Here is a 55,874-nt window from a genome sequence, read left to right as displayed (position 1 = left end):
TGCATTGCAACGGCAACGGCGCCTGCTACAACTTCGATCCCGATGACGCGATGTGCCCTTCGTGGAAAGCCACCCGCGAGCGTTCGCAGTCGCCCAAGGGCCGCGCTTCACTGGTGCGTGAGTGGCTGCGTTTGCAGGGCGAGGCCGGTGTCGATGTGCTCTCTGACGCGATTCGCAAACCGGCATTTTTCAGCACGCTGTGGCAGCGCTGGCGCAACACCCGTGCGCAATCCGAGGATTTCTCCCACGAGGTCTACGACGCCATGGCCGGTTGTCTGGCGTGCAAATCCTGCGCGGGACAGTGCCCGGTGAAGGTCAATGTGCCGGAGTTTCGCTCGCGGTTTCTCGAGCTGTATCACAGCCGTTATCTGCGCCCGGCGCGGGATTATCTGATTGCTTCGCTGGAGTACAGCATTCCGTACATGGCGCGGATTCCGGCGCTGTACAACGGTTTGATGGGCGCCGCGTGGGTGCGCGGCTTGCTGGAGCGTGTCGGTGGCATGGTTGATGTGCCGTTGCTCAGCCGTTTTGATTTCCATGCGGCGATGCGCCGTTGGCAGGTGTTGCCAGCGACGGTCGACAACCTGTCAGCGCTGACTCAGGCACAACGTGAACGCAGTGTGGTGTTGGTGCAAGACGCGTTTACGCGCTACTTCGAGGCGCCGTTGTTGGCGGATCTGGTCGAGTTGATCTCGCGTCTCGGTTATCAGGTTTATCTGGCGCCGTTCAGTGCCAATGGCAAGCCGCTGCACGTGCAGGGTTTCTTGTCGGCGTTTAATCGCGCGGCATTGCGCAATGCCCGCCAGCTCGGTGAGTTGGCGCAAATCGGCGTGCCGCTGGTGGGACTTGATCCGGCGATGACTCTGGTCTATCGCCAGGAATACCTAAAAGTGCCGGGCATGCAGAACTGCCCGGAAGTGGCACTGATGCAGGAGTGGTTGCTCAAGGTCATGCCCGAGCAAAAGAAACGTGGCGAAGCGTTCCGCTTACTGGCGCATTGCACCGAGAAAACCAACGCCCCGGCCGCCACCCGTCAGTGGGAGCAAGTGTTCGAACGAGCGGGTTTGCAACTGGCGACGCAGGCTACTGGCTGCTGCGGGATGTCCGGCACTTACGGTCACGAAGCGCGCAACCGCGAAACGTCGGCGGTGATTTACGAGCAATCATGGGCGCGTCAGGTCGAGGCGCCGGTGGAGCAGGGCGAGGCGCTGGCCACCGGTTATTCGTGCCGCAGCCAGGTCAAGCGCCAGTCGGATCGGGCACTGCGCCATCCGTTGCAGGTGTTGTTGCAGGTTCTGCGCGGTTGAGGTCTGCGTCGTCCGGGGCGTTACGCCAGATCATGCGCGGGTCGAAACTCATCGCCGCGAGCATGGTGAAGACCACGACCAGGCCGAAAAACAGAATGCCCGGTCGTGGTTCGATGTCACCGAGCGCCTGAAACTTCACCAGCGCGGCGACCAGCGCGACGACCAAAACGTCGAGCATCGACCAATAGCCGATCAGCTCGACGAAACGGTACAGCTTCGAACGTTCCTTGCGCGCCCAGTCGCTGTCACGTTGCACGGTGACCAGCAGCAAAGTCAGGGCGACGAATTTGATCCCCGGCACGGCAATACTGGCGATGAAAATGATCAGCGCGATGTCCCAGGCACCGGCCTCCCAGAACTCCAGCACGCCGCTCATGATCGTGCTGTCGGCGCCGTTGCCGAGCATGGTGGTGTTCATCACCGGCAGCAAATTGGCCGGGACATAGAACGCCAATGCGGCGAGCATGTACGCCCAGGTGCGCGCCATCGAATTGGTTTTGCGCCGATGCAACGGGGCGTCGCAACGCGGGCACTCGTGCGGCTCGTCGGTCATGTCACAGGCCAGCCCGCAACTGTGGCACAGGCACAGATTGAGTTCGGTGGCGGTCGGTGGTCGCTTCATAGAATGTCCCAGAGATCGCGAATGTCGCGGCCGGCAATACGGATCATCATCAGGCTCAGCGCGGCCAGTGCGAACAGGCCGATGCCGGGCAACACGTCAAGCAATCCGGCGAGTTTGAACACCGCGACCATTGCGCCCAGCAGGCAGACTTCGAGCATGCTCCACGGACGCAGCGTTTCCAGCCAGCGCATGCAAACCTTGAAGCCCGGCGCACGTTGCGAGCGCATCGCGTAACTGAGCACCCAGACCAGCAGCACCAGTTGAAACGCCGGGGCGATGATGATCGCGATCGCCGCGACCATCGCAATAAACGTGATGGGGCCTTGGCTCAGCGCGAGCACCGAATCCCACAGCGTCGCGCTGTTTTTCAGGCCTTGCAGGCTGATGCTCATAACCGGATAGAAATTGGCGAACAGCCACAGCATTGCGGCGGTGAAGGTCAGCGCCAGACGCTGCTCAACGCTCAGACCATTGAAGCGCTGCAGCACACCGCCGCAACGCACGCAGAGGGTTTTCTGGTGTTTGGCGAGCGCGACTTTTTCATACACACAGTCGCAATGCTCGCAGATGATCAGGGTTTCGGAGTTGACCATGGACAACGCTCGACAGCAGGCCGCAGGGGCAGGAAGACTCGGGCATTATAGACGCATGTGTAGGAGCTGCCGAAGGCTGCGATCTTTTGATCTGGCTTTTTTAGAGCAAGGTCAAAAGATCGCAGCCTTCGGCAGCTCCTACAGGGGGAGGTGGCGGGGCTTGGGGATTATTTACGATCCAGCCACACGGTTTGCGCGTTGCAGAATTCGCGGACGCCGAAGTGCGACAGCTCGCGGCCGAAACCGCTTTTCTTCACGCCGCCGAAGGTCACGCGCGGGTCGCTGGCGGAGTAGCCGTTGATGAACACGCCGCCGGTTTCCAGTTCGCTGGTCAGTTGCTGGGCCAGTTGCACGTTGGCGGTGTAGATCGTCGCGGTCAGGCCGAATTCGCTGTCGTTGGCCAATGCCACGGCATGCGCGCAATCGCGGGCGGTGATGATCGAGGCGACCGGGCCGAACAGTTCCTGTTTGAACGAGGTCATGCGGTCGGTGACATCAGCCAGCACGGTAGGCTCGTAGTAGTTGCCGGCACCTTCAGATTTGCCGCCCCCGAGCAACAGCGTCGCGCCTTCTTCAAGGGTGTCGCGCACTTGCTGGTCGAGTTCATCACGCAGGTCGAAGCGCGCCATCGGGCCGATGTAAGTGTCGGCAGCTAATGGATCGCCCACTTTCAGCTTGCGGGTGGCTTCGACGAATTTGCGGGTGAATTCTTCCACCACGCCTTCTTCGATGATCAGACGTTTGGCGGCGGCGCAGACCTGGCCGGAATTCTGGTAGCGGCCAATGACGGCCGCTTGCACGGCTTCATCGATATCAGCATCGTTAAGCACGATAAACGGATCGGAACCACCCAATTCCAGCACGCACTTCTTCAGCGCAGCACCGGCCTGAGCGCCGATGGCCATGCCGGCACGCACGCTACCGGTCAGGGTCACCGCAGCAATGCGCGGGTCGGCAATCGCAGTGGAAACGCCTTCTTGAGTGACGTTGATCACTTCAAACACGCCGTCAGCGAAACCAGCACGGGTGAAGGCGTCACGCAGCAGATAAGCGCTGCCCATTACGTTCGGCGCATGCTTGAGCACATAAGTGTTGCCGGCAATCAACGCTGGTACAGCGCCGCGCAGCACTTGCCAGATCGGGAAGTTCCACGGCATCACCGCGAGAATCGGGCCGAGCGGACGGTATTCGATGCGCGCCTTGCCACCTTCAACCTGGGTCGGTTCCGCGTCGAGCATGGCCGGGCCGTTTTCGGCGTACCACTCGCAGAGCTTGGCGCATTTCTCGATTTCGCCACGGGCCTGAGCGATCGGTTTGCCCATTTCCTGAGTGATCATGGTCGCCATGGCTTCAGCGGTGTCACGCAGCGCGCCGGCGAGGGCGGTCAGCAAACGCGAGCGATCCTGCAGCGGCTTGCGCTTCCACTTGCCGAAGCCATAAGCGGCGCGGGTCAGTGCGGCATCGAGGGCGGCGGCGGACTCAAAGGCGTATTGGCCGATCTGCTCGCCGTTGGCTGGATTGATCGAAATGGCGTGGGTCTGGCTGGAAATTTGGCTCATGGTCTCGTCCTGCATGTTCGTCGGATGAGCCTAGAGTAGGGTGGTGTTTGTTTTCTGGAAACTGAATAATAAAGATCGTTTCTTTCACGATTGGAGAATGACTGTGGATCTGGTGCAGCTGGAAATCTTCAAAGCGGTTGCCGAGCACGGCAGCATCAGCGCCGCCGCCACGCAGATCCATCGCGTGCCGTCGAACCTGACCACGCGCATCAAGCAGCTTGAGCAGGATCTGGGTGTCGATCTGTTTATTCGCGAGAAAAGCCGTTTGCGCCTGTCGCCGGCCGGATGGAGTTTTCTCGAATACGCGCGACGGATTCTCGATCTGGTGCAAGAGGCGCGCGCGACCGTGGCGGGCGAGGAGCCGCAAGGCGCATTTCCACTGGGATCGCTGGAAAGCACCGCGGCAGTGCGCATTCCCGAGCTGCTCGCGGCGTATAACCAATTACACCCGAAAGTCGATCTCGACCTGTCCACCGGGCCCTCGGGAACAATGATCGACGGCGTGCTTTCCGGGCGCCTCGCCGCGGCGTTTGTCGACGGCCCGGTGCTGCATCCGACGCTGGAAGGCGTGCCGGCCTTCGAGGAAGAAATGGTCATCATCGCGCCGCTCAATCACGCGCCCGTCCAGCGGGCGGCGGATGTGAATGGCGAGAATATTTACGCCTTCCGCTCCAACTGCTCATATCGTCATCACTTTGAAAAGTGGTTCAGCACCGACGCCGCTGTGCCCGGAAAAATCTTCGAAATGGAGTCCTATCACGGCATGCTCGCCTGCGTCAGCGCCGGTGCCGGTCTGGCGCTGATGCCACGCAAGATGTTGCAGAGCATGCCTGGCAGCGCGACCGTCAGCGTCTGGCCGCTGGCAAAGGATTTTCGCTATCTGACTACGTGGCTGGTGTGGCGCCGGGGCACGGTGTCGCGCAGCTTGAGCATGTTTGTGCGGCTGCTTGAAGAACGCGGGGTGGTGCGCGCAGAAGAGTAATTGACACCTTGTGTCATGGCTGTATCTTTATCGGTGTTTCGCAATATAAAAAACTATACAGCGCGGCCATGAGGACAAGGAAATGACCACAGCATTAAGCGGTAAAGAAGCGGTCGGCGAACGTTTTGTGCTGGAAACGATGCGCCACGCCCAGCAATTGACCTGGAAAGCCGTCGATGCAATTGCCGAGGTGATCAAACCCGGCATGCTTGAATCCGAAGCGCAGGCGCTGGGCAAGCAAATCCTCGTTGAGCTGGACATGGATCGGATCTGGCATCCGCTGCTGATTCGCTTCGGCGCCAATACACTCAAGACCTTCAAACAACGCTCTGAAGGCGATCCGGTGTTGGGTAAGGACGATATTTTCTTCATCGACATGGGCGTGGTCTGGCAGGGGCACGAAGGCGATGCGGGCGCGACTTACACCACCGGCTCCGACCCGGAAATGATCGCCTGTGCGGCGGCGGCCAAAGAATTGTTCGATCGGGTCGAGGGGTTCTGGCGTCAGGGCGTTTCCGGCGTTGAGCTGTACCGCTTTGCCAGCGATCAGGCCGAGGCGATGGGCTGGGTGCTGAACCTCAATATCAAAGGCCATCGGGTCAGCGATTTCCCTCATGCGATTCACCGTGGCGGCGACCTTGGCGACTTCGATCAAGCGCCGAATGCCGGTGTATGGATTCTGGAAATCCAGATCGCTCATCCGACACGGCCGTTCGGCGCGTTTTACGAAGATCTGCTGATCTGATCCGTGCCGGTTTCTCATGGCGTGCTTGTATGTAGGGGGGCGTGACAACAGAGCGCAGCGCTGTAGTTGTTTTTATATAGCGCCAGCTTCGATGATGCACGCCGTTTCCTAACTCAAAAGTCATAAAACAGGACGTCCATCATGAAAGTCAGCGCACGCAACGTATTCAAAGGCAAAGTCAGCAATGTTCAGGCCGGCGCCGTCAACGCCGAAGTGGTTCTGACCCTGGCGGGCGGTGAGCAATTGGTGGCCGTCGTGACCATGGAAAGCATCAAGAACCTCGGCATCGCTGTCGGCAAAGAAGCCGTTGCGCTGATCAAGGCACCGTGGGTGATGCTGATGACTGAATCCAGCGACATTCGTCTGTCGGCGCGCAACTGCCTGGAAGGCAAAGTGCTGAGCGTGACGGACGGTGCGGTCAACGCTGAAGTGGTGATCGAGCTCGCCGGCGGCTCGAAGGTTTACTCGATCGTGACCCGCGATGCCGTTGCCGAACTGGGCCTGGCCAAAGGCGTCAGCGCGACGGCAGTGATCAAGGCTTCGCACATTATTCTGGGTGTTCCGGCCTGATAGTTTCGCAGGCAAATAAAAAACCGCTGATTCCGGGATCAGCGGTTTTTTGCGTTATGGCGTACCGTTGCGACCATACAGACGATAGCCTTCGCGTTGATTAAGGCGATCGTAGTAGGCGCTGACGGCGGGAAAATGCGGATGCTTGAGCGGTGTTTCGAACCAGCGGTTTATCGAGAGACAAATCGGGATGTCTGCGAGTGAAAACTCATTGCCACTGACGTAAGCGCCCGTTGATCGAAGAGGCATTACCGAGGATTCGCAGCATTGGATGTCCTTTTCCTCGAAGTGGTCGGAGGTAGAGAAATACCACACCGAAAAGAAGAAGGCCCGCATTCTGGCGGGCCTTCCTGTTTCACCGGATCAGTTTTTCACAGACTGCTCGCCAGTTTCCCGCCCATCATCCGTCGACGATAGGACGTATCCCGATTCGCCAGCCAGAAGTACAGCGGCGACGTCACCAGCAAGCCCACCAGCCACGACAGATCCGCGCCGTTGATGTGTGCCGACACCGGGCCGACGTACAGCGGCGTGTTCATGAACGGGATCTGCACGGCGATGCCGATCGCGTAGGCCAGCAAGGCCTGCGGGTTGTAGCGACCGTAGATGCCGCCATCGACCTGGAAGATCGACTGGATGTCGTACTGGCCTTTGTGGATCGCGTAGAAGTCGATCAGATTGATCGCCGTCCACGGCACCAGCACCACCAGCAATACCAGCACCATATCGACGAAATGGCCGATGAAGTCCTTGGAGGCGCCGACGGCGGCGAAGCAGCAGGCCAGCAACACGATGATCGAGATCACCGCGCGGCTCTTGGCGGTCGGGATCCAGCGGTAGGCGAAGGTCTGCACCAGAGTGATCAGCGACAGCACGGCGCCGTAGAGGTTGAGGGCGTTGTGGCTGATCACGCTGAGCAGGAACAGCACCAACATCAGCGGGCCGATGGAGCCGGTGGCCATTTTCACTGCGTCCATGGTGTCCATGCCAACCGGTGTGGCGAGCACGGCAACGGCGCCGAAAATGAACGCCAGACTCGAACCGAGCGCCGAACCCAGATACGTCGTCCAGAACGTCGAAGAGACTTTGACGTCGGCCGGCAAGTAGCGCGAATAGTCGGACACGTACGGCGCGAACGCGATCTGCCACAACGCGGCCAGTGACACGGTGGCCAGCCAGCCGGAGAGGTTGAAGCTGCCACGGGTGAGGAAGTCATCGGTTTGAATGTGGGTGAAGATGTAGCCAAAACCGACGACGATGCCGATCCCCAACACCCAGGTGCCGATGCGGTTGAGCACATGGATAAAGCGGTAGCCGATGATGCCGATGATCCCCGAACCCACGGCGCCGATGACAATGCCGACGGGAACTGGAACGCTATCAACCACGCCGTGCAACGACTTGCCGGCAAGGACGATGTTGGAGGCGAAAAAGCCGATGTACATGACGCCGGCAATCAACACCACCAGCAGCGCACCGAGGGAGCCGAACTGCGCGCGGCTCTGGATCATTTGCGGAATGCCCATCTGCGGGCCTTGCGCCGAGTGCAACGCCATCAGCACGCCGCCGACCAGATGGCCGACGAGAATCGCGACGATGCCCCAGACCAGATTCAAGTGAAACAACTGCACGCCCAGCGCACCGGTGACGATGGGCAACGGCGCGATGTTGCCGCCGAACCAGAGCGTGAACAGATCCCTGACCTTTCCGTGGCGATCTTCGGGGGGCACGTATCCTATCGTGTGTTTTTCAATCAGCGGAGCGGAAGATGCAGCAGGGGTAGCCATGACGAACTCCAAGGCAAGGATGAGTACGTGGACGTACTTCGGCAAGCGCCGGCACGGGCGGCGCAATTCTTGTTGAAGCGATCATGGGTAAAGCGTCGGGATAGATAAATTAGTAAGTTTGTTGCTACAGACCTTAAAAAAAATATGCTCTGGGGGAGGCGGTGCTCCGGTATGTTCACCTCCAGTAGTCAGTGACCCTTTGTGATGATGGGATTTACCTGCAAGCAGAGATTTATCTGCAATGAGGTTCCTGTGGTGAGGGGATTTATCCCCGATGGGCTGTGCAGCGGCCCCTCTTTTGACTTTAAAAACAGGGGCCGCTTCGCGCCCCATCGGGGATAAATCCCCTCGCCACAGCGATCCTTTGATTTTCTGGAGATTCCCATGGCCGCCTACAACCTGCGCCAGCTCAAATACTTCGTCACCACCGCCGATTGCGGCAGCGTCGCCGAAGCCTCGCGCAAGCTCTATATCGCGCAGCCATCGGTCTCCACCGCGATCAAACATCTGGAAGAAAGCTTCGGTGTGCAATTGTTCATCCGCCACCACGCCCAAGGCGTTTCGCTGACGCCCAGCGGCTCACGCTTCTACCGCAAGGCGCTGGAGTTGTTGCGCGTTGCCCACGAGTTCGAACAGAACGCCCTGGCCGACAACGACGTGGTGTCCGGGCAGATCGATATCGGCTGTTTCGAAACCGTCGCGCCGCTGTATCTGCCGCGCCTGATCGCCGGTTTCAAGGAGCGCTGGCCCGGCGTGGAAATCCGCATTCGCGACGGCGAACAACAGGAGCTGGTGCAAGCCCTCACCGCCGGCAGCATCGACGTGGCGATGATGTTCGAGCACGACCTCGACAGCACCATAGAAACCACGCCACTGATGCCACCGCAACAGCCGTACGCCTTGCTCCCGGCCAACCATCGCTTCGCGCAACAGGCCAAGGTGTCTCTGCATGATTTGGTGCTGGAACCGATGATCCTGCTCGACGTAGTGCCGAGCCGCACCTACTTCGTGAGCATTTTCGAGGAGCGCGGGCTGACGCCGAACATCGTCTTCAGCTCACCGTCGATCGAGATGGTGCGCGGCATGGTCGGCAATGGTTTTGGTTTTTCGATTCTGGTGACCAAACCGTTCAGCGACTACACCTACGACGGCCAGCAAGTCGTGTGTGTGCCGTTGGCGGAAACGGTGACCGGTTCGGGATTGTCGGCAGCGTGGTTGCGGCGCGTGCAACTGACCAAACCGGTGCAGTTGTTCGTCGACCATTGCCGTGAGGAATTGGCCCGACTGTACGCGTGAGTGCAGTCGAGCCGGGTTTCAATCGCGGATAAACGTCAGCACGCGCTGGAGCATGTCATCGCAGGCCTGCAACTGATCGAGGCTGACAAACTCATCGGGTTTGTGGCCCTGATCCATGCTGCCGGGGCCGCAGACCACGGTCGGAATGCCCACCGCATCAAACAAACCACCTTCAGTGCCAAACGCGACCGTGCCAAATTCCGTTGAGCCGCAGAACGCCGCAATCAATTCGGCAGCCTGGCTCTGCGCATCGGTGACCAGCCCCGGATAGGCCGATAACTCGCTGAAACGAATTTCACTTTGCGCACTGACCGCACGCATGCGCGGCAGCACTTCGCGCTCGGCATAGCTCTTCAGCGCCTCGGCGACCAAGGCCGGATCCTGCGAGGGCAGGGCACGGATCTCGAAATCGAAACGGCAATCGGCAGGCACGATGTTTAGCGCTTTACCACCGCTGATGACGCCGGTTTGCACGGTGCTGTAAGGCGGATCAAAACGCGTGTCGTGATGCTCCGGTGCTTTCAATTGCTGACCGAGGCGCCCCAGTTCACCGATCAGTTCGGCGGCGTATTCGATGGCGTTGACGCCGAGTGGCGCGTAGGCCGAATGGCACGGATGGCCGTGCACATCGCAGCGCATCGCCAGTTTGCCTTTGTGGCCGAGCACCGGTTTCAGTTCAGTCGGTTCGCCGATGATGCACAGCAGTGGCTTGACTGGGCGCTGCTGCAGAACCTTGAGCAAAGAACGCACGCCGAGGCAGCCGACTTCTTCGTCATACGACAACGCGATGTGCACCGGGATGCGCAACGAAGCCTGCACCAGCGCCGGCACCAAAGCGAGCACGCAGGCGATGTAGCCCTTCATGTCCGCCGTGCCACGGCCGAACAGTTTGCCGTCGCGCTCCGTCAGTTCGAATGGAGGAAGCGTCCACGGCTGGCCGTCGACCGGCACCACATCGGTGTGTCCGGACAACACGATGCCCGGTTGATCCACCGGGCCGATCGTGGCGAACAGGTTGGCTTTGCTGCGCTCGTCGTTGTAGATCAGCGCGCAGGGCACGTCGAAGCCTTCGAGGTAATCACGAACGAATTCGATCAGTTGCAAGTTGGATTCACGGCTGGTGGTGTCGAAACCCACCAGCGCTCTGAGCAACTCGACGCTGTTCATCGATCATCACCGGCGACGCCGTAACCCGGGGCCTTAGCCGGGTCGAGGGCACGGTCGATGTAGTCCTGCAACTGTGGTTGGTAGGCATCCCAAAGTTTTTGCAACTGACCGATCGGGTTTTCATCGGCCCAGTCGACGCGCAGATTGACGATCGGCCAGGTCTGTTCACCGACCACTACAACCGCAGCCGAATGCACCGGGCCGGCTTCGCCACCGAGGGCTTGCGCGGCGTGCAGGGCTTTGAGCAGGCGGTCGGCGAGTTGGCCTTCGCCGTCTTCGAAAGCGCTGACCGTCGCTTCGATGACTGAGCGCCCGGCGAGCATGTTGCCGGCAGCGACGCACTGTTCGCCGGAGACCGCATTGTGCACGCCGAGGGTCTGTGAACCGCTGAAGTGTGCGGTCTGGCCGAGGTGGTTGATCGCGGTGATCTGGCGGTACTGGCTGTAGCCGTTGCGCGTGAGGACTTTGTCCAGTGCTTCGTCTGGCGACAGGCCTTGCTCCATCAGCGCGAGCACTTCCGGGCCGAGCGAGGGCAAGGTGATGTTCTGGCTCGACACCGCGCCAACGCCCGGCAGCAACCATGGGCAGCGCGCGCCGACGGCGATGCTGGAGGAACTGATGGCGACACCGAACTGGCCGGTTTCGGCGCAGCGGGCTGCGATTGAAAAGGTCATCTAATGAACTCCTTGTGTGTTTGGGCTGGCCTCATCGCGAGCAGGCTCACTCCTACAGGTGAACGCATTCGAAATGTAGGAGTGAGCCTGCTCGCGATCGCCATAACGCGGTGAACCTGCTTACTCAGGAATCACAGCAATCACATCAATCTCCATCAACCACTGCGGCTGCCCCAGTGCCGACACCACCAACCCGGTCGAGATCGGGAACACCCCCTTGAGCCACTTGCCCACCTCGCCATACACCGCTTCGCGATAACGCGGGTCGATCAGGTAGGTGGTGGTTTTGACGATGTGGCTCATGTCGCTGCCGGCTTCTTCCAGCAGTTGCTTGACGTTGCGCATCGCTTGTTCCGCCTGCGCACGCGGGTCGCCCAGACCGACCAGATTGCCATCGAAATCAGTGCCGACCTGACCACGGACATACACCGTGTTACCGGCACGCACGGCCTGGCACAGGTCGTTGTCCAGCGACTGGTTCGGGTAGGTGTCCTTGGTGTTGAACATACGGATGCGGGTGTGGGTTGGCGTGCTCATTTACAGCTCCAGAATCAGGGTTGCCCGGCGCAATCGGCGCCGGATCGAAAGAGGCAAATCAGGCGTCGACGGTGTCGGCGATTTTGTTGTGCGCAGGCGCGTGCAGCTCGGCTTCACGCTGCTCGGCATCGCGATAGTCCAGATATTTGCGCTGGGTCGCGATGTGATCGGCGACGTGTTTGGCGTCGTGCCAAACACCCCAGATGAACGACGAACCGCGACGCGACTGCCACGGCAAACCAAGGAAATACACACCCGGCTCGCTCGACACACCGCGCTGATGCACAGGCTTGCCTTTGTCATCGAACGCCGCGACTTGCAGCCAGGAATAATCCACGGCGAAGCCTGTGGCCCAGATGATCGAGGTGATGCCAGCCTTGGCCAGATCCAGATCGGCCAGCGGATTTTTCACGCAGTCAGGTTCTGGATAAGTTTCGCGCGCTTCCGGTTCTTCCGGCAGATCGAGGCCGTTGCGTTCGATGTAAGCGTCGGCAGCGTCCAGCAGCGCCAGATAGTTTTCGTCGCCGCGATTGAGGTTGCCGACCAGATCCTGCTTGAAAGTGACCACACCGTTATTGAACGACTCGGTCACACCGACCAGGGTCATGCCGCGATGGGCCAGCCCGCGAAAATCGATGGTGCGCCCGCCATGCGCGCCGCTGACCGCGATGGTCACGTGCTCGCGGCCAGGTTTCATCGCCGCTTGATCCCACTCGCCCAACACGCCCAGCCACCAGCAGAAATCACGGTTGCGGTAAGCGCGAGGCGGGCGGTCGTGGGCGCCGACGGACAGGAACACCTGCTTGCCGGAACGCTGCAACTCATCAGCAATCTGTACGCCGGAAGAACCGGCACCGACCACCAGCACTGCGCCTTCCGGCAGTTGCTGCGGGTTGCGATAGTCAGCGGAGTGCATCTGCAGCAGACGTTTGTCTTGCGGGGCAATCGCCGGGATCACCGGTTTCTGAAACGGGCCGGTAGCCGCGACCACACGGCTGGCTTCGATCACGCCTTCGGAGGTTTCGACGGTGAAACCCGGACGACCGACATTGCGCACCACGCTTTTGACTTCAACGCCGGTGCGGATCGGCGCATTGAATTTCTTCGCATAGGCTTCGAAGTAATCAGCCACGCGTTCTTTCGGGGCGAAACCGTCGGGATCGACATCATCAAATTCCAGACCCGGAAAGCGGTCGTGCCACGCCGGGCCATTGGCGACCAGCGAATCCCAACGCCCGGTGCGCCAGCGCTCGGCGATGCGGTTGCGCTCCAGCACCAGGTGCGGCACACCGAGTTTGCTCAGGTGCTCGCTCATGGCGACGCCTGCCTGGCCGGCACCCACGATCAGCGTGTCTGTTTTTATTATTTCAGTGGTCATCTCTACATCCTTCCTAGCAAGGCAGTTGGATTCGGGCGCTGTTGGCTTGTCCGTTTGGCTTGAGGTCAGACTAGGGAGAGGGGGGATATCGGTAAAATATTATTAAGCTGGGATGTGAAGATAAAATTCTGATGCAGGAGGGTGAAGGCCTGTGAATACGGGGGTTCTAGCAGTGGACGGATCTGCAACTACACACAAAAATCTTCAACCAGCGTGCAATCCTTGTGGTGAGGGGATTTATCCCCGTTGGGTCGCGAAGCGGCCCTTCTTTTGATTTCAAAAAAAGGGACTGCTGCGCAGTCCAACGGGGCGGTGCGACGTTTCGCTGAATCCCCTCGCCACAGGGTAGTGGGAATCTTAGAGGGGTTATCGGTTGAGGAACGCCAGCAGGTCTTCATTCAATGCTTGCGCATGGGTCACCGCAAAACCATGCGGTGCACCGGCATACACCTTCAACTCAGCACCCTTGATCTGCGCAGCAGCCTGCTTACCCGTGGTTTCAAACGGTACGATCTGATCGCCGTCGCCATGAATCACCAGCGTTGGCACATCGATCTTGGCCATGTCCGGACGGAAGTCGGTTTCCGAGAACGCCGTCACGCAATCCACGGTGCCCTTGAGCGATGCCAGCAGCGCGACGTTCAGGGTCTGCGTGAGTACGCCGTCAGAGACTTTCTGGCCCTGATTGGTGCCATAAAACGGCGCAGCAAAATCGGCGATGAACTGCGCACGATCCTTCAGCAGGCCAGCCTTGATGCCGTCGAATACCGACGTGTCGACGCCCTCAGGGAAGTCAGCTTTCTTGCCAAATAACGGCGTCACCGCACCCAGCAACACCAGCCCGGCAACGCGCTCGCTGCCATGACGGGCGATGTAGCGGCTGACGTCGCCACCGCCCATGGAAAAACCCACCAGCGTGACGTCACGCAGATCCAGATGGTTGATCAATTGCGCGATGTCATCGGCGAAAGTGTCGTAGTCGTAACCTGTCCACGGCTGATCGGAGCGGCCGAAACCACGGCGATCGAACGCGATGGTGCGGTAGCCACGGCTACTCAGGTATTCCATCTGGTACTCCCACATGTCGGCATCCAGCGGCCAGCCGTGGCTGAACAGCACAGGTTTGCCGCTGCCCCAGTCCTTGAAATAGATCTCGGTGCCGTCTTGCGTGGTGAAGGTGCTCATGCAAACTCCTTGCGTCAGCGATGGTTCGGAAAGCCGAAATGGCAGCCTTCACTATCGGCGCAAAGCGTTGCTGCTACTTGTATGCAAGTGCTGGGTTGAAGGGGGGCCAAATCGCCGGATTTAGATGATGCATCTTTGAGTTGCTGTTCATTCGTGACGCGCTGGACGGGGACTTAGCTAGAACATTAATCAACTGTGGCGAGGGAGCTTGCTTCCGCTGGACTGCGCAGCAGGCCCCCTGCTTTTTATGGTTAAAAGCGAGAGCCGCTGCGGACCCCAGCGGGAGCAAGCTCCCTCGCCACAGGTACATCGCTCAAACTATCTCAGCGAAACGCCGGCACCACGTGCTTGATAAACAGCTCCAGCGATTTCTTTTTCTCGGCATGCGGCAAGCTGTTGTCGCACCAGAAGCTGAACTCATCCACGCCCAGTTCCTGGTAGTACTTGATGCGCGGAATAATCTCCTCCGGCGTGCCGATCATTGCGGTTTTGTGCAGGCTTTCCAGTTCGAACTCCGGGCGCCCGGCAAACTTCTCTTCCGGGCTTGGGTCGAGGAAGCCGTTGACCGGGGTTTGCTTGTTGCCGAACCACGCGTCGAAGGTGCGATAGAAGCGCGAGATCGCTTTGGCGCCGACTTTCCAGCCGTCCGGATCGTCTGCGGTGTGTACGTGGGTATGACGCAGCACCATCAATTGTGGGCGGGGTACGTCGGGGTTGTTGTCCAGTGCGGTCTGGAATTTGTTCTTCAGGTCGAGAACTTCTTCGTCGCCTTTCATCAACGGCGTAACCATCACGTTGCAGCCGTTGGCCACGGCGAAGTTGTGCGAATCCGGATCGCGGGCGGCGATCCACATCGGCGGGTTCGGCTGCTGAATCGGCTTCGGCACGCTGGTCGAAGTGGGGAATTTCCAGATGTCGCCGTCATGGGCGTAATCGCCTTTCCACAGGGCGCGCACCACCGGAACCATTTCGCGCAGCGCCTGGCCGCCGCTTGAGGCAGGCATGCCGCCGGCCATGCGATCGAATTCAACCTGATAGGCGCCACGGGCCAGCCCGACTTCCATGCGACCGTTGCTGATCACGTCGAGCAAGGCGCATTCACCGGCCACCCGCAACGGGTGCCAGAACGGCGCGATGATGGTGCCGGCGCCGAGGTGGATGGTTGTGGTTTTCGCCGCGAGGTAGGCCAGCAGCGGCATCGGGCTTGGCGAGATGGTGTATTCCATCGCGTGGTGTTCGCCGATCCACACGGTGCTGAAACCGCCGGCCTCGGCCATCAGGGTGAGTTCGGTCAGGTCTTCGAACAGTTGGCGGTGGCTGACGCTTTCGTCCCAGCGCTCCATGTGTACGAACAGGGAAAATTTCATCACGCTTCCTCGGATCTTTTGTTGTTGAGGCAAAAACTTGTAGGCCTTCGCCTGCTTACGCTGAACTCTGTAGGAGCTGCCGCAGGCTGCGATCTTTTGATCTGGTCTTTAAAGCAAAATCAAAAGATCGCAGCCTGCGGCAGCTCCTGCATTGATCTATTCAGGCCAGGACGGGCAGGGCGCCCATTTTGCCGTGGCAGTACACCAGCGGGCCGCTGTGCTGCTCGGGGACGATCAGGTTCTTCACGGCGCCGACCATGATGGCGTGGTCGCCGCCTTCGTATTCGCGCCACAGTTCACACTCGATGACAGCCGTCGCATTGGCCAGAATCGGGTTACCCAGTTCGCTCAGCGTCCACTCGATGCCGTGCGCCTTATCCTTGCCTTTACGAGCGAAAGCGTAGGCCTCGCTTTGCTGGCCGCCGGACAGAACATGAATCGCGAAGCGTTTGTTCTTGATCAGCACAGGGTAGGAGTCGGAGCTGTAGTTGGGGCAGAACAGCACCAGCGCAGGATCCATCGACAGCGAGCTGAAGGCGCTGGCGGTCAGGCCGACGATCTGCCCGTCATCATCCAGCGTGGTGATGACAGTGACGCCGGACGGAAACGAGCCCATGACTTGTTTGTAGATGGCTGCATCGATCATTGGACGGTCCTCGGGTGTTGTGACGCGATTTTTATGTATTTGTTGGTCTGATGGTATACCAGTAATTTTTCTTTGCAAGGGCTTTTGAGCTGAACCGATTAACGTGGTGCTTTCGTCGGAAACTCAACGTTTATTGGGCTTGCGGCTGGCCTGTGAACCGCGGTTTCAGGGAGGATGACGTATCAGTTAGCGCTGTGAACTACGGATCAGTCTTGTGAAAAGTTTGGAATACCATAATATGGTCTGCATCTGAGGGGCGGCCAGAGAGTCCCCCCGGTTTGGCTTCATACAAAGATAAGAACAGACAAACTCGAGTTCATTCCTATGCCCCAGATGTCCAGGCAAGATCCGTTGATCGAGAATCATACGGTCGACTACGTCCCACTCGCGGAACGCCACGGCAAGGCCCGTGACCTATTCACTCTTTGGTTCAGCACCAACATTGCGCCACTGCCCATCGTCACCGGCGCCATGGTGGTTCAGGTGTTCCATCTCGATTTGCTCTGGGGCCTGCTGGCGATTGCGCTGGGGCACATGATTGGCGGCGTGGTGATTGCGCTGGCCTCGGCGCAAGGCCCGCGCATGGGCATTCCGCAGATGGTGCAGAGTCGCGGTCAGTTCGGTCGTTATGGCGCACTGTTGATCGTGTTTTTTGCGGCGATCATTTACATCGGCTTCTTCATTTCCAACATCGTGCTGGCGGGTAAATCCATCGTCGGCCTTGCGCCGTCGGTTCCGGTTCCGCTGAGCATTTTGATTGGTGCGCTGGCGGCCACGGCCATTGGCGTGATCGGCTACAACTTCATTCACACTTTGAACCGCATCGGCACCTGGGTGATGGGCAGCGCGCTGCTCGCCGGCTTCATCTACATCTTCGCCCATGACTTGCCGGCGGATTTCCTCACGCGCGGCAGCTTCAACCTGTCCGGTTGGCTGGCGACGGTGTCGTTGGGGATCATCTGGCAGATCAGCTTCTCGCCGTACGTGTCCGACTATTCGCGTTATTTGCCGGCGGATATCGGCATCGCCAAGCCATTTTGGGCGACGTATCTGGGCGCGACGCTGGGCACAATTCTGTCGTTCAGCTTCGGCGCAGTGGTGGTGTTGGCGACTCCGGAAGGCACCGAGGCGATGGCGGCGGTCAAGCAGTCGACGGGCTGGCTGGGGCCGATTTTGATGGTGCTGTTTTTGCTCAATATCATCAGCCATAACGCCCTGAATCTGTATGGCGCGGTGCTGTCGATCATCACCTCGATCCAGACCTTCGCCAGCCAATGGACGCCGAGCATCAAGGTGCGCGTGGTGCTATCGAGTGTCGTGTTGGCGGGTTGCTGCGTGGTGGCGCTGGGTGCCTCGGCGGATTTCATCTCCGAGTTTATCGGGCTGATTCTGGCGCTGTTGCTGGTTCTGGTGCCGTGGGCGTCGATCAACCTGATCGACTTCTACCTGATCAAACGCGGCAACTACGACATCACCTCGATCTTCCGCGCTGACGGCGGGATTTACGGACGCTTCAATCTGCACGCGATCGTTGCGTACTTCATCGGCATCATTGTGCAGCTGCCGTTCGCCAATACTTCGCTGTATGTCGGGCCGTACGCCAATCTGGTGGAGGGTGCGGATCTGTCGTGGCTGGTCGGGCTGGTGGTCACTGTGCCGTTGTATTACTGCCTGGCGACACGTGGGCAGGCGCAGCAGAGCAGGGTGGCAAAACTGAGCTATCGCTCCTAACCGATTTCTCTGGTGATGTCCCCTCACCACAATTGACTTGCGGGATGCTCACGCATCCCGGTGGTCATTCATATTGGCCACATCGATCCCCTTTTGGCCCATCCCCCACTGTGATCCGTCTACGCTGTCAGCAAGAATCAAAACCACAACGAACTAGACCTTTTTTACCCTCGGCTACCTTTAAAGCCGCTGCCGTGTACAGAACATAAAAACCATCGAACTCACGCCGCATTTTGGGGAAACAACCATGGTCACGATGAAACGCATTCTGGGTGCCGCCGTGTGTGGGCTGACGCTGCTGGCCAGCGCCGTCCAGGCCGAGCAACGCGAACTGCGGGTGTACAACTGGGCGGATTACATTCTGCCGTCCGTGCCCAAGGATTTCGCTGCAAAAAGCGGCATCAAAGTGATCTGGGACACCTTCGACACCAACGAATCCCTGGAAGCCAAACTGCTCACCGGCAACTCCGGTTACGACCTCGTCGTGCCGTCGAACCAGTTCCTCGAAACGCAGATCAAGGCCGGCGTGTTCCAGAAACTCGACAAGTCGAAATTGCCAAACTGGAGCCACCAGGATCCGGAGCTGTTGAAACTGCTGGGCAAGAACGACCCCGGCAACCAGTACGGCGTGCCTTACATGGTCGGTACCGTGCTGATCGGCTTCAACCCGGACAAGGTCAAGGCTGCACTGGGCGACAACGCGCCGGTGGACAGTTGGGATCTGGTGTTCAAACCGGAGAACATGGAAAAACTCAAATCTTGCGGCGTAGCGATGCTCGATTCGCCGACGGAAATTCTGCCGCTGGCCCTGCACTATTTGGGGCTCGACCCGAACAGCCAAAACCCTGCCGACTATGAAAAAGCCAAAGAGCTGATGCTCAAGGTTCGTCCGTACGTGACCTACTTCAACTCGGCCAAGTACATGACTGACATCGCCAATGGCGACATCTGCGTGGCCATCGGTTATTCGGGTAGCTTCTACCAGTTTGGCAACCGCGCCAAAGAGGCAAAAAACGGTGTCGTGGTCGACTGGCGCTTGCCGAAGGAAGGCGCGCCGATCTGGTTCGACACTTTCGCGATTCCGAAGAGCGCGAAGAACGTCGAAGAGGCCCACGAATTCCTCAACAACTTGCTCGATCCGAAAGTGATCGCGCCGATCAGTGACTTCCTCGGCTACCCGAATGCGAACAAGGATTCGATCCCGCTGATCAACAAAGAGATCACCGACAACCCGAACCTGACACCGACCCCGGAGGCGCTGAAAAACCTCTACGTCGTCCAGCCATTGCCGCAGAAACTCGAACGCGTGCGCACCCGCGTCTGGACCAGCATCAAGTCCGATAAATAGTCTCCGCCCAGACGAAATTCCCCTGTAGGAGCTGCCGCAGGCTGCGATCTTTTGATCTTGTTTTTAAAAATCAAAGTCAAAAGATCGCAGCCTGCGGCAGCTCCTACAGGGCTTCGGTTTGGTTTTGTTTTCGGGTGATGACCAGACTCAGCAACACCGAACCAAAAATCACCCCGCCTACCACCAGCAGCGACCACTCCACCGGCATGTGAAACCATGGCATCAGCACCATTTTTCCGCCGATAAACACCAGCACAATCGCCAGCCCGTACTTGAGCAAATGAAAGCGGTCAGCCATGTCCGCCAGCAGGAAGTACAGCGCGCGCAAGCCCATGATCGCGAAGATGTTCGAGGTGAACACAATGAACGGGTCAGTCGTTACGGCGAAGATCGCCGGGATGCTGTCGACCGCGAACATCAAATCACTGGCCTCGATCAATACCAGCACCAGAAACATCGGCGTCGCCCAGCGCACACCGTTTTGCAGAACAAAAAACCGTTCGCCATGAAAGCCACTGGTGATGCGCATATGACCGCGCACCCAGCGCAGCAAAGGGTTCTTGTCCAGATCTGGTTGCTGGTCGGCAAACACCAGCATCTTGATCCCTGTGATGATCAGGAACACGCCGAACGCGTACAGCAGCCATTCGAACTGCGACACCAGCCACACGCCGGCGAAAATCATCACCGCGCGCATCACAATCGCCCCGAGCACGCCGTACAGCAGCACGCGGCGTTGCAACTCCGGCGGCACCGCGAAGTAGGTGAAAATCATCACGAAGATGAACATGTTGTCGATCGACAGCGATTGCTCGATCAGATAACCGGTGAGAAATTCCAGGGTCTTCTGCCGGGCGATATCAGCGCCGAATTCGCCGTGCAAATACCACCACAACAGCGCGGCGAAACTCAGTGCCAACAAGCACCAGGCAATCACCCAGGACAACGCTTCGCGCACTGAGACGCGGTGCGCCTTGCGCCCACCGAACACAAAGAGATCCAATGCGAGCATCGCCAGCACGAAGACGACGAAGGCGCCCCACATCCACGGTTCGCCGATATTGATATTGGTTGAAGGCATGGCACGCTCCCTGTCTTTTATTCGATTAGCGTCAGACGTGGCCATGCTAGCGACGAGTTTGCGCGAAAGAAAAATCGTTTATTTCTGCGGTAGAGTTCGATAAAAACGAAGTGTCGGGCCAACAAGGCAGTCCGACTCATCCTCGAATTTCGGGTCGCACCTTTGGTGTTACCCCTACAGGGCGGCACTTTCAGCCATGCAAACCGACATCCTCGAACCGCAAGCCGTGTGCAGCCCGATCACTCGCAGCGCGATTTTTATCGTCGCGACACTCAATGAAGGCGCCGACGCCGCCGCAACCGTGAAAGGCTGGTGCGGCGACGTCGCCGGGCTGGTGCGCTCGGTCGGCAAGCGCGTGCCGTCAGGCAATCTGACCTGCATCTGCGGCTTTTCCTCGAACGCCTGGGATCGTTTATTTGGCAGCCCGCGACCGGCGTCCCTGCACGCGTTCCGCGAATTTGGCGGGGAAGGGCGACACGCACCGTCAACTCCCGGCGATCTGCTGCTGCACATCCGCGCCGATCAGATGGATCTGTGTTTTGAACTGGCGACACAAATCATGGCCGTGCTGGGCGATGCCGTCACCGTGGTCGACGAGGTGCAGGGTTTCCGTTATTTCGACATGCGCAGCATCATCGGTTTTGTCGACGGCACGGAAAACCCGGTCGGGCGCAAAGCGGTGAATTTCACCATCGTCGGTGATGAAGATCCGGGCTTCAGTGGCGGCAGCTACGTGCTGGTGCAGAAATACCTGCACAACATGACTGCGTGGAATTCGCTGAGCGTTGAGGCGCAGGAGCGAGTGATCGGCCGCAAGAAGTTGTCCGACATCGAACTGGACGACTCGGTCAAACCGAGCAACTCCCACAGTGCACTCACGACGATCACCTCTGCCGATGGCGAAGAAGTGAAGATCCTGCGCGACAACATGCCGTTTGGCCGACCGGGGGCAGGGGAGTTTGGTACGTTCTTTATTGGCTATGCGCGTTCGCCTGAGCCGATGGAACAGATGCTGGAGAATATGTTTGTTGGTAAACCTCCTGGTAACTACGACAAGTTGCTGGATTTCAGCACTGCAGTTACCGGGAGCCTGTATTTCGTGCCGTCGGCTGATTTGCTGGAAGAGTTGGCGGATCGCTGATCAACGAAAGAACTCCCCCGGCGTTTCGCCAAATTGTTGCCGAAACGCCGCAATAAATGCCGACGTCGAATCATAACCACAAGCCAGCGCCACATCCGTGACGCGCTCGCCTTTCTCCAGCGGCGTCAGTGCTCCGAGCAGGCGCAGGCGTTGGCGCCAGGCGCGGAAGGTCAGGCCGGTGTCGCGCAGGAACAACCGCGTCAGGGTCTTTTCGGTGATGCCAAATTTTTCGCTCCAGTGACTCAGGGTGGTCTGCTGCTCGGGGTGTTGTTCCAGGCTTTGGTAGATTTGTTTTAAGCGCGCGTCCTGCGGCAGCGGTAGCATCAGATCGATCTGCGGCGCCTCGGCCAGTTGATCGAGGATCACCTGCGCCATGCGCCCGTGCGGGCCGCTCTGGTCGTATTCCACCGGCACCTGACTGAACGCGCGGATCAGTTCGCGAAGCAAATCACTGACGCCGAGCACATGACAATGCTCAACCGCCCAGCCCGCCACACTGCAATCGATGTAGAGGCTGCGCATTTCGGTGTGCGGCGAGCTGAATACCCGATGCGGCACACCGGCCGGAATCCACACCGCGCGCTCCGGTGGCGCGACAAAGCGGCCGGCGCTGGTCTGCACTTCGAGCACACCTTGAATCGCGTACGACAACTGCACCCACGGGTGACTATGGCGCCGGGTCAGTGCGCGATTGGGCAGTGATTCCGTGCGTCCATACAGCGGACGCGGCAGGCTGGGCAGCCCGGGAATGCTGCGGCGGATGCTTTTGTCATGTCCTTTAGGCGGCATCTCAAGGCTCTTCGGCGTTAGTCGGTAATTTGCAGTCACGTTAGAGTCGTCGGCACGCACTGGCAACCCCCGGATAAAAACACCATGACTCGCCCAAGATTTTTGCCCGATAACTTCACCCTGACGCTGATCGGCGTTGTGCTACTCGCCAGCTTTCTGCCAGCAAGCGGCCAGGTCGCGGTCGGTTTTGGCTGGCTGACCAACGTCGCCATCGCGCTGCTGTTTTTCCTGCATGGCGCCAAGCTTTCCCGCGAGTCGATCATCGCCGGCGCCGGTCACTGGCGTTTGCATCTGTTGGTGTTCGGCCTGACCTTCGTGCTGTTCCCGCTGTTGGGCCTGGCGCTGAAACCGCTGCTGTCACCGCTGATCGGCGACAAGCTGTACATGGGCATGTTGTACCTCTGCGCCTTGCCGGCCACGGTGCAGTCGGCGATTGCCTTCACCTCGCTGGCGCGGGGCAATATCCCGGCGGCGATTTGCAGCGCGGCGGCCTCGAGCCTGTTCGGGATCTTCCTCACGCCGTTGCTGGTGACGCTGTTGCTCAACGTCCACGGGGACGGCGGCTCGACGCTGGATGCGATCCTCAAGATCAGCGTGCAATTGCTCCTGCCGTTTATTGCCGGTCAGATTGCCCGCCGCTGGATCGGCGCGTGGGTCGGCCGCAACAAGAGCTGGTTGAAATTCGTTGATCAGGGCTCGATTCTGCTGGTGGTGTACGGCGCGTTCAGCGAGGCGGTCAATGAAGGCATCTGGCATCAGATTCCGCTCATTGAGCTGCTGGGATTGGTGGTGGTTTGCTGCATTTTGCTGGCGCTGGTGCTCGTGGCCTCGACGCTGTTGGGCAAGGCGTTTGGCTTCAATCAGGAAGACCGCATCACCATCCTGTTCTGCGGCTCGAAGAAGAGCCTGGCCACCGGGGTGCCAATGGCGCAAGTGTTGTTTGCCGGCAGCACGATTGGCGTGTTGATTCTGCCGCTGATGTTGTTTCATCAGATTCAGTTGATGGTCTGTGCGGTGTTGGCACAGCGTTATGCGAAACGACCGGAGTCGGTGCCGGAGTTGATGGCACAGGTGGATCCGTAAGCTGACACCTCACGCCCGAACGCACGATTCCTTGTAGGCGCCGAGCTTGCTCGCGAAAGCGGTGCGTCTGCCATGATGATTTTGAATGTGCCGACGCCTTCGCGAGCAAGCCCGCTCCCACAGGGTTGTGCGCCGTGTACAAAATCCCTGGCACACCACAAATCATTGTAGGAGCTGAGCTTGCTCGCGAAAGCGGTGTGTCTGTCACGATGATTTTGAATGTGCCGACGCCTTCGCGAGCAAGCTCGCTCCCACAGGGTTGTGCGTCGTACACAAAATCCCCGACGCACCAAAAATCCTTGTAGGAGCCGAGCCTGCTCGCGAAAGCGGTGTGTCTGCCACGATAGTTTTGAATGTGATGACGCCTTCGCGAGCAAGCCCGGCTCCTACAGGGTTTTGCGTCGTATACAAAATCCCTGGCACACCACAAGTCATTGTAGGAGCTGAGCTTGCTCGCGAAAGCGGTGTGTCTGCCACGATGGTTTTGAAATGTGCCAACGCCTTCGCGAGCAAGCTCGGCTCCTACAGGATTGTTGTGTTACTGGGGGCTGTTGAACTGGTCGGAGTAGCTGCCAGTCATCAATGCCGACGCAACGCGATCAGAACCCACGCCAACGCGAGAATAGGCGAGACGGTTGGCGTTTAAGCGATCTGCGCCGTCGGATGCCACGGCACCCGCGCCGACATGATCAGAGCCGTCAGCAGCCACAGCACCCGCGCCGACATGATCAGAGCCGTCAGCAGCCACAGCATTCGCGCCGACGTGATCGGATCCATCAGCGGCCACAGCACCCGCGCCGATGTGATCGGATCCATCAGCAGCCACCGCACCCGCGCCGACATGATCGGAGCCGTCAGCAGCCACCGCACCCGCGCCGACGTGATCGGAGCCGTCAGCAGCCACAGCACCCGCGCCGACATGATCTGCGCCGTCCGCGGCCACCGCATTCGCACCGACATGATCAGAACCGTCCGCAGCAACCGCACCCGCCCCAACATGATCCGACCCATCCGCCGCCACCGCTTGCGGCTGTCCGGCCCAGACTCCGGGCGCGACCATCGTTGCCGCTACTGCGAATACAACGCCTGACAAAAGCTTGTGATTCATGATCTTCTCCACGACCCGTCAGCCACAACGCAGTTGAGCAATGCCTGCCATTCGATCACAGGCGTCCGGCTCACTGGCTTGGGTCTAGCTAATTAGCGATTGGCACGGGCGCACCATCGAGATGCTCGGGTGTCGACGATTTGAACGGCTCCGCAAAGGCAACTGAACCAGTATAGATGGGCATTTGCCCGCCATTGGCCGGAAGGACGAAGGGTGAGGGGATAGTCGTTTCGCTTCCTTGCAGCCACGCGCAAAAAAGAAATCCGTCTAAAAACACTGAACCGGTTTGCGCAGGCTTTGCTAGGCTCAAAGATGTAGGCGAAGACGCAGACTGATGCGCAATCGGATAGCAAGGGGACGTGGGGCGCGTTCCGAAGGGTACACGGTTAGAAAGATCTCCGCGCTGAGATCCAGCCCTTATGCCGTGTGAAGCAGCTGAGACCGTTACTTTCACCCTTGGTCCAGTACTGTGAGACTCCCGATAAACCTTGTAAGCCAGAGACCAGCACTGGCCGCCTACTCAAACACCAAAGCCCGCCCAGTGCGGGCTTTGTCGTTCTCCACAGGTCTGCCTTGTACCCCTGTGGCGAGGGGATTTAGCGAAACGTCGCACCGCCCCGTTGGGCTGCGAAGCAGCCCCCCTCGACAATTTCGAATCAAACCCCAAGACTTACATCCCAGCCAAAGCCTGCAACAAATCCCCCCGCAAATCCTCAACATCCTCAACCCCCACCGACAGCCGCACCAACCCGTCACCAATCCCGAGTCTGGCCCGCGTCTCAGCCGGAATCGTCGCATGCGTCATGATCGCCGGATGCTCGATCAAACTCTCCACGCCGCCCAGACTTTCCGCCAACGCAAAGATCTTTACATTCTCCAAAAACCGCCGCGCACCGGCCAGATCACTATTCAGATCAACAGAAATCATCCCGCCAAAACCACGCATCTGCCGCTTGGCCAACTCATGCTGCGGATGCGACGCCAGCCCCGGATAGTAGACACGTTTAACCTGCGGCTGCTGCTCCAGCCACTGCGCCAGCTCCAGCGCATTGCTGCAATGACGCTCCATGCGCAGCGCTAAAGTCTTCACCCCGCGCAAGGTCAGAAATGCATCGAAAGGCCCGGCAATCGCCCCCACGGCGTTTTGCAGAAAACCCAGTTTCTCTGCCAGTTCAGCGTTCTGCCCAACCACGGCAATCCCGCCAATCACATCAGAGTGGCCGTTCAAATACTTGGTGGTCGAGTGCAGCACGATGTCGAAACCCAACTCCAGCGGCCGCTGGATATACGGACTGGCGAAGGTGTTGTCGGCCACGCAAATGATCCCGCGTGCGCGGCAGATGCGCGCAATCTCGGCCAGATCCGACAGGCTCAGCAGCGGGTTGGTCGGCGTCTCGACCATGACCATCCGCGTGTCGTCCTGCAATGACGCTTCGAACGCCGACAGATCGGCCAGGTCGACGAAGCTGAAACGATGCCCGGCGCTTCGCTGACGCACCTTGTCGAATAGACGGAACGTGCCGCCGTACAGATCGTTGCCGGAAACAATGTGCGAGCCGGCATCGAGCAATTCCAGCACCGTCGAAATCGTCGCCAGCCCTGAAGCAAACGCAAACGCCTGCGTGCCCCCTTCAAGATCCGCCACGCAACGCTCCAGCGCAAACCGCGTCGGGTTGTGCGAGCGGCCGTAATCGAAACCTTTGTGCACGCCGGGGCTGTCTTGCAGGTAGGTGGAGTTGGCGTAGATCGGCGGCATCAGCGCGCCGGTGGTCGGATCCGGTTCCTGCCCGGCGTGGATCACCCGGGTCGCGAAGCCTTGGGATTTATCGTCGTGCTGACTCATGCGAGGGATCTCCGTAATTGGTTGAGCATGTCGACGCGGGTGATCAGGCCATGGAAGCCCGAAGCGTCAGCGATGATGGCGACGAGGCCACGGCTGAGCACGCTTTCCAGATCGGCCAGATCGGCGTTCGGCGCGAGGGTTTGCAGCTTGTCGGTCATGGCGCTGGTCACCGGTTTGCGGAAGTGCGCGGCATCCTCATGGACGCCGAGCAGGATGTCCGACTCATCGATCACGCCGACCAATTGCTTGCCGTCGATCAACACCGGCAACTGCGAAACGTCGGCCAGGCGCATGCGCTGGAACGCGGTCAGCAGGGTGTCGTCGGGGCCGACGCTGATCACCCGGCCATCTTCAAAACGACGGGCAACCAGGTCGCGCAAGTCGCCATAACCTTTGCGTTTGAGCAGGCCCTGATCGGTCATCCACTGGTCGTTGTAAACCTTCGACAGATAGCGCGTGCCGGTGTCGCAGACGAAACTGACCACGCGCTTCGGCTCGGTCTGCTCGCGGCAATAACGCAATGCGGCGGCGAGGAGGGTGCCGGTGGAGGAGCCGCCGAGAATGCCCTCGGCCTTGAGTAATTGACGGGCGTGATCGAAGCTTTCTTCGTCGCTGATCGAGTAGGCGTGGCGCACGCTGGAGAGGTCGGTGATCGACGGAATGAAGTCTTCGCCGATGCCTTCCACCGCCCATGAACCGGGCGTCGGCAGGCTGCCGTCGCGGCTGTATTGCGCCATGACCGAGCCCACAGGGTCGGCCAGGACCATTTCCAGATCCGGTTGCACGCGTTTGAAAAAACGGGTCAAACCGGTCAGCGTGCCGGCCGAGCCAACGCCGACCACAATCGCGTCCAGATCATGTTCGGTCTGCGCCCAGATCTCCGGCGCGGTGCTGCATTCGTGGGCCAGCGGATTGGCGGGGTTGTTGAACTGGTCGGCGAAAAACGCGCCGGGAATGTCTTTCGCCAAGCGTGCGGCGACGTCCTGGTAATACTCGGGATGGCCCTTGCCGACATCGGAGCGGGTGATGTGCACCTCGGCGCCCATGGCTTTCAAATGCAGGACTTTCTCGGTGGACATTTTGTCCGGCACCACCAAAACCACCCGATAACCTTTGGCGCGGCCGACCAGTGCCAGGCCCAGACCGGTGTTGCCGGCCGTCGCCTCGACGATGGTGCCACCCGGTTGCAGACGGCCATCGCGTTCGGCGGCGTCGATCATCGCCAGGCCGATACGATCCTTGATCGAGCCGCCGGGGTTTTGCGATTCGAGTTTGAGAAACAGCGTGCAGGGCCCGGTATCAAAGCGGGTCACTTGCACCAGCGGAGTGTTGCCGATCAGCCCAAGTACGGCAGGGCGGGATTCCTTTGACATGTCTTCACCTCGGTGTTGGTGATTGATCGCGTTCCATTCGCGCAGAAGATGCTCGCAAGCAACATAGGCCCGGTTGGCACCTCTCGCAACCCCGATCCCCGTAGGAGCTGCGGAACCCTGCGATCTTTTGATGTTGGTTTTTGAAGGGCAAGATCAAAGGATCGCAGCGTTCCGCAGCTCCTACAGGGTGGGAGGGATCATGAGGATTTCTTGTGATGATCAGGATTATATTGAGTTTGATTCACTTGCGACCGATGCCGACAATGCCCGCCATCAACAAGACATTGGAGTTGTTTGTTATGGCACTCGCCCATTCCCTTGGATTTCCGCGCATCGGTCGCGACCGCGAACTGAAAAAAGCGCAAGAGGCGTTCTGGAAAGGAGAACTGAACGAAGCGGGCCTGCGTGACGTCGGGCGCGAACTGCGCAAAGCCCATTGGGATCTGCAGAAAAACGCCGGTATCGAGCTGCTGCCGGTCGGCGATTTCGCCTGGTACGACCAGGTGCTAACGCACTCGCTGATGTTCGGTGTGATCCCTGAGCGCTTCCGTCCGCACGACGGCAAAGCCAGTCTGCACACCCTGTTCGGCATGGCGCGTGGCGTCAGCGACAGTTGCTGCGGCGGTGCTCACGCCCAGGAAATGACCAAGTGGTTCGACACCAACTACCACTACCTCGTCCCGGAATTCAGCGCGGATCAACAGTTCCAGTTGGGTTGGGAACAGTTGTTCGAAGAAGTCGAAGAAGCCCGCGCGCTGGGGCACAACGTCAAACCGGTGATCATCGGCCCGCTGACCTATCTGTGGCTGGGCAAGGCCAAAGGCGCTGAGTTCGACAAGCTCGATTTGCTCGATCGTTTGTTGCCGCTGTACGGCCAGATTTTCTCGCGCCTCGCTGCGCAGGGCGTGGAGTGGGTGCAGATTGACGAGCCGATTCTGGTGCTCGATCTGCCTCAGGAATGGAAGAACGCATTCGAGCGCGCCTACAACCAGATCCAGCGCGATCCGCTGAAGAAACTGTTGGCCACGTACTTTGGTGGCCTGGAAGAAAACCTTGGTCTGGCGGCGAATCTGCCGGTCGACGGTTTGCACATTGATCTGGTGCGTGCGCCGGAACAGTACCCGACGATTCTTGATCGTCTGCCGGCGTATAAAGTGTTGTCGTTGGGTGTGGTCAACGGCCGTAACGTCTGGCGCTGCGATCTGGAAAATGCCCTTGCGACTTTGCAGCATGCGCATGAGCGTTTGGGTGATCGCCTGTGGGTGGCGCCGTCCTGCTCGCTGTTGCACAGCCCTGTGGATCTGGGCCGCGAAGACAAGCTGGATGCCGAACTGAAAAGCTGGCTGGCCTTCGCCGTGCAGAAGTGCGAGGAAGTGGCGGTTCTGGCTCAGGCGGTTAACGAACCGGAAGCGCCGCGAGTGCTGCGGGCATTGACCCAGAGTCGTTCGGTGCAGGCTGCGCGTGCTGCATCGCCACGCATTCACAAACCGGCGGTTCAGGCGCGTGTGGCGGCGATCACTGCCCAGGACAGTCAGCGTCAATCGTTGTTTGCCCAGCGTATCGCCAAGCAGCGTGCCGGGCTCGATCTGCCGCTGTTTCCGACCACGACAATTGGTTCGTTCCCGCAAACCGCATCGATTCGTCTGGCTCGCCAGTCGTTCAAGCAAGGCAAGCTCAGCGAAGCGAAATACACCGAGGCGATGCACAGCGAAATCCGCCACGCGGTGGAGATTCAGGAGCGTTTGGGTCTTGATGTGTTGGTGCACGGTGAAGCCGAGCGCAATGACATGGTCGAGTACTTTGCCGAGCAACTCGACGGCTATGTGTTCACCCGGTTTGGCTGGGTGCAGAGCTACGGTTCGCGCTGCGTGAAACCGGCGGTGATTTTTGGTGATCTGAGCCGTCCGAAAGCCATGACCGTTGAATGGATTCGCTACGCCCAGGGCCTGACCCGCAAGGTTATGAAAGGCATGCTGACTGGCCCGGTGACCATGCTGATGTGGTCGTTCCCGCGTGAGGATGTCAGCCGTGAAGTGCAGGCGCGGCAACTGGCGCTGGCGATCCGTGATGAAGTGGTGGATCTGGAAGCCGCCGGCATCAAGATCGTGCAGATCGACGAAGCGGCCTTCCGTGAAGGTCTGCCGTTGCGTCAGGCGCAGTGGCAGCATTATCTGGATTGGGCGACCGAAGTGTTCCGTTTGTGCGCCTCGGGCGTGCGCGACGAAACGCAGATTCACACGCACATGTGCTACAGCGAATTCAACGATGTGATCGAGTCCATCGCGGCGATGGATGCCGACGTGATCACCATCGAAACTTCGCGCTCGGACATGGAATTGCTGGAGGCTTTCGAAGCTTTCGCCTACCCGAATGAAATTGGCCCGGGCGTCTACGACATCCACTCGCCACGGGTGCCGGATGCGTCGGAAATGGCCAATCTGTTGCGTAAAGCGGCCAAGCGTATCCCGGCGGAGCGCTTGTGGGTCAATCCTGACTGCGGCCTGAAAACCCGTGGCTGGCCAGAGACCGAAGCGGCGCTGGTGCACATGGTCACCGCCGCCCGGCAACTGCGCAAAGAACTGGCCTGACGTACAAAGAGCAAAACCTGTAGGAGCCGAGCTTGCTCGCGAAGGCGTCAGCACATTCAGCATCAGCTTTGAATGTACCGGCCTCTTCGCGGGCAAGCCCGGCTCCTACAAGGATTGGTGTTGAGCACGGAACCGCGGATGAGCACAAATCCTTGTGGGAGTGAGCCTGCTCGCGAAGGCTGTGGGGTTCTTTCTGACCGAGTACATATCCATTCCTGGCGTAACGGCCGCTTTGGGTTCCGCCCTTACGGCGGGTCACCTTTTCCAAGCGCCGAAAAGGTAACCCAAAAGGCTTGCCCCAGCGTTCGGCCCGCTCGCTGGGGCTCGGGGTTCCTTCGCTCCGGGATCCATCCGGGCGCATCGCCTCCGGTTTGCTTCGCTGCACCTCCTCTCGATGCATTTGGCTGCGCCAAACGGTCGCTGCGCTCCCACCCCCGGATAAATCCCTCCACTCAGCCTGCCGATGGGGCCTGTGAATCAAGATCAAGAGCAGGCGAGCTGACACTCGGCCTAATGGTGAACACCGCCACGGTAGGAGTGAGCCTGCTCGCGATAGCGATTTGTCAGGCACTGGTTTTGATGTGGGATGTACACAAAACTTGTGGGAGCTGGCGAAATTTTTGCTTCGACACATAACCCCTGTAGGAGCCGAGCTTGCTCGCGAAGGCGTCAGCACATTCAACATCAGCTTTGAATGTAAAGGCCTCTTCGCGAGCAAGCTCGGCTCCTACAAGGATCAGTGCTTGCTCATCAGGCCGTGCAGGACGCCGAGGCGCAGGCCGGGTTCGGAGGGGGCCATTTGCGAGATGCCGAATACTTTGAACGCCGCGAGCATCAACACCAATCCGCCGGGCAGGATGCTTTGGCGGTGCGGTTGCAGGCCGGCGAGGTGCAGCTGTTGCACATTGCTCACTTTCAGCAGAAGCAGGGCCAGGCGCAACAGGCCGGCGTAGGTGATGCCGTCCTTGCCGAAGTCATTGAGGTGATTGGCCTTGAGCACTTTGGCCAGCATGCGGGCGGTACCCGACGAGCCGATGGTCTGCTGCCAACCCTGACTCCGATAACGCCGGGCAACCCGTTCAAATTGCAGGATGGCGAAACGTTCGGCTTCTTGCAGGGCGCCGGCAGAAATATCACCGCCGCGAAAGAACCGCGTACTCAACGTGCCGCTGCCAATCGCGATGCTTTCGGTCAGCAACGCTTGCGAGCCTTGGCCGAGAATCAGCTCGGTGGAACCGCCGCCAATATCCACCACCAAACGCATATCTTCAGCACCCGGCAGGGCATGCGCCACACCGGCGTAGACCAGTCGCGCTTCTTCTTGTCCGGAAATCACATCAATGGGAAAACCCAGATGCCGCTCGGCACTGGCCAGAAACAACTGCGCATTGTCCGCCTCACGCACCGCACTGGTCGCCACCGCGCGAACCCGACCGGCCTCGAAACCGCGCAATTTCTTGCCGAACCGCGCCAACGCCTGCCAGCCTCGATCCAGTGCCAACGCATCCAGCGCGCCGCCGTCAAAACCTTCGGCGAGACGCACCGGCTCGCGCAGGGTTTTCACTTCCTGAATCAGCAGGCCTTTGCGACTGCGCAGCGACTGGCCGATCATCAAACGAAAGGCATTCGAACCCAGGTCGATGGCGGCAAACAGCGGGGCGTCTGGTTTCATGGGAATCCTTGCTGAATATCCGCCGGAAGGCTCAAGACGGTTTGCGAGGATTCTGCCGTTGCGTTGATGACATCCTGATGACGGGGCAGGGGCGGTTCAGTGAATTTGTCGCTGTCATGACACTGTCATTATTCAGCGTCTATGCTGGGGTCAATACATCGCGTGTTCTTGAAGTTTCTGCTGCCAGTTTTGGCAGCTTTTTTTTGCCTGCAATTTGAGCGCGGTCACCGATCGTTCCCATGCTCCGCGTGGGAATGCCTCTAGGGACGCTCTGCGTCCAGTGACGCGGAGCGTTACGGGCTGCATTCCCACGCAGAGCGTGGGAACGATCAGGTGTCAGCAGGCTTGTGGGGTTTCGCCTCGGGCCAGGCGCGCATTGATGTCGTCAATCACTTCAGGCAAATCGGCAATCGTGTCGATCAAGTAATGCGGACGCGATGGCGCGAACATCTTGCCGATGCGCTCACGTTCTTCCGCGAGACGATCCGACGGCAACGCTTTGAACTGTTCGTAGGTCAATCCGAGCGCATTCCCCGAGCAAGTCAACGCCACCGTCCACATCCCCGCGCTACGCCCTTCAAGAATCCCCGGCCAGGTGTCATCAACCTTGACGCACGCGGCCACGTCATCGATGCCCAAGGCAATCACGTTGGCCAACGACTGCGCCGGATAAGGCCGGCCATTGGGCACTTCATCGGTGGCAACGACATGGTCAGCGACATAACCATTCTCTCGCGCCAGCTCGACAACCTTGGCCATCACCACCGCCGGATACCCGGAGCACGAACCAATCTTCAAACCCTTGTCGCGCAACGCCGCAATCGCTTCGAGCGCACCGGGAATCACCGCCGAATGCAGGGCGATTTTCTCGATCTGCAACGGCATGAAACGCTCGTAGATCGCCGTTACATCATCGTCACTCGGCAAGCGATCAAACGCGGCGCGATAGCGCTCGGCGATCTGCGGCAGGTTGCACAACGTGCGGATGTGATCCCATTTGCCCATGCCCATCGGGCCGCGCGCTTCCTCAAGCGATACCGCGACGCCGAACTCGGCAAAGGCCTCGACAAAAATCTGCGTCGGCGCGAACGAGCCGAAATCGACAACGGTGCCGGCCCAGTCAAGGATCGCGGCTTGCAGGTGAGTCGGGTTTTTGTACTGCATGGTCAAATCTCCGTTTTCGGGTAAGCGTGGGCCGTCCCTCGGCAATGAGGTAGGCGGTTTCAAGGGTCAATGCTGATCAGGTCAGTGGTGGATTCGAATCAAACAATTCGGCAATCACCGGTCGGTTGCGGCGGATGCCGAGGCAGCACAGGTGGTATTCGATGAAAAACGGGTGATCGACAAAGGTGATCGGCGTGGTGCCCGGGGTTTCGGCGTACTCGACGGCCGAGACGAAACCGATGCCGATGCCTTTGACGATCGCGTGCACGATGGCTTCGCGGCTGTTCAGTTGCATGACGCGGTTGAGGTCGATGTCGAGGCGCTTGCAGCTTTCTTCGACCAGTTGCCGGGTGCGCGCACTTTGCTCACGCATCACCCATTTCTCGCGGCTGATTTCGCTGATGTGAACCTGCGACTGGCTGGCCCACGGATGGTCATCGCGCACCACGGCAATAATCGGATAGCGGTGATACAACCGGGTGTGGAAGCGCTCATCGAATTCCGACAACGCCAGAATCGCCACGTCGATATCGAAGTTGAACAGCCGCGCGAGGGTTTCCTTTTCCGAGGAAAACGAGGTTTCCAGTTCGATGTCCGGGTGCCGCTGCATCAGCTCGTAGGTCAGATTCATCGCAATCGGCGGCGACACCGCGCCGAGCCGCAGCATGCCGTTCTTGCGTTGCTTGAAACTCTGCAGCAGTTGCACCGCTTCGTCCTCCTGGCCGAACAAACCTTGAGTGATTGCGTAGAGCTTGTGCCCGGCGGAACTCATCTCGATGTAGCGCCCGCGCCGATGGAACAGCTCGACCGAGAAGGTTTTCTCCAGCGCGTTGACCTGCTCGCTGACGGTCGGCTGACCGACGCTGAGGTACTCTGCCGCGAGGGTGAAGCTGCCGGTTTTCGCCACCGCATGAAACGAACGCAACCACTTGTGATACTGGTACATGCAAGCCCCATCAGCGTCGAATGAACAATGCCACGGCCGCGCTGCACAGGCAGGCGCTGGTGACCACTATGAAGATGAGAGACGTGTTTGCCGTGGTGTCAAGCAAACGACCGATCAAAGGCTCGGCGAGGCCGGCAAACAGATAGGACGAAAAGTTCATGATCCCGGTCGCAGTGCCTGCGCGTTTGGCACCGACCAGATCCGGGCACAGCGCCCAGAAACTCGACGCCGGGCCATAAACGAAGAAGCCGCAAAGGAACAACGCGACCAGGCCGATCACGCTGTGCGGCGGCAGGCTCCACATCCACAGACTCGTCGCGGCGCCAAGGAACATGTAGAGCATGATCGCCAGATAGCGCTTGGAACCGAACAGCTTGTCCGACACCCAGCCATTGCTCAACGCGCCAACCGCCATGCCGACGGGGAGGGCGACGGTGATCCATTTCGGATCGATCATGCCGTCGCCGCTTTTCCAGTCAGCGCCGAGAAAGTGCACCGGCACCCAGACGATCAGGCCGTAGCGCGCCGCATTCTGAAAGCCCAGTGACAGCGCGGCGATCAGCAGGCGCGGATTCTTCAACACGGCTTTATAGCGTTGCGCCGAGGTCTCGACTTCGCCATGCGCGGCTTCCTGATGTTTGTCGTCAGCGTTGGCCACGCCAGTATCGCCCACCGGTTCGAAGCCCAGGTCCTGCGGGCGTTCACGAGCAACCAGATAGAAAATGATCCCGCCGGCAAGCATCAGCAGTACCGGTAAACGGAAGATCCAGCGCCACTCCAGTTGCAGCACTTCGAGCACGACGATGGAGGTGACGTACGACAGAATCGACGCGCAACCGGCGGCGAAGGTGTAGAAGCCATAGACCTTGCCGCGCTCGCCGGCCGCCCACCAGTTGGCAATCAGCCGACCGCCCGGCGCCCAGCCCAAGGCCTGAAAGTACCCGTTGACGCCCCACGGCAGGATCAGACTGGTGAAACCGCCGGCAAAACTGGTCACCCAGTTCGCCGCGCAGGACAGCACCGCCCCCAGCGTCATGATCCGTCGGCCACCGAACTTATCGGCGAGGTTGCCGTTGATCGCCTGACCAATCGCGTAGGCCCACAGCATTGCAGCAGACGCCCAGCCGAGGGTTTCCTTGCTCAAACCGAACTCGGCCTGAATCCCCGGAATGGCAAAACCGAAGGTCTGCCGTCCGGTGTAGAAAAACAGGTAACAGAACATCGCCGCCAGCAGCATGCGCCACTGCGCGACCCGGAACGAGGCAGAACGTACGGCGAGACCAGGCATTGTTTCGGCACGATTCATGATCTTTTCCTTATTGTTGTGGGTTCCCGCCGTTTGTCGTCGACGGGTGCACTCTTTTTCGGTGCGGCAGGAAATCACCACGGCTGTGAGCCGTAGGCGGTGCTTGGGTTGATCGAGTGGCGTCGGGCGTCAGGCAGCTTGCGAACCGATGAAGTTCTTGCCGCGCGCGCCCTGCATCGCGAGGTGGATGATGTCTTCGGCGTCCTTGGCCGAGACGCCGTAATCGGCGAACTCGGTCTTCACCCCGAGGCGGTGGAGGAACTCGCGCAACTGCTGTTGCGCGGTGAGCAGATCCTCGCCGAAAACTCGTTGCAGGATGCGGTCACGGGTGGCGTCGTGACCCCAGGCCAGACCGAGCACCAGCGGCAGGGTGAAGGAGCAGGCGATGCCGTGGGGCAAGCCGTGGCGCAGGGTCATCTCGTAGGAAATCGAATGCGCCAGCGCGGTTTTGGTGTTGGAAAACGCCAGCCCGGCCTTGAGCGCGGCGAGTGCCATGCGCGTGCGCAACTCTTGGCTCGACAGGTCTTTTTGCAGACGCGGCAAGCATTCGAGAATGTCTTCAATCGCAGAAATGGCGAAAGTGTCGGAAACCGGGTTGGCGTTAACGTTCCAGATCGCTTCCAGCGCGTGGGACAACGCATCGAGCCCGGTGGACACGGTGACGCTGGCCGGCACGGTGAGCATCAGTTGCGGATCGATGATCGCCACGCGCGGCCAGGTGCAGTCGAGGTGCAACGAATATTTTTTCTGGCTGGCGCTGTCCCAGATCGTCGCCCACGGCGTGACTTCGCTACCGGTGCCGGCGGTGGTCGGCGCGGCGATCAGCTGTTTGCAACGCGCGGGAGTGAACGCCTTGCCGGTCGCCAGCAGGGTCAACAACTCATCGAAATGCCCGGATTCGGTGCCGACGATCAACGCTTTGGCGGTATCGATGGCGCTGCCACCACCGACCGCGAGCACCACATCGCAATCACCGGCCTGCTGCCAGAACTGCTCATAAGTGCTGCGCAGATGGGCGACGTCAGGGTTGGGCTGGACGTCTTCGAACACGTAGACCAGACGCTCACCGAGCAACGCTTGCAGGCGATCGACTATCCCCAGCCCACGGGCCTCAGGGAAGGTGACGAGGGCCACGGTTTGCTGTTCGGTAATGGCCGCGAGGTCTTGCAGGCTGCCCCAGCCGAAACGGGTATCAACTGGGTTCTGGAAGCGGGCAGTCATGATGAATCCTTATTGTTGTTGTCGTGTGGCGCCATACTCAGCGCCCGTCGACAACGGCTCAAATCGATAATTCGCAGGTTTGAATCGGCTCAGCCGATAGCCGCTCGACGTCAGTGCGCCGAACCGCTCTGGATCGCCGCGCGCAGGCGGCTGGAGATGGCGTCGGCGACGATCACCATGAAGGTGATGACGATGATGCAAGTCGCGGTTTCCGGGTATTTGAACAACTTCAGGCTGCTCACCAGTTCGAACCCCAGGCCGCCGGCGCCGACCATGCCCAGCACCGTGGCCGAGCGCAGATTGACTTCGAAGCGGTACAAAATCACCGCAATCCACGCCGTGATCACCTGCGGCAAAACGCCAAACACGATCACCTGCAACGGTCGTGCACCGGTCGCTTGCAGCGCTTCAATCGGGCCTTGGTCGATCTCTTCGATGCTCTCGGCGAAGAACTTGCCGAGCATGCCCAGACCATGCAGCGCCAGCGCCAAGACGCCGGGGAACGGGCCGAGGCCCACGGCCGAGACGAAGATCAGCGCGAGGATCAGTTCGTTGATGCTGCGGGTGAAATTCAGCGCCTGACGGGTGATGTGAAACACCCAGCGATTGCGGCTCAGATTGCGCGCGGCGAGAAACGACAGCGGAACCGCCAGCAATACGCCGAGCAGGGTTCCCCAAATGGCGATCTGCAAGGTCTCCACCGCCGGCGCGACCAGACGCGGCAGGATGCTCAGATCCGGTGGAAAAGTGCGTGAGAGAAAGTCACCAATCTGCGGCAATCCCGCTGCCAGTTCACCGAGGCTGAGTTGCGCACCTTGCGCGCTCCAGTTCAGCGTCCACAGCACGATCAGGACGATGCCGGCGGTGGTCAGCCAACCGCGTGTGCCACGGGGCCGTTCGCCGACCCACTGATAGTTTTGCGATGGCATGCTCAGGCCCTCGAGGCGGCGCGGTAGGACAGGGTGGGCGCCGGGACTTCAGCGGAGTGTTCTGCGGATTGCCCCGGATAAATTCGCGCCAGATCGGCGTCGGTCATGCTCGACGCTTTGCCATCGAACACCAGACTGCCGTGAGCGAGGCCGACCACGCGGTCGCCGAACTCGCGGGTGTATTCGACCTGATGCAGATTGCACAGCACGGTGATGCCCAGTTCGCGGGTGGCATCGCGCAGGTACTGCAACACCAGTCGCGCGGTTTTCGGGTCGAGGCTGGCGATCGGTTCGTCGGCCAGAATCACCTGCGGTCGTTGCGCCAAGGCGCGGGCTATGCCGACGCGTTGCTTCTGCCCGCCAGACAATGAATCGGTGCGCTCACGGGCCTTGTGTGCCAGTTCGACGCGTTCCAGGCATTGCATTGCCAGCGTCACATCGTCACGGCGGAACAGTTGCAGAATCGAGGCGAGGGTGCCGACGGAACCGAGGCGCCCGGTCAGCACATTCTTCAATACGCTCAGGCGCGGCACGACGTTGTGGTGCTGAAAAATCATCGCGACTTCACGGCGCAAAACGCTGGTGTCGGGGCAGGCGAGGGCATCAATGCCCGCCACGTTCAGCGTGCCGCTGTCGGCCTGTGCCAAACGATTGATGCAACGCAGCAAGGTCGATTTGCCGGCGCCGGACTGACCGAGCACCACGACGAATTCGCCCGCAGCGACGTCAAGGTCGATGCCGCGCAACACCGGGTTGCTGCCGTAGTGTTTGGTCAGTTGGCGGATGCTGATCATTTCATGCTCCGCAAATCGAGATCGAGCACCTTGGCGGTTTCGCGCACCACGTCATAGGACGCGTCGGTGGTGGGCTGGAAGCCATTGAGCACACCCTGGTCACCCCACGGCACGTCCTTGATCGAGGCCAGTGCGTCGGCGACTTTTTTCTTCAATTCCGGATCAAGCGCCTTGCGCCAGACCATCGGCGATTCGGGGATCGGCTTGGAACTCCAGACGATTTCGAAGTCATCCTGCTTGACCACGCCTTTGGCCACGGCGCTGGCGAAGATGCGGTCAGCCACGGCGGCGGCGTCTACTTTCTTGTTTTCCACCGCGAGGATGCTGGCGTCGTGGGAACCGGAGAAAATCACCCGTTTGAACAACGTGTCCGGCACAAACCCTGCCTGCTCCAGTCCTGCTTTCGGGAACAGATGACCGGACGCCGAACTCGGATCGACGAACGCGAATGTATGGCCCTTGAGGTCGGCCAGCGAATGAATGCCGCTGTCCTTGCGCGCCAGAATCACACTTTTGTAAGCGCTCTGGCCGGTCTTCTTAGTCACCGCCACGGAGAACGCTTCGACTTCGGCTACCGAGGTCGCCAGCACGTAGGAGAACGGGCCGAGGTAGGCGACGTCGAGTTTGCCCGAGCGCAGCGCTTCGATGATGCCGTTGTAATCGGTGGCTACGAACGGAACGACCGGCATGCCGATTTTTGCTTGCAGATCGTCGAGCACTTGTTTGCTCGATTCGATCATCGCCTGGGAATCTTCGGAGGGGATCAGGCCAATGGTCAGTTTGTCCTTGGCCCAGCCCTGGCTGGCACTCAGGGCAAGTACGGCAAGGCTGGCGGCACGCAGAAACTGGTTAATTGTTTTCATGGCATTCCACGGTGTGGTTGGGAGTTGCCACAGGCTAGGTCTGTCACGTGACAGTCATTCAATCAATTCAATATGCGAAACCGTAGCTAACTATTGATGGAGTCTATGGATGTCGAGCGCCAAATTGCGGGCCTTTCTCGCCGTCGCCCGCCACGGCAGTTTCAGTGCCGGCGCGCGGGCGTCGGGGCTCAGTCAACCGACACTGACCACGCAGGTGCAAAGTCTGGAGCGACAGCACAACGTCGAACTGTTTCATCGGCGTGGGCGGCGGATTGAATTGTCGGATGTCGGTCGGCAATTGCTGCCCATCACGCAACGGCTGGCCTTGCTGGAACTGGAAGCGCACAACCTGCTGCGCGACTCCGGGCGGCTCGACAGCGGCCAGCTCAAGGTCGGTGCGGTGGGGCCGTTTCATGTGATCGAAATGGTCGACAGTTACCTGCAACAGCATCCGAATATCGACGTGTCGATCCGCGTGGGTAACTCGGCGCAAGTGTTATCGGATCTGGAAAATTACGTCACCGACATCGCCGTGCTGGCCGGGCGTCAGGACGATCCGGCGTTGTGTTCGGTGCGTTATGCGCGGCACGCGATCATCTTGTTTGCCCACCATGAGCATCCGCTGGCCAATCGCGACAGCGTGCGTCTGGAGGAACTGGAAGGGCAGCGCTTGCTGCAGCGCGAACCCGGCTCGACCACGCGGCTGGTGCTGGAGCAGGCGCTGAATGCGGCGCAGGTGAAACCGAGGATCGCCATGGAAATTGGCAGTCGTGAGGCGTTGCGTGAAGCGGTGGTGCGCGGGCTGGGATTGGGTGTGGTGTCGGAAGCGGAGTTTATTGCCGACCCAAAAATCCGCACGATCAGAATCGAGGGCGAAGAGCTGTTCTCCGAGACGTATCTTTATTGCTTGGCAGAACGGCGTTCCAGCCGGCTCATTTCGTCGTTTTTCGATGCGGCGCTCGGCTGAGGGTTTGCAATCTCTGACGAGGCTTGGCTAATATACGTTCCATATACACATCGTATCGGATTCATATATGGGCATCGTAAAGATTTCAGAGGACATGCACGAGAACCTGCGAATCTCCAGCAACGCCCTCAGCCGCTCGATCAACGCGCAGGCCGAGCACTGGATGCGCATCGGCATGCTCGCCGAACTGCACCCCAACCTCGACCACAGTGCGATCTGCCGCTTGCTGATCCGCGCCGAACAAAATGGCGGGCTCGACCTGCAACAACTGACTCAGGAAGCCGTCAGCGCATGAGAAACCAGATCAAGATCAACACCCCGGCCGACATCGCCCAATCGCGCGCTGCCGGCAAACTCGCCGCCGAAGTACTGGCGATGCTGGTGCCGCACGTCAAGGCCGGCGTGACCACCGATGAACTGGATCGGCTGTGCAACGACTACATCGTCAACGTGCAGAAAGCGGTGCCGGCCAACGTCGGTTATCACGGATTTCCGAAAACCGTGTGCGCCTCGGTCAACGATGTGGTCTGCCACGGCATTCCATCGGGGACGCCGTTGAAGGATGGCGACATCGTCAACCTCGACATCGCGGTGATCAAGGACGGCTGGTTCGGCGACACCAGCCGCATGTACGTGGTGGGTGAGGCGACGCCTGAGGCGCAGCACCTGATCAAGACCACTTACGAAGCGATGTGCGCGGGTATTCGCGTGGTGAAACCGGGCGCGACGTTGGGCGACATCGGCCACGCGATTCAGAGCCTGGCGGAGAAGGAAGGCTTCAGCGTCGTGCGCGAGTATTGCGGGCACGGGATCGGCAAGGTCTATCACGATGAACCGCAAATCCTGCATTACGGCTTTCCCAATCAGGGCATGAAGCTCAAGGCCGGGATGATTTTTACCGTGGAGCCGATGCTCAATGCCGGCAAGCGTCATGTGAAAAACATGCCCGATGGCTGGACGGTGCTGACCAAGGATGGTTCGTTGTCGGCGCAGTGGGAGCATATGGTCGCGGTGACCGAAACCGGCTTCGAAATTCTCACCGCGTGGCCGGATCAGATCGAAGGCTACTCCCCGATCACCTAAACACCACAAAACCCCCACAGTTGGAATGCACTCCTGTAGGAGCTGTCGAGTGAAACGAGGCTGCGATCTTTTGATCTTGTTTTTTCACAGCAAGATCAAAAGATCGCAGCCTTCGGCAGCTCCTACAGATTATGTGGTGTGTGCAGGGATCTCACCCGCAACTGTTGTTATTGTTTAAACCGCAGCCTGCCAGACCACGACATAAGTTTCGCCAGCCTCGATGTTGTCATCACCGTTGCTCAGGAACGCAACCTGACCCGGCTGCGCGCCTTCAGCCTCTATTTCTATTGACGATGGGAGCCACACCATGAGTGCTATCACCTCGGCTGTACTCGCCGACCTCGCCCCTGACGGGGTGCTGCATGCCGCGATCAACTTCGGCAACCCGGTGCTGGCGCAGCGCAGGGCGGACGGTGCGCCGCAAGGTGTTTCGGTGGCTTTGGCGATAGCGCTGGCTGCCGAGTTGGGTGTCGAGCTGGAGATGCGTACGTTTGATGCGGCGGGCAAGGTTTTCGCGGCGCTGGAGGAGGGCGTGTGGAACTTGGCGTTTCTCGCCATCGAGCCGGTGCGCGAGGCGCAGATTGCGTTCAGCGCGCCTTACGTGATCATTGAAGGGACTTATCTGGTCGAAGCGCAGGCCCCGCATCGCAACGTCGAGGATCTCGACCAGCCAGGATTGCGATTGGCCGTTGGCAAAGGCGCAGCCTACGACCTGTTCCTCAGTCGCACGCTGCAGCACGCACAATTGGAGCGTGCCGAAACCTCGGCGGGTGCCGTTGACCTGTTTATCGAGCAACACCTGGATGCCGCCGCCGGGGTTCGTCAGCCCTTGCAGAAAGTCGCGGATGCCGACGCGCGTTACCGCGTGCTGGACGGTGCGTTCACGGCGATTCGCCAGGCCATGGCCGTGCCCCGTGGGCGCAGGGCCGGCGCGGCGTATGTGCGGGCGTTCGTTGAGCGCAAGAAGGCTGAAGGGTTTGTCGCTGCAGCGCTCGCCGAGAGCGGGCAGGGCGATGTAACAGTCGCGCCTTGAGATCAAAAAAAGTGCCACCGAAGCCTTGAGGGAAGATTCTTGAGACGTCTACAGACCCCGTGGGAGCGGGCTTGCTCGCGAAGAGGCCGTGTCAGTCACCAACAATGTTGAATGCCACAGCGCATTCGCGAGCAAGCCCGCTTGTGTCTTGCGTAGGAGTTAGAATCGGGATGAGAGGGATGGTTGGCAAGCTGAATGCCCGGGGTGCTTAAAGCACGTGTGGGAGCCCAAGCTGCCAATCATCTCTCGCTCTGGTTATTGAGCCCGAACAGTTGAACGAGCCGACCTCGAACAGTACAAGCGTGGTGCCCAACCAGAGTGCTCTCACCTTTGAGTGTAAGAGGATTCCGCCATGTTTTCCTGCGCCGGTATCGATGTCGCCAAAGATACTCTTGAGATTCGGATTAACCCGCAAGACGTAGGTGCGAGTTTTTCCAATAGCATCAGTGACTTCCCCAAGCTTATTGATTGGTTTAATTGCTACAAGGTTAATCGCGTGTTGCTTGAAGCCACAGGTGGTTATGAGCGAGAGGTCATGAAAGCTCTTCAGGCCGGGGGGTTCGACGTTATACGAATCAATCCTCGCCGCGCCAAGAGCTTTGCCAGTGCAATGGGCCAACGCGCTAAAACCGACCCGATTGATGCACGACTTCTTGCGCAGTTTGCAGAAGTCATAAAGTCGCCAAAAAGTCGAGTCTCTAGCCCTGAGCAGGATAATTTGCGTGCGCTCGTACAGCAGCGTGAAAACTTTGTTCAGCAACAAAGTGACGATTTGCGACGCATCAAAACGGCTTCAGCAGATTTGGTGAAACCCTTGTTGCAGAGCCATATCGATTATTTAACCCAGGCAATAAAGTCGATAGAAAAGCTGATCCGTCAAAGTGCGAAAAAACTGGACAGTGATAAAGCTGCGCGCTTGTGCTCGGTCAAGGGTATCGGGCTCGTGACGGCTGCCAGTTTAATGGCCTATTTACCTGAGCTGGGTGAGGTTGGACGCCACGAAATAGCGGCTTTGGCAGGTATAGCCCCTTACAACGACGACAGCGGGAAACACAAAGGACTTCGACACATTGAGGGGGGAAGATTTTCCGCTCGCCGCGCGATGTACATGGCAAGTTGGGTCGTGATTACGCGCCAGCCCGAGTTTCAGGCTCGATATCAAACCCTACGCGACAAAGGAAAATGCGCAAAAGTAGCGCTGATCGCCTGCATGCGTGTGCTGTTGATAAGACTGAACGCAATGATCCGAGATCGAACGCCATGGAAGGAACAGTTGGCTTGAAATAGAGCGGTGTTTCTGGGAAAAAATGCACGGCTATGGGCTGTGGGAGATCAGCTGCCTATCACCCTGCATTCAAAATAAAGGGTATCAAGACAGTTGCTCCCACATTTGGAATGCATTCCTGTAGGAGCTGTCGAGTGAAACGAGGCTGCGATCTTTTGATCTTGTTTTTAACGGCAAGATCAAAAGATCGCAGCCTTCGGCAGCTCCTACAGGGGTTTTCAGTGAGAACCGGCCGCTTTGTTGAGGTCGCTTTCGCTCCATTCGGTGTAGACGCAGGCATCAGCCGTGGCCCAGCGTACTTGCACCGGGTCGCCAGCCTTGAGCGGCATGCCCGCCGCCGACAGTGCTTTCACCGTCATCGACGTGCCGCCCGAGGAGACCACGCTGCAGGTCTGGCTTTCGCCGAGAAACAGCACTTCTACGACCTTCGCTGAAACCTCGTTCCAACCCGATGGCAACGGTTCGCTGATCGCTTGCGCCACGCTCAACGCCTGCGCTTTTTCCGGCCGCACCATCAGCAACACATCCTGATCGGTGTGCAACCCAGCGGTCAGGCGAATCGACAATGACTGTCCTTCAAACGAAGCCGCCGCATTGCCCTGCGCCTTGAGCTTGAGGAAGTTCGAGTTACCGAGGAACGAGGCGACAAACGCATTCGGCGGATTCTGATAAAGGTCATAACCACTGCCCAATCCAACAATCTTGCCGTGACTGAAAATCGCGATGCGTTGCGACAAGCGCATGGCTTCTTCCTGATCGTGGGTCACGTAAACGATGGTGATGCCCAGACGACGATGCAATTGGCGCAATTCATCCTGCAAATCCTCGCGCAGCTTTTTATCCAGCGCGCCGAGCGGTTCGTCCATCAACAGAATGCGTGGTTCGTAGACCAAGGCGCGGGCGATGGCGACACGCTGTTGCTGGCCGCCAGACAGTTGCGAAGGGCGGCGATGAGCGAACTGATCGAGCTGCACTAGTTTCAACATCGCATCGACACGCTTGTCGCGCTCAGCCGCCGCGAGTTTGCGAATCGCCAGAGGAAACGCAATGTTGTCGCGCACCGACAGGTGCGGGAACAGCGAATAGCGTTGAAACACCATGCCGATGTCACGCTTGTGCGGCGGCACATTGACCAACGATTCACCGTTGACGAGGATCTCGCCGCTACTCGGCGTTTCAAACCCGGCGAGCATCGACAGTGTGGTGCTTTTGCCCGAGCCGCTGGAGCCGAGGAAGGTGAGGAATTCACCGTCCTTGATGTCCAGCGAGATGTTGTCGACGGCGGCAAAGTCGCCGTAGTGCTTGTTCAGGTTGCGCAGGCTGACCAGGGGTTTGTCGTTCTGCTGGGAAGCGTCTTTGATCACGGCACTCATGTCGTACTCCTGGCGCTCAGGCGCTGATTTCGTTGCGCCGGCGCAATGCGGCGGCGATGACCATGACCAATACCGACAAGCCAATCAGCAGCGTCGAAGCGACGGCGATCACTGGCGTCAGATCCTGGCGCAAGGTGGTCCACATTTTCACGGGAAGGGTTTGCAGGGTCGGGCTGGCCATCATCACGCTGAGCACCACTTCGTCCCACGAAACCAGAAAGGCGAAGAGGGCGCCGGCAACCATGCCCGGACGGATCGCCGGGAACGTCACCTTGAACACCGCTTGCAGGCGTGACGCACCGCAAATCACAGCCGCGTCTTCAATCGACTGATCGAATAGCTTCAACGAGTTGATGATCGAGATGATGGTAAACGGCAGCGCGACGATCACATGGCTGACCACGAAGGCGAACATGGTCCCGGTGTAACCGAGCTTGAGGAACAGCGCGTACACCGCCACGGCAATGATCACCAGCGGCACGATCATCGGCAGGGTGAACAGGCCGTAGAGCATTTCCCGGCCGGGAAAACGTCCGCGCACCAGTGCAAACGCAGTCGGCAAACCAAGGGCCACGGCGCAGATCGTGGTCAGCACAGCGACCTTGAGACTGGCAGCCGCAGCGTTCATCCAGTCCGGGTTGGAGAAGAACTGGCCGTACCATTTCAGCGTCCAGCCCGGTGGTGGAAACACCAGCCACTGCGAGGAACCGAACGACAGCAGCACGATAAACACGATCGGCAACAGCAGGAACAGACCGATCAGCCCGGTGGTTGCATACAAGCCGAAGCGCATGCGCCGGCTCATCGCATTGGGGGTCAGGAGCATGTCGGCTTACCTCGCGTTACTGGCGCCAACCGGGGATTCCGGTTGAAGCTTCAGGTAGAAGTAGAACAGCACCAAAGTGATCGCGATCAGCAACGCGGCGCCGGCACTGGCCAGGCCCCAGTTGAGGAACGATTGCACCTGCTGAATGATGAACTCCGGCAGCATCATGTTCTGCGCCCCACCGAGCAACGCCGGGGTCACGTAGTAACCGAGCGACATGACGAACACCATCAAGCCACCGGAGGCCAGACCCGGCCGGCACAGCGGCAGGAACACCCGGAAGAAGTTGCTCCACGGACTGGCGCCGCAGATCGATCCGGCCTGCAGGATCATCGGGTCGATGGCCTGCATGGTCGCCTGCAACGGCAGCACGATGAACGGAATCATGATGTAGCTCATGCCGATCACCACGCCGGTGAGGTTGTGCACCATCTCCAGTGGCTGATCGATGATGCCCATCGCCATCAACGCCTTGTTGATCACGCCCGACGCTTGCAGCAGCACCAGCCACGAATAGGTGCGGGCGAGCAGGCTGGTCCACATCGACAGCAGCACGATGTTGAGAATCCAGCGCCCCCAGCCGCGCGGCACCAGAGTGATCGCCCAGGCCAGCGGAAAGCCCAGCAGCAGGCTGAACAGCGTCACCAGCCCGGCCACCGAAAAGGTGTTGAGCAGCACCCGGGCATAGGCCGAGTTGGCGAACAGTTGTTCATAGTTGCCGAGGCCTGGCGTCGGTTCGAGCACGCCGCGCAACAGCAGGCCAATCAACGGCGCGAGAAAGAACAGGCCGATGAACAATAGCGCTGGTAGGAGGTTGCCGGCGCCGCGCCAGCGTTGTCTGAGGGACGGGGCTTGCTGCATCGCAACCGCCTGTGTTCCGTGGGCCGAGCCGGCAGCGCTTTGGGCGCTGCCGGTGGCAGTGGAGGGACGGGACGCGGTGGCCGCCATTTTCATTTGACCAGCCATTCGTTCCACCGTGTCGCGATGGCCTGGCCGTTTTTGGCCCAGTACGCGAAATCAAGAGTGATCTGATCCTTAGCGTAGGCAGTCGGCAGGTTGGGGGCCAGCGCCGAATCCAGACGCTCCACACTGTCGAGGTTGACCGGGGCGTAGGCGGTCAGGTTGGAGAAGTCGGCCTGGCCTTTGGCGCTGCTGGCGCTGGCGAGAAACTTCATTGCTGCGTCCTTGTTTTTCGAGCCCTTTGGAATCACCAGAATGTCGGCCATGACCAGGTTCTGTTTCCAGCTCACGCCGACCGGCGCGCCGTCTTCTTGCAGGGCGTGAATGCGACCGTTCCAGAACTGGCCCATGCTCGCTTCACCGGACGCCAGCAGTTGCTGCGACTGCGCGCCGCCGCCCCACCAGACGATGTCTTTCTTGATGGTGTCGAGTTTTTTGAAGGCGCGATCCAGATCCAGCGGGTAGAGCTTGTCGGCAGGTACGCCATCGGCCAGCAGTGCCAGTTCGAGCACGCCGGGGCTAGGCCATTTGTAGAGGGCGCGTTTGCCCGGGTAGGTTTTGGTGTCGAACAGGGCGCTCCAGTCCTGCGGCTTGTTGGCACCGAGTTTGCCCTCGTTGTAGCCGAGGACGAAGGAGAAGAAGAACGAGCCGACGCCGTAATCGCTGACGAAACGCGGGTCGATCTTGTCGCGCTGAATCACTTTGAAATCGAGGGGTTCGAGCAGGCCTTCGGCAGCGGCGCGTAGGGCGAAGTCGGCTTCGACATCGACCACGTCCCACTGCACGTTGCCGCTCTCGACCATGGCTTTGAGTTTGCCGTAGTCGGTCGGGCCGTCCTGCACGACGGTGATGCCGCTGGCCTTGCTGAACGGATCGGCCCAAGCCTGTTTCTGCGCATCCTGGGTGCTTCCACCCCAACTGACGAAGTTCACGCTGTCGGCCGCCATTGCAGCCTGGCCGGTGACGCTGAGCAGTCCCGCAAAAAAGATCGCGGTTGCAGCTTTGTTCAACACCATGTTCACGCCCTCATTGTTGTGTTTTTGAGCGGGCTTGCGTTGTTGCCCGCCTATCGGGAGCAGTAGATGGACGTTCGTTGGAGTGTCCGGTCTATGGAATATCATATTATGGTATTCCAAACTTTGTGCAAGCACTTTGCCTTACCGGTTATCTGGCGGCTGTCCTTTTTTGTGGTTCGAAGAAATGAATCTGAAATGCAAAACCCCTGGAGGAGTGAGCCTGCTCGCGATAGCGGTGTATCAGCCAACATCATTGTTGAATGTCACACCGCTATCGCGAGCAGGCTCACTCCTACATTTGGATTTGTGTTCGTCGTGGGTTATTCGGTGAAGGGGATGCTTTCGACGACTTCCAGGTCATATCCGGTCAGGCCGGCGTATTTCAGAGGAGGGCCTAGGTGACGCAGCTTACCCACCCCAAGATTCTGCAAAATTTGCGCCCCAGTCCCCACCTCGGAATAAATCCGCGACTGCGAACGACTGAACTGCCGCGGCGGCTGGGTCAATTGCGGCACTCGCTCCAGCAGCGCCTGCGACGACTCGTGATTGGCCAACACCACCACAACCCCATGCCCCTCAGCCGCGACCCGTTGCAACGCCGCCCACAACGTCCAGTTCGCCGGCCCGCTGTACTCGGCGCCAACCAGATCCCGCAGCGGATCAATCACATGCACGCGCACCAGCGTCGGCTCTTCGCGGCGCAGATCGCCCATGACCATCGCCATGTGCACGCCGCCCTCGATGCGATCCTCAAAGGTGATCAAACGGAACGTGCCATGCACCGTCGGCAGCTCACGTTCGCCAATCCGCTCGATGGTGTGTTCGGTGCTCAGGCGATAGTGGATGAGGTCGGCGATGGTGCCGATCTTGATCCCGTGCTTGCGCGCAAACACTTCCAGATCCGGACGCCGCGCCATGGTGCCGTCGTCGTTCATCACCTCGACGATCACCGATGCCGGCGTAAACCCGGCGAGGCGTGCCAAATCACAACCCGCCTCGGTATGACCGGCGCGGGTCAGCACGCCACCTTCCTTGGCGCGCAGCGGGAAGATATGGCCCGGCTGCACCAGGTCTTCAGCGCGGGCATTCGGCGCGACAGCGGCGGCAACGGTGCAAGCGCGATCCGCTGCCGAGATACCGGTGGTCACGCCAACTGCCGCTTCAATCGACACGGTAAACGCGGTGCTGAACACGCTGCCGTTGGCCGGCACCATTTGCTCCAGTCCCAGACGCTGGCAATGCTCGTCGGTCAGCGTCAGGCAAATCAGCCCGCGTGCTTCACGGGCCATAAAGCTGATCGCTTCTGGCGTGCAACGGTCGGCGGCCAGTAACAGGTCGCCTTCGTTTTCGCGGTCTTCGTCATCGACCAGCAAAACCATTTTGCCGAGACGATAATCTTCGATGATTTCTTCGATGCTGTTGAAGGCCATGCTGGACTCTCAGGGTTCGTTGGAAATATATTGGTATACCATAATACAAAATCAGCAAAGAGGTCACTATGAAGGCGTACTGGATTGCTCATGTGGACATCGCCGATGCCGATCACTACAGCCAATACACCCAGCGCGCCCCGGCGGCTTTCGCAGCGTTCGGCGCGAAATTTCTGGCGAGGGGCGGGCGCAGCGAAGCGATGGAAGGGTGCAAGACGCCACAGCGCAGCGTGGTGATTGAGTTTGAGAGCTACGAAAAAGCCGTGGCGTGCTACCACTCGGCGGCGTATCAGGAGGCGAAAAGTTATCGCGAAGAATGGGCGAAGGCGGAGATCATCATCGTCGAAGGCATCGCCCCAATTTAAGACTCACCGTGAACCCCTGTAGGAGCTGCCGAAGGCTGCGATCTTTTGATTGATCGTTACCACGCACCGCGTGGGAATGCAGCCCGGGACGCTCCGCGTCCCTTTTAGAGCCGAACGCGGAGCGTCCGAGGAGGCGTTCCCACGCGGAGCATGGGAACGATCAATGTGATCAGCGGATAAAGTGGATCTTGCCGCTATCATCATTGCCCATGTAAATCCCATAAACCCCAGCCTGGCGCTCTTCGATATAGCGCTCAAGAATCTGTCGGATCGCCGGGTAATAGATCTGCTCCCACGGAATGTCTTCCGGCGCGAAGAACTTGTAAGCCATGGTCTCCGGTCCGAACTGCCCGGTAATCTCCAGGGCGATCGCGCGGAAGATGATGTACACCTCGCTGATCTTCGGCACGCTGAAAATCGAATACGGCGAAACGATTTCCGCGCGCACGCCGCTTTCTTCCCAGACTTCACGAATGGCCGCTTGCTCAGTGGTCTCGCCGCTTTCCATAAAACCGGCGGGCAGAGTCCAGGTGCCCGGGCGCGGGGGGATCGCCCGTTGGCACAGCAGATATTTGCCGTCCTGCTCGATGATGCAGCCGGCAATGATCTTCGGATTGACGTAGTGGATGTAGCCGCAGCCGCGACACATCAGGCGCTCGTGCGTATCGCCCGCCGGTATCTGCTGACCGAGGTCAGGGCCACCGCATTTCGGGCAATAGCTCGGGCTGAACATATCAGTGACCTATACGCGGTTCTTTCAGCGCGATAGGCAGGGTCATGGCCGGCGTGCCTTTAACAACAGAGCCGGTCTCTTCCTGCTTGCGCTTGAGATAGTCGAGCGCTACCGCAGCGGCAGCGCGAACGTGATCAACACAGGCTTGATGCGCCACCAGCGGATCGCCGCTCTTGATCGCCTCGACCATTTTTTCCATTTCCTGATTACTCGCGCCGCGACGGTTTTCCTGCGACACCGAAGTCGCACGCAGGTAGCTGATGCGTGCCTGCAACTGACGCAACTGAGTCGCCGCAACATGGTTGCCCGAGCCTTCGAGCAGCACGTCGTAGAAACCTTGCACCGAGTCGATCACCTGTTGCAGTTCGCCGTCCTTGAGCGCCTTGCGGTTCTCGTCGAGGGCTTTTTCCAGGGCTTTGATGTCCTTGGCTTTGGCGCGCAGGGTGAACAGCTGCACGATCAAACCTTCGAGTACGCAACGCAGTTCGTAGATGTCGACGGCATCGGCGAGGGTGATGATCGCCACGCGCGGGCCTTTGGCATCGGCAAACTCAACCAGACCTTCGGATTCCAGGTGACGCAAGGCCTCGCGCACGGAGGTGCGGCTGACGCCAAGGCGATCGCACAGATCGCGCTCGACCAGACGATCACCGGGCATGAGCTGGAAATTCATGATCGCGCTACGCAGTTTATCCAGCACGATTTCGCGCAGGGTAACGGGGTTGCGATTGACCTTGAAGCTGTCGTCGAGTGGCTGGCGTTTCATGGGATCCGCTCTTTCGGTTGGCTGTCCATGCCAGACGGGCATCTAAACAGCCGAGGGGTTAACTGGGGCTTCGGCGTCGGCTTCGGCGAAGGCTTCACGGGCCAGCCGGAAACTGTCCACGGCTGCCGGAACGCCGCAATAAATGCCGACCTGAAGCAGAATTTCGCGTATTTGCTCACGACTCAGGCCGTTACGCAAGGCGCCGCGCACATGCAGCTTGAGTTCGTGCGGACGGTTGAGCGCCGAGATCATCGCCAGGTTGATCATGCTGCGCTCCTTGAGCGACAAACCTTCACGACCCCAGACATGGCCCCAGCAGTATTCGGTGACCATTTCCTGCAGCGGGCGGGTGAAGTCGTCGGCGTTGTCTATCGAACGCTGCACATAGGCTTCGCCCAGCACCTGAGTGCGGATCTTCAGGCCTTTTTCATACTTCTCGTTACTCATCATTCCTCCATCACCCAATTACCCTGTAGGAGCTGCCGAAGGCTGCGATCTTTTGATCTTGCTCTTGAAAATCAAAGTCAAAAGATCGCAGCCTTCGGCAGCTCCTACTGGGATTTGTGTGAATCCGTCAGGCCAGGGTCGGCAACGGGCCGAGCTTGCCTTTGTGGTAGATCATCGGTGTCACCGGTTGCGCGGGCAGGATCAGGTTCTTCACCGCGCCAACGATGATCGCGTGATCGCCGCCGTCATATTCGCGCCACAACTCGCACTCGATGATCGCGGTGGCTTTGGCGAGAATCGGGTTACCGAGTTCGCTCAAATGCCACTCGATACCGGCGGCTTTGTCCTTGCCTTTACCGGCAAAGGCATAGGCCTCTGCGGTCTGGTCAGCCGACAGCAAGTGAATCGCAAACTTCTTGCTGTCACGCAGAATCGGATAAGTGTCGGAGGCGTAGTTAGGGCAGAACAGCACCAGCGCCGGGTCAATCGACAGCGCGCTAAAAGCGCTGGCGGTGATGCCGACAATGCCGCCCTCCGGGTCAACAGTGGTAACCACCGTGACGCCGGACGGAAACGAGCTCATGACGTCTTTGTAAATGCCGGGTTCGATCATTTCGCAGGACTCCTAGCGCATCACAAACGGATCAGGCATTGGCGCCTGAGACAAGTTGATCCACACCGTTTTCAGTTCGGTGTAGGCCAGCACCGAATCGATGCCGCTTTCGCGTCCATAGCCACTGTTCTTGAAACCGCCGATCGGCGCCATCGCCGATACCGCTCGGTAAGTGTTGACCCAGATAATCCCCGAGCGCACATCGCGAGCGAGGCGATGCGCCCGGCCCAAATCACGCGTCCAGATGCCCGCCGCGAGGCCGAACTGCGAGTCGTTGGCGATGGCCAGCGCCTCGGCTTCATCTTTGAAACGGATCACCGAAGCCACCGGGCCAAAGACTTCTTCCTGCATGATCTTCATCGAATTGCGGTCGCATTCGAACAGGGTTGGCTCGTAGAACCAGCCGTCACCGAGATCGGTCGGCCGCTTGCCGCCAGTGCGCAACCGCGCGCCCTCAGCGATGGCATCAGCGACCAGACCTTCGACCACCGCCAGTTGCTGCGCGGTGGCCATCGGGCCCATTTCGCTGGCGTCTTCCTGCGGGTTGCCGATGCGAATGCGCTGGGCGCGTTCGACCAGGCGATTGACGAATTCGTCGTAGATTTCGTCCTGCACCAAAAGGCGCGAGCCAGACACGCAACTCTGCCCGGACGCCGCATAAATCCCGGCAATCGCGCCGTTGATCGCGCTGTCGAGATCGGCGTCGGCGAAGATGATGTTCGGCGACTTGCCACCCAGTTCCAGCGACAGCTTGGCGAAGTTCTCGGCGCTGCTGCGCACCACATGCCGTGCCGTCGCCGCGCCGCCGGTGAAGGCGATTTTGCGGATCAGCGGATGGCGGGTGAGGGCGGCGCCGGTGCTCGGGCCGTAACCGGTGACGACGTTGACCACACCCGGCGGAATTCCGGCTTCGAGGGCCAGACGCGCCAGTTCCAGAATCGTCGCCGAGGCGTGCTCGGACGGCTTGATCACAATCGTGTTGCCAGCGGCGAGGGCCGGGGCGAGTTTGATCGCGGTCAGATACAGCGGGCTGTTCCACGGAATGATCGCCGCGACCACACCCATCGCTTCGTGCACGGTGTAGGCGAACAGATCGGGCTTATCCAGCGGCAGCGTGCCGCCTTCGAGCTTGTCGGCAAGACCGGCGGTGTAGTGGAAAAATTCTGGCAGATAGCTGACCTGGCCACGGGTTTCGCGGATCAGTTTGCCGTTGTCGCGGCTTTCCAGCTGCGCCAGTTGTTCTTTATTTTCGGCGATCAAGTCACCGAGACGGCGCAGCAACTTGCCCCGTGCGGTGGCGGTCAGGCCGCGCCATGCCGGGCTGTCGAAAGCAGTTTGTGCCGCTTGCACGGCGCGTTCGACGTCCGCTTCATCAGCGTCAGGCAATTCTGCCCAGGCTTGCGCGGAGGCCGGGTTGAGGCTTTCGAAAGTCTTGCCGGAGAGGGCGTCGACCCATTCTCCGCCGATGCACATCTGGAAGCGTGCGAGTGTCATGCAACGATCCCCTGTATAGGGTTTTGTCGGGAGTGTGCGAATTCGAGAAATTCCAGCAGCGTCTGATTGACCAGACGCGGCGACTCTACTGGCATCATATGCCGTTGCTCGGCCAGCACGGCAACCTTCGCACCGGGGATGCGTCGGGCCAGTTGCTCGGCCATTTCCGGGGTCGAACCCGGGTCGAGTTCGCCGGTGGCGATCAGCGTCGGCGCTTGAATACTGCCCAAGTCGTCAACGCGGTACATGTCTTGGGTGGCGAACAATTCATAAGTGGTCAGATAGCCTTGCGGATCATTACCGGCGAGGGTCTGACGGATCGCCGCGATCTGCGCCGGGTTGGCCGCCTGATACTCGCGGCTGAACCAGCGCGACAGCGCCGCTTCGGCATTCGCGTCCGGGCCGTGCTCGGCTGCTTGCGCGGTGCGAGCGATGACGCCGGCACGCTGTTCTTCGCTGCGGTTGAACACGCTGTTCAACACCACCAGGCTTTGCAGGCGCTCCGGGTAATGCAGGGCAAAGGCCCGCGCGACCAGACCGCCCATGGAGAAGCCGATCACCGCTGCCTGCGGCAGATTGAGGTGATCGAGCAGCTCCAGCAACTGGTCGGCGTAACCGAGCAGGTTGGTGCCGCTGGCCGGTCGCGGGCTGGCGCCATGACCGAGCATATCGTAGGCGATCACCCGGTACTGGCTGGACAGGCCGACAATCTGGCCGCCCCACATTTCTTTGTTCAGGCCCACGCCGTGGATCAAAACCACGGGCTGGCCTTGGCCGGTCGCCAGGTAACTGGTGCCAGCCGGGGTGAGTTCAGCGGTGAGCCGAATCATGGAGCGCTCCTGCAATGCCTTTTTATTGTGATTACTGGGCTTTTTCGGCGGCCAGTTCTTCCAGATCGATGTAGCGGTTGCCGATGCGCGGGTGCAGACGACCACCGTCGGCGCAACCCAGCACGACAACGATTTCGTCGGCACGCGGCGCGTCTTCGATCTGCATTTCCAGGGTGATGTAGTGCGAACGCTGACCTTCGTCGTCCTTGTGCATCATCGGGATCTGAATCGAAGTGCCCGGGCCGCCACGCTTGTTGGTGAAGCTCAGGTAGCTCTTGGCGTTGACGGCTTCACGGTAGTGGTTGCCGAAGCGCAGAGTGTGGATCACGGCGGAGGCGTGTTCGATCTCGCCATCAGCACCGACCACGGCGGCTTTGCCGTAAGCCTCGATCTTCTCCGCACCGCCGATGATGCCGACCAGACGCTCGACCATCAGCGCACCGAGGTCGGAGCAGTTGGCGCGGATCTGCGGTTTGAGGTCTTCGACGAAACCGTTGCCCACCCAAGGGTTTTTCATCACCACGGCGAGGCCGACCATGGTCACTGGCTTGTCGGTTGCCTTGCCGCCTTCGATGAAGGTTTCTTCGACATAGCTGACGATCTTGCGAATTTCGAAACTCATGAGCTGCTCCGTAGGGGGATTGAGAGTGTCTGTGCGTCTGATGGTATACCATAATACCGATCGTGCAAGTCCCCCTAACAAGATTCCCTTCATCCATCCGACGAATCCTCCGTCATAACAACGCGAAATCCCTGTAGGAGCTGCGGCACGCTGCGATCTTTTGACTTTTAAAGGCCAGGATCAAAAGATCGCAGCCTCGTTTCAATCGTCAGCTCCTACAGGGGGACGCGTTCAGCCCGTGCGGTTAACAAAAGATAACGTGGCGCCGATTGTCAGACGTTTCTAAAGCCCGATAGGATGAGCCAGCTTCCGAAGTGGCTCTGGATTGCGGGTTTCAGGACTATGCTTCTGATCTGCCATCAGCGGAGCACACTTGCGGCGCCCTTGAAGGCCAAATGGCCTAACAATAATAAATAGGGGAAGGTCTATGAGTCGTTGCCGCCCGCCGGCGTTACGCAACACCGCGTTGCTGGCCACAGCACTCTCTCTGCTGGGCTTTGCCACGTTGTCGGCACCCGTAATTGCCGCTGAGGCCCCGGCCGACGTGGTCTATGCCACCGAATCCAGCAAAGCCGCGAAAAGCCTGATTCTTGATGTCGTCCACGCCGGTGCGCGCCTGGTCGCGGTCGGGGATCG

General features: G+C 59.6%; 54 protein-coding genes and 1 pseudogene (2 of these 55 only partly in view). 17 read left to right on the top strand and 38 right to left on the bottom strand.

Annotated elements, in window-relative coordinates; translation table 11 throughout:
- Positions 1-1,307: the 3' end of an FAD-binding and (Fe-S)-binding domain-containing protein gene (locus tag ACIP66_RS01400; protein WP_400644616.1), read on the top strand. It extends 1,714 nt beyond the left edge of the window; only the last 1,307 of its 3,021 coding nucleotides appear in the window; its start codon lies beyond the left edge, outside the window; the stop codon is at positions 1,305-1,307.
- Here the strand turns inward: ACIP66_RS01400 and ACIP66_RS01395 are convergent.
- From ACIP66_RS01395 to ACIP66_RS01385, 3 genes are all read right to left on the bottom strand, one after another.
- Positions 1,240-1,929 (bottom strand): paraquat-inducible protein A, encoded by a 690-nt coding sequence (locus tag ACIP66_RS01395; RefSeq protein WP_159814077.1) that lies wholly within the window; start codon positions 1,927-1,929, stop codon positions 1,240-1,242. The genes ACIP66_RS01400 and ACIP66_RS01395 overlap by 68 nt on opposite strands.
- Entirely contained in the window at positions 1,926-2,522 is a 597-nt protein-coding gene (locus ACIP66_RS01390; RefSeq protein ID WP_400644613.1) for a paraquat-inducible protein A, read from the bottom strand. The genes ACIP66_RS01395 and ACIP66_RS01390 overlap by 4 nt, the downstream gene beginning before the upstream one ends.
- A 167-nt stretch (positions 2,523-2,689) precedes the next feature.
- Positions 2,690-4,081, bottom strand: a complete 1,392-nt coding sequence (locus ACIP66_RS01385) for an aldehyde dehydrogenase family protein (RefSeq protein WP_400644611.1) — start codon at positions 4,079-4,081, stop codon at positions 2,690-2,692.
- A gap of 103 nt (positions 4,082-4,184) precedes the next feature.
- On the opposite strand from ACIP66_RS01385, the gene ACIP66_RS01380 reads away from it, so the two are divergent.
- From ACIP66_RS01380 to ACIP66_RS01370, 3 genes are all read left to right on the top strand, one after another.
- Positions 4,185-5,063, top strand: coding sequence for a putrescine utilization regulator PtrR (locus ACIP66_RS01380; RefSeq protein WP_212544736.1), 879 nt, complete (start codon positions 4,185-4,187; stop codon positions 5,061-5,063).
- An 82-nt stretch (positions 5,064-5,145) separates the two neighbouring features.
- Entirely contained in the window at positions 5,146-5,808 is a 663-nt protein-coding gene (locus tag ACIP66_RS01375; protein ID WP_400644608.1) for a M24 family metallopeptidase, read from the top strand.
- Between the two features lie 141 nt (positions 5,809-5,949).
- Positions 5,950-6,378, top strand: a complete 429-nt coding sequence (locus tag ACIP66_RS01370) for a molybdopterin-binding protein (protein WP_158957911.1) — start codon at positions 5,950-5,952, stop codon at positions 6,376-6,378.
- 54 nt (positions 6,379-6,432) lie between these two features.
- On the opposite strand, the pseudogene ACIP66_RS01365 reads toward ACIP66_RS01370, so the two are convergent.
- Both ACIP66_RS01365 and ACIP66_RS01360 read right to left on the bottom strand, forming a co-directional pair.
- Positions 6,433-6,621: pseudogene (locus tag ACIP66_RS01365) on the bottom strand (glutathione binding-like protein); the annotation flags it as partial.
- A 128-nt stretch (positions 6,622-6,749) separates the two neighbouring features.
- Positions 6,750-8,165, bottom strand: coding sequence for a cytosine permease (locus ACIP66_RS01360; protein ID WP_282357007.1), 1,416 nt, complete (start codon positions 8,163-8,165; stop codon positions 6,750-6,752).
- 384 nt (positions 8,166-8,549) lie between these two features.
- On the opposite strand from ACIP66_RS01360, the gene ACIP66_RS01355 reads away from it, so the two are divergent.
- Entirely contained in the window at positions 8,550-9,461 is a 912-nt protein-coding gene (locus ACIP66_RS01355; protein ID WP_212551302.1) for a LysR family transcriptional regulator, read from the top strand.
- Positions 9,462-9,479: 18 nt separating this feature from the next.
- Here the strand turns inward: ACIP66_RS01355 and argE are convergent, their stop codons facing one another.
- From argE to ACIP66_RS01320, 7 genes are all read right to left on the bottom strand, one after another.
- Positions 9,480-10,628 carry an acetylornithine deacetylase gene (argE, locus tag ACIP66_RS01350; RefSeq protein ID WP_212551301.1) on the bottom strand — a complete coding sequence of 383 codons (1,149 nt, stop codon included), beginning with the start codon at positions 10,626-10,628 and terminating at the stop codon, positions 9,480-9,482.
- Positions 10,625-11,302, bottom strand: a complete 678-nt coding sequence (locus tag ACIP66_RS01345; protein WP_400644603.1) for a DUF1028 domain-containing protein — start codon at positions 11,300-11,302, stop codon at positions 10,625-10,627. The genes argE and ACIP66_RS01345 overlap by 4 nt, the downstream gene beginning before the upstream one ends.
- A 120-nt stretch (positions 11,303-11,422) precedes the next feature.
- A complete protein-coding gene (locus tag ACIP66_RS01340) occupies positions 11,423-11,839 on the bottom strand; it encodes a RidA family protein (protein WP_159814050.1) in 417 nt (138 codons plus the stop codon).
- Positions 11,840-11,897: 58 nt separating this feature from the next.
- Positions 11,898-13,217: an NAD(P)/FAD-dependent oxidoreductase gene (locus ACIP66_RS01335; RefSeq protein WP_212551299.1), complete on the bottom strand. Its 1,320-nt coding sequence runs from the start codon at positions 13,215-13,217 to the stop codon at positions 11,898-11,900.
- Positions 13,218-13,583: 366 nt separating this feature from the next.
- Positions 13,584-14,402 carry an alpha/beta fold hydrolase gene (locus tag ACIP66_RS01330; RefSeq protein WP_212544574.1) on the bottom strand — a complete coding sequence of 273 codons (819 nt, stop codon included), beginning with the start codon at positions 14,400-14,402 and terminating at the stop codon, positions 13,584-13,586.
- Positions 14,403-14,725: 323 nt separating this feature from the next.
- Positions 14,726-15,769, bottom strand: a complete 1,044-nt coding sequence (locus tag ACIP66_RS01325) for an LLM class flavin-dependent oxidoreductase (protein ID WP_282357013.1) — start codon at positions 15,767-15,769, stop codon at positions 14,726-14,728.
- A 160-nt stretch (positions 15,770-15,929) separates the two neighbouring features.
- On the bottom strand, positions 15,930-16,415 hold the full coding sequence (locus tag ACIP66_RS01320) for a flavin reductase family protein (protein WP_053121239.1): 486 nt from the start codon (positions 16,413-16,415) through the stop codon (positions 15,930-15,932).
- A gap of 324 nt (positions 16,416-16,739) precedes the next feature.
- Here ACIP66_RS01320 and ACIP66_RS01315 point away from each other — a divergent pair, with 324 nt between their 5' ends.
- Both ACIP66_RS01315 and ACIP66_RS01310 read left to right on the top strand, forming a co-directional pair.
- Positions 16,740-18,146, top strand: coding sequence for a purine-cytosine permease family protein (locus ACIP66_RS01315; RefSeq protein WP_400644598.1), 1,407 nt, complete (start codon positions 16,740-16,742; stop codon positions 18,144-18,146).
- Between the two features lie 247 nt (positions 18,147-18,393).
- Positions 18,394-19,494: a polyamine ABC transporter substrate-binding protein gene (locus ACIP66_RS01310; RefSeq protein WP_159814039.1), complete on the top strand. Its 1,101-nt coding sequence runs from the start codon at positions 18,394-18,396 to the stop codon at positions 19,492-19,494.
- A gap of 103 nt (positions 19,495-19,597) precedes the next feature.
- On the opposite strand, the gene ACIP66_RS01305 is transcribed toward ACIP66_RS01310, so the two are convergent.
- Positions 19,598-20,575 (bottom strand): TerC family protein, encoded by a 978-nt coding sequence (locus ACIP66_RS01305; protein ID WP_400644595.1) that lies wholly within the window; start codon positions 20,573-20,575, stop codon positions 19,598-19,600.
- A 196-nt stretch (positions 20,576-20,771) separates the two neighbouring features.
- Here ACIP66_RS01305 and ACIP66_RS01300 point away from each other — a divergent pair, with 196 nt between their 5' ends.
- Complete coding sequence (locus ACIP66_RS01300) at positions 20,772-21,716, top strand: Dyp-type peroxidase (protein WP_400644592.1); 945 nt, start codon at positions 20,772-20,774, stop codon at positions 21,714-21,716.
- On the opposite strand, the gene ACIP66_RS01295 is transcribed toward ACIP66_RS01300, so the two are convergent.
- Complete coding sequence (locus ACIP66_RS01295) at positions 21,717-22,505, bottom strand: AraC family transcriptional regulator (protein WP_400644590.1); 789 nt, start codon at positions 22,503-22,505, stop codon at positions 21,717-21,719. It abuts the gene before it with no gap.
- Between the two features lie 84 nt (positions 22,506-22,589).
- Here ACIP66_RS01295 and ACIP66_RS01290 point away from each other — a divergent pair, with 84 nt between their 5' ends.
- Entirely contained in the window at positions 22,590-23,588 is a 999-nt protein-coding gene (locus ACIP66_RS01290; RefSeq protein WP_212551290.1) for a bile acid:sodium symporter family protein, read from the top strand.
- 642 nt (positions 23,589-24,230) lie between these two features.
- Here ACIP66_RS01290 and ACIP66_RS01285 read toward each other — a convergent pair.
- The 3 genes from ACIP66_RS01285 to ACIP66_RS01275 all read right to left on the bottom strand — a co-directional run bounded on the left by ACIP66_RS01285 (position 24,231) and on the right by ACIP66_RS01275 (position 27,912).
- A complete protein-coding gene (locus ACIP66_RS01285) occupies positions 24,231-24,599 on the bottom strand; it encodes a hypothetical protein (RefSeq protein WP_400644587.1) in 369 nt (122 codons plus the stop codon).
- Between the two features lie 767 nt (positions 24,600-25,366).
- The gene (locus ACIP66_RS01280) at positions 25,367-26,539 is read right to left on the bottom strand and encodes a cystathionine gamma-synthase (RefSeq protein WP_400644584.1); all 1,173 of its coding nucleotides are present in this window, start codon (positions 26,537-26,539) and stop codon (positions 25,367-25,369) included.
- Positions 26,536-27,912 carry a pyridoxal-phosphate dependent enzyme gene (locus ACIP66_RS01275; RefSeq protein WP_400644581.1) on the bottom strand — a complete coding sequence of 459 codons (1,377 nt, stop codon included), beginning with the start codon at positions 27,910-27,912 and terminating at the stop codon, positions 26,536-26,538. Before ACIP66_RS01275 ends, ACIP66_RS01280 begins: the two co-directional genes overlap by 4 nt.
- Positions 27,913-28,211: 299 nt before the next feature.
- Here ACIP66_RS01275 and metE point away from each other — a divergent pair, with 299 nt between their 5' ends.
- Positions 28,212-30,500 (top strand): 5-methyltetrahydropteroyltriglutamate--homocysteine S-methyltransferase, encoded by a 2,289-nt coding sequence (metE, locus tag ACIP66_RS01270; protein WP_400644706.1) that lies wholly within the window; start codon positions 28,212-28,214, stop codon positions 30,498-30,500.
- 736 nt (positions 30,501-31,236) lie between these two features.
- On the opposite strand, the gene ACIP66_RS01265 is transcribed toward metE, so the two are convergent.
- The 8 genes from ACIP66_RS01265 to phnD all read right to left on the bottom strand — a co-directional run bounded on the left by ACIP66_RS01265 (position 31,237) and on the right by phnD (position 39,395).
- Positions 31,237-32,172: a Ppx/GppA family phosphatase gene (locus ACIP66_RS01265; protein ID WP_400644579.1), complete on the bottom strand. Its 936-nt coding sequence runs from the start codon at positions 32,170-32,172 to the stop codon at positions 31,237-31,239.
- Positions 32,173-32,508: 336 nt separating this feature from the next.
- On the bottom strand, positions 32,509-33,336 hold the full coding sequence (phnX, locus tag ACIP66_RS01260) for a phosphonoacetaldehyde hydrolase (RefSeq protein WP_400644576.1): 828 nt from the start codon (positions 33,334-33,336) through the stop codon (positions 32,509-32,511).
- Between the two features lie 76 nt (positions 33,337-33,412).
- Positions 33,413-34,282, bottom strand: a complete 870-nt coding sequence (locus tag ACIP66_RS01255; protein ID WP_053121214.1) for a LysR substrate-binding domain-containing protein — start codon at positions 34,280-34,282, stop codon at positions 33,413-33,415.
- A 10-nt stretch (positions 34,283-34,292) separates the two neighbouring features.
- Positions 34,293-35,588 (bottom strand): MFS transporter, encoded by a 1,296-nt coding sequence (locus ACIP66_RS01250; RefSeq protein ID WP_064392989.1) that lies wholly within the window; start codon positions 35,586-35,588, stop codon positions 34,293-34,295.
- Positions 35,589-35,717: 129 nt separating this feature from the next.
- A complete protein-coding gene (psrA, locus tag ACIP66_RS01245; protein WP_400644572.1) occupies positions 35,718-36,809 on the bottom strand; it encodes an iron-containing alcohol dehydrogenase PsrA in 1,092 nt (363 codons plus the stop codon).
- Positions 36,810-36,919: 110 nt separating this feature from the next.
- Positions 36,920-37,738, bottom strand: a complete 819-nt coding sequence (phnE, locus tag ACIP66_RS01240; RefSeq protein WP_400644570.1) for a phosphonate ABC transporter, permease protein PhnE — start codon at positions 37,736-37,738, stop codon at positions 36,920-36,922.
- A gap of 2 nt (positions 37,739-37,740) precedes the next feature.
- Positions 37,741-38,532, bottom strand: coding sequence for a phosphonate ABC transporter ATP-binding protein (phnC, locus tag ACIP66_RS01235; protein WP_400644567.1), 792 nt, complete (start codon positions 38,530-38,532; stop codon positions 37,741-37,743).
- Positions 38,529-39,395 carry a phosphonate ABC transporter substrate-binding protein gene (phnD, locus tag ACIP66_RS01230; RefSeq protein WP_400644564.1) on the bottom strand — a complete coding sequence of 289 codons (867 nt, stop codon included), beginning with the start codon at positions 39,393-39,395 and terminating at the stop codon, positions 38,529-38,531. Before phnD ends, phnC begins: the two co-directional genes overlap by 4 nt.
- 109 nt (positions 39,396-39,504) lie before the next feature.
- On the opposite strand from phnD, the gene ACIP66_RS01225 reads away from it, so the two are divergent.
- From ACIP66_RS01225 to map, 3 genes are all read left to right on the top strand, one after another.
- Complete coding sequence (locus ACIP66_RS01225) at positions 39,505-40,362, top strand: LysR substrate-binding domain-containing protein (protein WP_400644562.1); 858 nt, start codon at positions 39,505-39,507, stop codon at positions 40,360-40,362.
- A 67-nt stretch (positions 40,363-40,429) separates the two neighbouring features.
- Complete coding sequence (locus ACIP66_RS01220; RefSeq protein ID WP_007918027.1) at positions 40,430-40,657, top strand: ParD-like family protein; 228 nt, start codon at positions 40,430-40,432, stop codon at positions 40,655-40,657.
- The gene (map, locus tag ACIP66_RS01215; protein WP_400644559.1) at positions 40,654-41,445 is read left to right on the top strand and encodes a type I methionyl aminopeptidase; all 792 of its coding nucleotides are present in this window, start codon (positions 40,654-40,656) and stop codon (positions 41,443-41,445) included. Before ACIP66_RS01220 ends, map begins: the two co-directional genes overlap by 4 nt.
- A 174-nt stretch (positions 41,446-41,619) precedes the next feature.
- On the opposite strand, the gene ACIP66_RS01210 is transcribed toward map, so the two are convergent.
- Entirely contained in the window at positions 41,620-41,754 is a 135-nt protein-coding gene (locus ACIP66_RS01210) for a hypothetical protein (RefSeq protein WP_400644556.1), read from the bottom strand.
- On the opposite strand from ACIP66_RS01210, the gene ACIP66_RS01205 reads away from it, so the two are divergent.
- Positions 41,753-42,478, top strand: a complete 726-nt coding sequence (locus ACIP66_RS01205) for a transporter substrate-binding domain-containing protein (RefSeq protein WP_400644554.1) — start codon at positions 41,753-41,755, stop codon at positions 42,476-42,478. The genes ACIP66_RS01210 and ACIP66_RS01205 overlap by 2 nt on opposite strands.
- Before the next feature lie 352 nt (positions 42,479-42,830).
- The gene (locus ACIP66_RS01200) at positions 42,831-43,760 is read left to right on the top strand and encodes an IS110 family transposase (RefSeq protein ID WP_400644552.1); all 930 of its coding nucleotides are present in this window, start codon (positions 42,831-42,833) and stop codon (positions 43,758-43,760) included.
- A 221-nt stretch (positions 43,761-43,981) separates the two neighbouring features.
- On the opposite strand, the gene ACIP66_RS01195 is transcribed toward ACIP66_RS01200, so the two are convergent.
- The 5 genes from ACIP66_RS01195 to ribBA form a co-directional block, all read right to left on the bottom strand.
- A complete protein-coding gene (locus ACIP66_RS01195) occupies positions 43,982-45,136 on the bottom strand; it encodes an ABC transporter ATP-binding protein (RefSeq protein WP_400644550.1) in 1,155 nt (384 codons plus the stop codon).
- A gap of 16 nt (positions 45,137-45,152) precedes the next feature.
- A complete protein-coding gene (locus ACIP66_RS01190; RefSeq protein ID WP_007918021.1) occupies positions 45,153-45,962 on the bottom strand; it encodes an ABC transporter permease in 810 nt (269 codons plus the stop codon).
- A 6-nt stretch (positions 45,963-45,968) separates the two neighbouring features.
- Positions 45,969-46,916, bottom strand: a complete 948-nt coding sequence (locus tag ACIP66_RS01185) for an ABC transporter permease (RefSeq protein WP_400644704.1) — start codon at positions 46,914-46,916, stop codon at positions 45,969-45,971.
- Entirely contained in the window at positions 46,913-47,938 is a 1,026-nt protein-coding gene (locus ACIP66_RS01180) for an ABC transporter substrate-binding protein (protein WP_400644547.1), read from the bottom strand. Before ACIP66_RS01180 ends, ACIP66_RS01185 begins: the two co-directional genes overlap by 4 nt.
- 320 nt (positions 47,939-48,258) lie before the next feature.
- Positions 48,259-49,368 (bottom strand): bifunctional 3,4-dihydroxy-2-butanone-4-phosphate synthase/GTP cyclohydrolase II, encoded by a 1,110-nt coding sequence (gene ribBA, locus ACIP66_RS01175; RefSeq protein ID WP_400644544.1) that lies wholly within the window; start codon positions 49,366-49,368, stop codon positions 48,259-48,261.
- 68 nt (positions 49,369-49,436) lie between these two features.
- Here ribBA and ACIP66_RS01170 point away from each other — a divergent pair, with 68 nt between their 5' ends.
- Positions 49,437-49,733, top strand: a complete 297-nt coding sequence (locus ACIP66_RS01170; protein WP_400644541.1) for a DUF1330 domain-containing protein — start codon at positions 49,437-49,439, stop codon at positions 49,731-49,733.
- A 169-nt stretch (positions 49,734-49,902) separates the two neighbouring features.
- On the opposite strand, the gene ACIP66_RS01165 is transcribed toward ACIP66_RS01170, so the two are convergent.
- From ACIP66_RS01165 to ACIP66_RS01135, 7 genes are all read right to left on the bottom strand, one after another.
- Positions 49,903-50,466: an NUDIX hydrolase gene (locus ACIP66_RS01165; protein ID WP_400644539.1), complete on the bottom strand. Its 564-nt coding sequence runs from the start codon at positions 50,464-50,466 to the stop codon at positions 49,903-49,905.
- Between the two features lies 1 nt (position 50,467).
- Positions 50,468-51,232, bottom strand: coding sequence for a GntR family transcriptional regulator (locus ACIP66_RS01160; RefSeq protein WP_053121182.1), 765 nt, complete (start codon positions 51,230-51,232; stop codon positions 50,468-50,470).
- 42 nt (positions 51,233-51,274) lie between these two features.
- Entirely contained in the window at positions 51,275-51,679 is a 405-nt protein-coding gene (locus ACIP66_RS01155) for a carboxymuconolactone decarboxylase family protein (RefSeq protein ID WP_053121180.1), read from the bottom strand.
- Between the two features lie 127 nt (positions 51,680-51,806).
- Positions 51,807-52,292: a flavin reductase family protein gene (locus tag ACIP66_RS01150; RefSeq protein WP_053121178.1), complete on the bottom strand. Its 486-nt coding sequence runs from the start codon at positions 52,290-52,292 to the stop codon at positions 51,807-51,809.
- A 12-nt stretch (positions 52,293-52,304) separates the two neighbouring features.
- Positions 52,305-53,786 (bottom strand): aldehyde dehydrogenase, encoded by a 1,482-nt coding sequence (locus tag ACIP66_RS01145; protein ID WP_053121176.1) that lies wholly within the window; start codon positions 53,784-53,786, stop codon positions 52,305-52,307.
- Entirely contained in the window at positions 53,783-54,616 is an 834-nt protein-coding gene (locus tag ACIP66_RS01140) for an alpha/beta fold hydrolase (RefSeq protein WP_159815099.1), read from the bottom strand. Before ACIP66_RS01140 ends, ACIP66_RS01145 begins: the two co-directional genes overlap by 4 nt.
- A 31-nt stretch (positions 54,617-54,647) precedes the next feature.
- On the bottom strand, positions 54,648-55,238 hold the full coding sequence (locus ACIP66_RS01135) for an amino acid synthesis family protein (protein ID WP_007917992.1): 591 nt from the start codon (positions 55,236-55,238) through the stop codon (positions 54,648-54,650).
- Positions 55,239-55,665: 427 nt separating this feature from the next.
- Between ACIP66_RS01135 and ACIP66_RS01130 the strand changes: the two genes are divergently transcribed.
- On the top strand, positions 55,666-55,874 hold the beginning of the coding sequence (locus tag ACIP66_RS01130; RefSeq protein ID WP_212546093.1) for a YCF48-related protein. 835 nt of this gene lie beyond the right edge of the window; the window shows 209 of its 1,044 coding nt (coding positions 1-209); the start codon lies at positions 55,666-55,668; the stop codon falls past the right edge of the window.

Source organism: Pseudomonas sp. NPDC088429, from assembly GCF_044753305.1.
GTDB lineage: Bacteria > Pseudomonadota > Gammaproteobacteria > Pseudomonadales > Pseudomonadaceae > Aquipseudomonas > Aquipseudomonas rustica.
The sequence above is the reverse complement of the archived record's forward strand: the minus strand, read 5'-3'. Positions and strand labels throughout refer to the sequence as shown.

What these genes read in the sequence shown, in the direction of transcription:
- ACIP66_RS01395 (WP_159814077.1), bottom strand. Translation starts at nt 1,929, where the DNA reads ATGAAGCGACCACCGACCGCCACCGAACTCAATCTGTGCCTGTGCCAC.
- ACIP66_RS01390 (WP_400644613.1), bottom strand. Translation starts at nt 2,522, where the DNA reads ATGGTCAACTCCGAAACCCTGATCATCTGCGAGCATTGCGACTGTGTG.
- ACIP66_RS01385 (WP_400644611.1), bottom strand. Translation starts at nt 4,081, where the DNA reads ATGAGCCAAATTTCCAGCCAGACCCACGCCATTTCGATCAATCCAGCC.
- ACIP66_RS01375 (WP_400644608.1), top strand. Translation starts at nt 5,146, where the DNA reads ATGACCACAGCATTAAGCGGTAAAGAAGCGGTCGGCGAACGTTTTGTG.
- ACIP66_RS01370 (WP_158957911.1), top strand. Translation starts at nt 5,950, where the DNA reads ATGAAAGTCAGCGCACGCAACGTATTCAAAGGCAAAGTCAGCAATGTT.
- ACIP66_RS01360 (WP_282357007.1), bottom strand. Translation starts at nt 8,165, where the DNA reads ATGGCTACCCCTGCTGCATCTTCCGCTCCGCTGATTGAAAAACACACG.
- ACIP66_RS01355 (WP_212551302.1), top strand. Translation starts at nt 8,550, where the DNA reads ATGGCCGCCTACAACCTGCGCCAGCTCAAATACTTCGTCACCACCGCC.
- argE (WP_212551301.1), bottom strand. Translation starts at nt 10,628, where the DNA reads ATGAACAGCGTCGAGTTGCTCAGAGCGCTGGTGGGTTTCGACACCACC.
- ACIP66_RS01345 (WP_400644603.1), bottom strand. Translation starts at nt 11,302, where the DNA reads ATGACCTTTTCAATCGCAGCCCGCTGCGCCGAAACCGGCCAGTTCGGT.
- ACIP66_RS01340 (WP_159814050.1), bottom strand. Translation starts at nt 11,839, where the DNA reads ATGAGCACGCCAACCCACACCCGCATCCGTATGTTCAACACCAAGGAC.
- ACIP66_RS01335 (WP_212551299.1), bottom strand. Translation starts at nt 13,217, where the DNA reads ATGACCACTGAAATAATAAAAACAGACACGCTGATCGTGGGTGCCGGC.
- ACIP66_RS01330 (WP_212544574.1), bottom strand. Translation starts at nt 14,402, where the DNA reads ATGAGCACCTTCACCACGCAAGACGGCACCGAGATCTATTTCAAGGAC.
- ACIP66_RS01325 (WP_282357013.1), bottom strand. Translation starts at nt 15,769, where the DNA reads ATGAAATTTTCCCTGTTCGTACACATGGAGCGCTGGGACGAAAGCGTC.
- ACIP66_RS01320 (WP_053121239.1), bottom strand. Translation starts at nt 16,415, where the DNA reads ATGATCGATGCAGCCATCTACAAACAAGTCATGGGCTCGTTTCCGTCC.
- ACIP66_RS01315 (WP_400644598.1), top strand. Translation starts at nt 16,740, where the DNA reads ATGCCCCAGATGTCCAGGCAAGATCCGTTGATCGAGAATCATACGGTC.
- ACIP66_RS01310 (WP_159814039.1), top strand. Translation starts at nt 18,394, where the DNA reads ATGGTCACGATGAAACGCATTCTGGGTGCCGCCGTGTGTGGGCTGACG.
- ACIP66_RS01305 (WP_400644595.1), bottom strand. Translation starts at nt 20,575, where the DNA reads ATGCCTTCAACCAATATCAATATCGGCGAACCGTGGATGTGGGGCGCC.
- ACIP66_RS01300 (WP_400644592.1), top strand. Translation starts at nt 20,772, where the DNA reads ATGCAAACCGACATCCTCGAACCGCAAGCCGTGTGCAGCCCGATCACT.
- ACIP66_RS01295 (WP_400644590.1), bottom strand. Translation starts at nt 22,505, where the DNA reads ATGCCGCCTAAAGGACATGACAAAAGCATCCGCCGCAGCATTCCCGGG.
- ACIP66_RS01290 (WP_212551290.1), top strand. Translation starts at nt 22,590, where the DNA reads ATGACTCGCCCAAGATTTTTGCCCGATAACTTCACCCTGACGCTGATC.
- ACIP66_RS01285 (WP_400644587.1), bottom strand. Translation starts at nt 24,599, where the DNA reads ATGGGTCGGATCATGTTGGGGCGGGTGCGGTTGCTGCGGACGGTTCTG.
- ACIP66_RS01280 (WP_400644584.1), bottom strand. Translation starts at nt 26,539, where the DNA reads ATGAGTCAGCACGACGATAAATCCCAAGGCTTCGCGACCCGGGTGATC.
- ACIP66_RS01275 (WP_400644581.1), bottom strand. Translation starts at nt 27,912, where the DNA reads ATGTCAAAGGAATCCCGCCCTGCCGTACTTGGGCTGATCGGCAACACT.
- metE (WP_400644706.1), top strand. Translation starts at nt 28,212, where the DNA reads ATGGCACTCGCCCATTCCCTTGGATTTCCGCGCATCGGTCGCGACCGC.
- ACIP66_RS01265 (WP_400644579.1), bottom strand. Translation starts at nt 32,172, where the DNA reads ATGAAACCAGACGCCCCGCTGTTTGCCGCCATCGACCTGGGTTCGAAT.
- phnX (WP_400644576.1), bottom strand. Translation starts at nt 33,336, where the DNA reads ATGCAGTACAAAAACCCGACTCACCTGCAAGCCGCGATCCTTGACTGG.
- ACIP66_RS01255 (WP_053121214.1), bottom strand. Translation starts at nt 34,282, where the DNA reads ATGTACCAGTATCACAAGTGGTTGCGTTCGTTTCATGCGGTGGCGAAA.
- ACIP66_RS01250 (WP_064392989.1), bottom strand. Translation starts at nt 35,588, where the DNA reads ATGAATCGTGCCGAAACAATGCCTGGTCTCGCCGTACGTTCTGCCTCG.
- psrA (WP_400644572.1), bottom strand. Translation starts at nt 36,809, where the DNA reads ATGACTGCCCGCTTCCAGAACCCAGTTGATACCCGTTTCGGCTGGGGC.
- phnE (WP_400644570.1), bottom strand. Translation starts at nt 37,738, where the DNA reads ATGCCATCGCAAAACTATCAGTGGGTCGGCGAACGGCCCCGTGGCACA.
- phnC (WP_400644567.1), bottom strand. Translation starts at nt 38,532, where the DNA reads ATGATCAGCATCCGCCAACTGACCAAACACTACGGCAGCAACCCGGTG.
- phnD (WP_400644564.1), bottom strand. Translation starts at nt 39,395, where the DNA reads ATGAAAACAATTAACCAGTTTCTGCGTGCCGCCAGCCTTGCCGTACTT.
- ACIP66_RS01225 (WP_400644562.1), top strand. Translation starts at nt 39,505, where the DNA reads ATGTCGAGCGCCAAATTGCGGGCCTTTCTCGCCGTCGCCCGCCACGGC.
- ACIP66_RS01220 (WP_007918027.1), top strand. Translation starts at nt 40,430, where the DNA reads ATGGGCATCGTAAAGATTTCAGAGGACATGCACGAGAACCTGCGAATC.
- map (WP_400644559.1), top strand. Translation starts at nt 40,654, where the DNA reads ATGAGAAACCAGATCAAGATCAACACCCCGGCCGACATCGCCCAATCG.
- ACIP66_RS01205 (WP_400644554.1), top strand. Translation starts at nt 41,753, where the DNA reads ATGAGTGCTATCACCTCGGCTGTACTCGCCGACCTCGCCCCTGACGGG.
- ACIP66_RS01210 (WP_400644556.1), bottom strand. Translation starts at nt 41,754, where the DNA reads ATGGTGTGGCTCCCATCGTCAATAGAAATAGAGGCTGAAGGCGCGCAG.
- ACIP66_RS01200 (WP_400644552.1), top strand. Translation starts at nt 42,831, where the DNA reads ATGTTTTCCTGCGCCGGTATCGATGTCGCCAAAGATACTCTTGAGATT.
- ACIP66_RS01195 (WP_400644550.1), bottom strand. Translation starts at nt 45,136, where the DNA reads ATGAGTGCCGTGATCAAAGACGCTTCCCAGCAGAACGACAAACCCCTG.
- ACIP66_RS01190 (WP_007918021.1), bottom strand. Translation starts at nt 45,962, where the DNA reads ATGCTCCTGACCCCCAATGCGATGAGCCGGCGCATGCGCTTCGGCTTG.
- ACIP66_RS01185 (WP_400644704.1), bottom strand. Translation starts at nt 46,916, where the DNA reads ATGAAAATGGCGGCCACCGCGTCCCGTCCCTCCACTGCCACCGGCAGC.
- ACIP66_RS01180 (WP_400644547.1), bottom strand. Translation starts at nt 47,938, where the DNA reads ATGGTGTTGAACAAAGCTGCAACCGCGATCTTTTTTGCGGGACTGCTC.
- ribBA (WP_400644544.1), bottom strand. Translation starts at nt 49,368, where the DNA reads ATGGCCTTCAACAGCATCGAAGAAATCATCGAAGATTATCGTCTCGGC.
- ACIP66_RS01170 (WP_400644541.1), top strand. Translation starts at nt 49,437, where the DNA reads ATGAAGGCGTACTGGATTGCTCATGTGGACATCGCCGATGCCGATCAC.
- ACIP66_RS01165 (WP_400644539.1), bottom strand. Translation starts at nt 50,466, where the DNA reads ATGTTCAGCCCGAGCTATTGCCCGAAATGCGGTGGCCCTGACCTCGGT.
- ACIP66_RS01160 (WP_053121182.1), bottom strand. Translation starts at nt 51,232, where the DNA reads ATGAAACGCCAGCCACTCGACGACAGCTTCAAGGTCAATCGCAACCCC.
- ACIP66_RS01155 (WP_053121180.1), bottom strand. Translation starts at nt 51,679, where the DNA reads ATGAGTAACGAGAAGTATGAAAAAGGCCTGAAGATCCGCACTCAGGTG.
- ACIP66_RS01150 (WP_053121178.1), bottom strand. Translation starts at nt 52,292, where the DNA reads ATGATCGAACCCGGCATTTACAAAGACGTCATGAGCTCGTTTCCGTCC.
- ACIP66_RS01145 (WP_053121176.1), bottom strand. Translation starts at nt 53,786, where the DNA reads ATGACACTCGCACGCTTCCAGATGTGCATCGGCGGAGAATGGGTCGAC.
- ACIP66_RS01140 (WP_159815099.1), bottom strand. Translation starts at nt 54,616, where the DNA reads ATGATTCGGCTCACCGCTGAACTCACCCCGGCTGGCACCAGTTACCTG.
- ACIP66_RS01135 (WP_007917992.1), bottom strand. Translation starts at nt 55,238, where the DNA reads ATGAGTTTCGAAATTCGCAAGATCGTCAGCTATGTCGAAGAAACCTTC.